A 46934-nucleotide genomic window follows, 5' to 3' on the forward strand; every position below is an offset into this window, starting at 1 on the left:
GGGTGATTCTACAAGCATAGCTTTAATCCTGTCAAATATGGCTCAAGAATCTGTCACATGCAAAAAGCTGGCAGGACTAGAATTTTGTTAATGTTGCGTTTTTTGAACAAACTCCACTCAAGAACGAGTTTTCATCGACCTTTAGCTGCCAACTTCTGTCTGACAACCTCAAAGCAGAGGTGCCGAAGAAGACGCATGAGCTCCGTTCCCTCAAGAGCAGGAAGTCAGTCCATACCGGATGCCTCGGGGTTATGATGAACGTCTATCATCCGCGTTCTGCGATGTTGACCTCAATCTCCCTCATGTCAAGAAAGCGCGTCGTATCGTCCAGTGGCTGCCCCTCCAGACACATGTCGATGACCTCTCTGACACTTGAGAGGGCCTCGTCTATGGTCTTGCCATACGCTCGACATGTCCTGACAAGGGGACAGCTGACTATGTACACGCCATCCTCATCCAGTTAGACCATGATTGGAAGATGGACTGTCTCCATGTCCCTTCGATTGCCCTCTATGAGTGAGATGACATAACTCCTTTGAACTCTGTTTCTCCGTGACTCTTGTAGCTGTCGCGTGGCTTTCAGAGCAAGACGCCGTGCCCGAACTCTCCCACCATCTCGGCCAGCTTCGACCGAGCCCCTCCACTCTGGCACGACCGTGCCTCCAACTCGATACGCTCAGCCATAGACGGCAATGTGGTGACGCTGGGCGCGGTGACCAACGCCTCGCGGATTGTGAGCTACGTGGTCATCAGGGTGCTCCGGTACGACGATGTGGCGATGGTGGACCTGCGTGTGCAGGACATGGACCTCGTGGTGGACATGAGAGGGACGCTGCCGTGGGTACCTGCGCCTCCACCGGATGAGGAGCCTGAGCCAGTAGCGGAGAGTGATGGGACGTTTTCACCAACGACGAAGACACTGGGAGAGTCAGACGTTATTCTGACTACTGCCTTTGAGAAGCTCGTCAAATGCTGGTGGACATCAGGATGGCCAGAGCTGCACTTGGTTGTTCTCAGCCCTGTCAACCTTGCCTTAGAGCTTGTTCACATCACCTTCTCACTTCTTGAGCTCGTCACAGTCCAAGTTCTCGACTTCTTTGAATGGCTGCAGGACCTCTTTGGATGGACGGATGCACAGCTGGAGATAGTATTGACCATTGTCTGTGAGATGCTCGTGGAGGGGTCCGGGAGGATGGAGTACACCGCGGCTCTTGCGCTCTTCAACTTCGGAGTCGGATGTTTCATTGTGGCAGATAGTTTCATATACGCACCGCCTCCCTTTGCATCCGTGCCACTCCTCATCGCTGTAGCAGCAGGTGCCGCCGCATCATTGAGCTCGACCGCGCTGATGTTTCAGGCATCCAACATCGCGATTGAGATCACAAGGGGCTACGGGACATCTGTCTGGCTGTGGGCGCTGTTGTGGTTCAATGCGGTGGGTTTCCTACTGGGCACATTCGTAACTTGGGCATGGGCTGTGGGCCTTGTGACGAGAGTTGGCTCCATAGCATCCAGAGTCTTCTCACTTCTCGGCTTGGCACTGACGGGAGCATACGTTCTAGGTCTTTATCCCGCAACCGCCGCCGGTCTATTGACTCGTGTCTATCTCGTCACTCAGTTGGCCTGCATTGCACTTGTCATATGGAGTTACTGGACGCTTGCTGGAACTACGTAGAAGAGGAGGTATCATGTCGGTTTGAACGAAGCTACTCCGGTTCTATTCGTTGGGACACTACTCCTAATCCTTTTCCTCAGTCATGCGTTCATCTTGAATGCCATACAGGTTTCCATGTCCAGTCCGTCAGCTAGAGTTGGGGCATCTGTGGGCTTCTGGGGCAGATCATACTCCACTCATCCCAGAAGAATCAAACTGATTGTTGATACGATCGGTGCAGCAGGATGCTGTACACCTCTACTATCCGTGTCTATCGAAACCCTTCTGTACGGTCCCAATATTCTCACAATCAGCGTGGGACTCTTCAGCATACCTTTTCTTTTCTGTTTCTTCCGTCCCTTCTGGGGTGGCCGTACCCTTGAGGCACGGTTCAATCGGATGCAGGGGATACTTGAAGCACATGAGTCACAAAACAGGACGGCTGAGGTGTTCTTTCAAATCAAGTATAACTGGGGCGCCTTTGTCATGCGCTACTCAGTACCGGAGCAGATGGAGTGGCTCGAACGCATGCTTGACTCTATAAAGCCTGCCAAGAAGGCTCTTGGATTCGTGTTGGCAGTCCTCCGAAAGAACTCCGCTGCTAGGGAGTACCAGATTCAGTTCCTCCAGAGGTTGGTCAATCGCCCTGACGTAGTAGGTGCGCAAGCACGCAGTTGCCTTGCTGAGAGATCTTGAAAGCATCTCGCGATATAGCAGACACTGCAACCGTTCATTTCTAGTTGGACGAAGTTTAACACAGGAGCCCTGTCGCTCCCAGGAAACGGCACTGGGGTCACTCCTCGAGGTCTCATGAGGTGTCGAACCGACCTCGAGCTCTCCGCTCCCGCACGGAGGTATGTATGCACCACGCAGCGATGTCCAGCCAAGGCCGTCCAACTTCCAAGCAGCTGCTGCCAACCCTTGATTTTATCTGCGGATTCCGTCATCTCTTTCTGGATGTATGCGTATGGTCTCAAAGGAACGGATAAGCAGGTACTTGGCGAAGATAGATCACGCCACCACAAGAGCAGCTGTCATCAGAAGATGGCTGAGCGAGGGGCCCGCTGCTGATGAGACCATGTACTACCTCGCATTGGCAAAGGCTGCACAAGAGCTTGTGGAAGAGTCGCTGGACCTCCTGTCAATGATGCTCCGTGACGTGAAGAGCTTGCCTGTCGACGACTACTCGAACATAGAAAACGGTGTCATGCTCGGCCTGCTGACTTCCAAGAACGCCTCGACTCTCCGCGAGGCGAAAGGACTGCGCAATCACCTTGTGCATCTGTACAACGGAGTTGACATCCAGAGGTTGAGGGAGAGTCTTGAGAGACTGTTACCTCGGTTGGTCGATTACACTGAGGATGTGGGAGGATGGACAGCCAAACACTTCAGAGAGTGACTTCGGACCTCATGCCGCTCAACAGCATCGACGGCATCGATGCAGTACTGGTCTTTGGCTCACAGGTGACCGGCGATGCCACTGAGCTCAGTGACATCGACATCTGTGTGGTTGCTCCAGAGGTGCGGACTCTCTCAGAACAGGCGTCCCTGATGGAGAAGATATGGGGGTGCATCAACACGGACGTGTACGATGTCAGGCTGTTCGAAGCGTTGCCGCTCAGCGTCCAGGCAAGTGTGATTGATCAACACGTTGCGGTCATGTGCAGAGACCTGCCAGGGCTCTTCGAGTACTTCTACCGCTTCCGCAGAGAGTGGGAGGACGTGAGGGGCCGGCAGGCCACCGCACGATGACATAGACTGTGTTGTCAACAGTGCCACAGCACTCGAATGACTACATGGCTGACAGTCCTTGGCGCATTGGTCACGGTGCCCATCGTCACCACACTGTCGTCGATGGCCGACGATGTCGAATTGTTGACGATATCGCATCACAGCGCTGGAGTCATTCGTTGGCGCTCAAGATTACGCCATTGTCTGTTCGGAGGACCTGTCCTGCGAAGACAAAGGCTTATTCGTTCGTTCCACCTCATTGGACTGTTGCTTCGACTGACATGATGTTCATGAGCCACCAAATGCAACCATCACCAGAAGGATGGTAGACTGCTGAACGTCGGGTGGGAATTACATGCAGACGTCCGGCATAGAATGATTAGTATGAAAGGCGCGAGGACTCAGAGAAGGTTGCTTAGGTCGACAGGTTCGAAGTCATGTTGCCTATGTGCATCCATCCTGCATGTGTCCGGCCAATCCTGTCCCTGGTCAGAACTCGTTGAACTCGACTGGAAAGCCACTCCATCAGGCTGAGACCGTCGTGCAGGACCCGACCCATGGTCACAGCATCCAAGAGGATGCTATTGTGTCTGTCAAGAACGCTGTCAATCTCTTCTGTCCGGAAAGCGTGGAGGTCAATGTGCCAGTCAGTTGCCAGTTCCAGCAGGTCCGCACCTATGGCACAGTGTGAGATTGCCACCACGTCGTAGTCGCTCAGATAGTTGGCATGGCCCGCAGCTCGTGAGCCGAAGAGGAGTACGGTGACATGTCCGTCGAGTGAACTGATCAGCCTATCTGTGAAGGCCCTGAAGTGTGTTGCCTTCTCGCAGTCATGTCTAGCGAGCGCCGCTACGAACTCTACGAAGGAAATCGAGAATCACCTCCATGCATTCCAGTGCTGTGGTGGACTCCTCCGAGGTATACGGGTCCAAGCGCGCATCGGGATACCTTGCCTGAAGATAGTGACCACTCAACAGTCTGGTACAGCCGCTTACGTTGTCGGGAACCTTCAGCCCGGTTGAAGCCAGAGCGGCGAAGAGCTCGAGTAGTGAGTGGGAGTATGCCTTCGCTCCGGTCTTCACAATGAGAAGTCCCTTGACGAAGAATTCGACTGCTTGTTGCGCTAGGAAGCACGCCGCATCGTGGTGTCCTCTTTGAACAGACACGCGCGCCAAGTCCGCGTATGTGTCACTCTTCGAGAACCATTCCTCAACGTGCAAGTGCCAGACCTCAACAGACTGAATGAGGGAGCGAACCTAATCTACTTGTTGGAAGTGGGACTCACGACCTGCGCAGGCCATATACACAGTGTAGGCAGCGGAATGGTCTGGTCAACAAGAAACCGGCTTTCTTCACAGAGGTGCATATTGCGAAGTCCTACGTGGCATGGCGACTGGGGACGGTGTCCTACGCAGGTTCAATAGAAGAATGACATCCTGCACGCGCATGTCTACCATCGCCGCGTCGTCGTACTGCTCACCACAGAGTAATGAATCACGATCACAGAAAGGGGCACTCCGCGTTTCACGATTGTGACAGTCATCGGATTCAGGATGCTGATCCATGGTCATGTGAGGTCTGAGCCTGCAAGTCCCCTTCGGATTTCGTCCATGGAAGGCAGTTCTAGGCGGTGTGTGTAGTTATCCCACTCCTTCAGGTATCTCCGGAGATACTCACCGATACTTGGAGGGTCCCCGAAGAGGACCTCGTAGTTGGCGAGGATGGAACCTTGAATGAGTGTGGGCAACGCTTCGAAGACCTGAATATCGTAGTACTCAGGTGCCTGAGACATAGTCTCAATTCGCAGTCGGATTATCTCGTCAACATCCTTCGTGTGAGCAATCAGTGCTATGTCTATGTCTGATTCTGCCCGGTATGCCTGCGTGAGAAACGACCCGTATACCAAGACGTCTCTATCTGCAAGAAAAGCCAGCTCTCTTCGGACGCGGTCAATGTCCAACAAGCCAGCCCTCCACTATCTTCACAAGGCTCTGCAGTGCTGAGTCAACACGCTCAAATGACCTCAGGACGAGTAGTCTGTCAATGCCATTGTATCTGTGGGCCAGAATGTTCCTGAGATTGTTAGAGAGTACAAGCTCTGCGGCCAGCTCACTGCTGATGATGCCCTTCTCGGCAAGGCGGTCGATGTTGTACTTGTCTCCCTTGGGTACAAGACCAGAGTCCTTCAGCATCATCGCCATGACGTCCATCGCTGACTCAATGGCAGTCATCAGGGAGTAGTATAGGGCCTTTTCGTCGTACTTTCCAGACCTGTGAACAAGCACGGAGCAGTCCTGCAGGTTCTCGGTGATGTACTGCATCTTGTCGTAGTATCGAGCACGACGGACTTCATCCATTTTGCAGCCTCCGTCCGCCACTGCGTTGAATCACCTGACTCGTTTGATGGCTGATGCAACGGATGTACTGATGATAAGTCTTTGCCAGGTCCGCCCCGTTGCATCAGTGTCTTTCACGTAGCATTTGGTGAGTGTCTTGAAGGCAACAGTCTCAGAGACGTCAGGCTCTTTTAGCGTACTCAGCATTGGGGAGATGACCATCCACTGTAGGCTGGACCAAGTTGGGCATCGAGATGCCGACAGGGTCCGTGCATAAGCGGCACTAGACTGAAACAGGTTGAGTGCGCATTGAAGTCCGCATGAGCATGGTGTTGCATGACTGGTGCACATGAACAACCATCCTGATTGTGCAGATTGTGAAGTGCAGTACTCTGGTGAGCGGCCCCCAAGACGTTCCGCATGGCACCCCAACGAATGCCCAAGATGCCATTTTCACAAATGCCTGATGGTGATAGACAGGACAAACAGTTATAAGTCCACTTTACCATGATACCATTAAGGGTCATCCTCCGTCGGGACCACGGTGATTACGATGATCGCGGGCGAATTCAGAGCAGGTACGCAGGCGATAGAGAAGTCTTCTGTCTTGGGGCACTTGAAAGAGGAGCGCGGGATCAGAAAGATTCTCGTCGCCGGTTCAGGTGCGGTTGGCAAGACAACACTGATAGCGGCACTAACACGCAATCAGGTCATGTCCGGAGGTGTGAATGGCCTCGGTGGCTACCGCCGTACCCTCTTCCTTGATCTTCAGACACTGAGGGTTCACGACGAGGAGACCTCGGGGAACTCCCAGAGGACTCTGCAGTTCCTTGATGTTGCTGGGCAGCTCAATTCCCCCATACATCCGATTCGCGACACTAGCCGGAGCACTCTTGGACTTGTGGACACGGTGTTACTGGTATTCGCCAGCGACAGTGCTCAGTCGCTCATAGATCTCAGAGCGTGGATTACTCTCCTCGAGACCCAGTGTTCATCCCTTACGAGCCCCGTCTTACCAGAGTATGTGCTTGTGAGAAACAAGACCGACCTTCCTCTGACGGTGGATAGAGAGCTGGTAGAGGTGCTGCGGACGCGGACACACATCAGCCACTACTTTGAGACTAGCTGCGCAACCGGCGAAGGCATCGACGAACTGCGACTCTGGCTCCTCCGAGGAGAACCGTGCACACAGGCAAGAGGAGGCGTTTGTACGAGATGAGTCAGCAAAGGCAGATGACCGAGTTTCACTGTGCGATTTGCAATGAACCGGTCAGATTCGTTCCAAGTGATGAGCGCACTTACGAGAACCGGACTGCGGAAGAGCAGTTCTTCGGGATGCAGCTCACGACATATCGTGTCGCTCACAATGCAGGCAGTGAGAGGCATGTCAACACGGTGATAGTGGATCATATGGGTCTCTTCAGGGGCTACAAAGATGCGTTCTCAGAGAAGACTCGTGTGAAAGGCACGCATAGTGACCAAGTGTTTTGGCCCTTGGCCCATGAGCACCGAACACTCTCTATCCATCCGCATGTCGATGTGGCGCTCATCATCGATTTGCAGGACAACTGGGTCATGGAGCTGGTGAATGCAGTCCGTGTCATGGTGCTGGAAATGGCTCGACTCATCTCTGAACGCATAGATGAGGTCCGGCAGGTGTATGAGTCTATGCCAGATACCTTAGCTGTGACAATCGCTGACCATGAGGTCCGAGTCTGGACGCAGGGGTCTCGTTTTTTCTGCGTGAGAATGAAGACACCGACCGCCTATGCTGCAATAGACAGTCTTGCAAGAGAGGCTCTGACAGCTGACAGTGGTGATGTCATTCCGGACAAGCGCCTCCTCACCCTTGCCTTCCAAGCCATTGGAGCTTCGCCGAAGCTGGAGCGGCAGTATATCGTGCGACTGCTACGCGACAATCTCCTGTTTGCCCACATAGACTTCCAACACCAGTCGAGAGTACCGGACATTGTGGCTAGGCTCCAGAACAAGTTCCCGAGATCGGATGGTTTTCTCACCCATCTTCTGAGAGGACACACGACGGTCATCGAGCTCTTGGAGCAGGGGTACATTGAGCAACTCGCCTTGGTAATGGACCTGCTGGACTATATTCAGAGGAGAGGTCTCTTGGAATAGGATGCGGAGAGGACATGTCATGATAGTTCGTAAGGCAAAGGCTTGGCGCGAGCTGATGAAGATTGGGCTGAACGTTGGGCGGCTCAGAAAGGAGATTGACGTATTCTATCGGGGCAACATCCTCGGTGTACTGCGGAATGAGGGATGGTTCGACTACCTTCAGAGACCTAGGACTGCTGTGGACTTGGCAGCAGCCTTCAGGTATACGGACATGGAGTTCTTGGAGTACATTCTCAATGTTCTTGTTGATGATGGAGTACTGAGTCGTAATGGTGACGAGTACGTCTTCCAAGAGGGTCAAGTGTCCTTTGAGTGGGACTTCCCAAGCTGCTTTGACATCTCCATGAGGGAGCTCTGGGTCGACCATGCCCGGGCCATACCGGACCGACTGCGAGGCAAGTTCATCTCGTTCACTGGTGGGCTGAATCTCTTCAACTGGGACGATGCCCTGTCGAATCGCCTGTACGAACAGATTAGGCGAGCGGCCTTCAGCTTTGCAGATGCCCTGGAACGACCCGTACGGTTTCTGGATGTGGGTTCGGGCAACGGACGAGGTACTGCAGCCATATGGTCCTACTACTATGGGCGAGGCTACTTCCATGATGGAACGAAGATGCATATTGTCGGAATCGATCCGAGCGAGCGACTGTTATCCATTGCAAGAGCAGAGTTCCCGAAGATGGTCAGCGAGTATAACGGGAACGACCTTCGCATCTGTGACGAGGTGAATCGCTACCCTCCTGAGTTCAAGACAGGCTACGCCGAGAACATACCCTTTGAAGACGAGAGCTTTGACATCGTCTATGCCTCCCAGATACTTCATTGGACGACACCCAAACAGGCAATACAGGAAATGTTGCGTGTTGTGAGGCCTGGCGGTTTTCTCTTTGGTACCGAGAACTTCTATCCTGATGCGAATAGGTATAGTGAGATGCACTTCAAGGTCGTCGAGGGCGCCCACGGCTTCTTCTACAAGACCGATCTAGAGCAGTGGGCTCGCGAGGCTGGCGCGAATGGTGTAGAGACTGCCACACCCATCTCAGTGTTCAAGATAACCAAAGGGATTGCCTAGTCAGACTGGGCGGCTTCTGCACTCGCTATCGCTCAACGTCAAAGATTGCGTGGACGATGGTCCATGTCAATCTAGGCAGACAGCACATCGTCTACCATGAACTTGCGGTCCCCAATCCATCCCCCTCGTGTATCGTTGTACGCGTCAGGGTATATGTAGTACAGCCGAGAATTGGCATAGTCGAGCAGACACACGCTCATGCTACCAAGCACAGAGTACAGAGTGTTCAGGAAGGGGGAGATGTGCCCTTGAGGAAGTCGAATGAACCAGAACAGGTTGGACTCAGAGACCCTCAGCGTGGACTCGAATGGCGGGGGGTTCTCCTTTGTCCGTGCCGCGAGGACAGCGAGTCCTGTTGCATCGCCCGTGCCGTAGACAAGTATGTTGCTCAGCGCTTCGAACAAGGCTGTGTCGAATGAAACTCGATATCCGTCGAAACACTCGTTGTTTATCATCTGCAGATGACGGCCAAACGTCTGAGGAGTGATCTCCACACCACGCTTCTTCAGGCTCTCTATGACTTCGGTGTTCTTTCGTCGCGCGTCCCGCATGAGTTCGGAGATGATATAAACATCCTCACGGGTGAGCCACTTGAGAACGGTCCCATCAGTGGTGGCAGATTCTGTCTGTCTCTTCTTGGTTGATGATCTGAACCATGACTCCCAGTCGAAGGTCCAAGACCTTGACGAGGCGTTCCATCCCGTAATCCTCATGGATGTATAGAGTGGTCTGGTCTGTGACGTCGGAAGGGCCTTGAAACTCCTGATATGGCCCCCGTCGGTCAGTCTCTCGAATAACGCTTGAATGTGGTCCGATGTACCCAACGGTACTCTGAACTGCATGAAGAGACCGGTGGTCGAACCAAAGCATCGGGACCGATATGCAGTATACGGGTGTCGTTCGGCGACTCTCTCGAGATAGAGCATCGCCTGCGCGCTGGTTGCTTCAATCAGCATGTCGACCTCTTCTAGTCCCATCCTGTGGTACTTGAGGATGGGTTTGACTTGAAAGTACTGCTTCCCTGGAGGCAGATACCGCCTCTCGAATTCATCACCAGCTCCCATAAGTGCCCTGAGCCGCCTCAGGGCGGTGGGTTTGGATATGCCCGCCTTCTCTGCCAGCTCTTCAGCCGTGTCAAACGGGTTCCTCTGAAGGGCGGCGAGAAGGGGTATGTATCTCTCAGTCACGGGGTCTACCATCTATGCATCCCTCCTCTCTTGGGTGCTCGGATATGGTCACACAGAGATGAATGTGGCTGATGCAAGCCTGTTCCTATGGCGTGATCGTCGTGTTCGATTCAACGAGTACGTCTGTAATCAGCGGAGGACCGGGGTCACCCCCTCCGGGCGGGTCAAAGAGCATCTCAGCCTGGAGTACTATCGGGCCGCTAAGGGTGATCACAACAGCAAACGCACTGACCTTATACCAACCGGGTTCCTTGGCCGCATTATACCATCCGATTGTAACAGTCAGCCCGGTGTAGTCTTGGTCTAGAGTAATCACGTTGCCGAGTAATATGCCCGATGGCAGTGTCAGGACTGTTGCTTGTAGCGTGAACCAGACGTCGAGTTGTCGTGGTACCAGCAGTAGACTCTCAGTGAGTATATCATCAGAGAGTCCGTCGTTGTCTAGGTCAAGGTAGTTAGCATAGGTAATGGACAGACTCGCATTGCTGTCAATGGGTTCTTCGTCGGTTGCAGCTGATGTCCCGCACGGTAGAGCGAAGAACAATATCACAACGAAAAACCCGATAATGAGGTTCCTTCTGTGAGTCGCCATGTCAGTTCTGTGTGATAGTGTGGTAAAACACAAATAAGAACCTTTCTCCATCCTACTATCATCTCGCTATCGGCGTGGCTGAATCGATTGCACATGTTGTGGATATGCGTACTGAGTTGCGTTCACCACTGCGGGCGCTTGACACCTGCTTTGCCCACTGCACGATACTCGAAGCCTTTCGACTCCACAACGGTCTTGTCAAACACGTTTCTGCCATCGACAAGTGTTGCTGTCCTCATGACCTTCCTTATCTTGTCAAGGTCAAGAGAGTAGTACATCTTGTGCTTCGTCACGAGCACGAGGCAATCCGAACCTTTCGCCGCCTCCATGATGTCCCTCATGATGGGCTGTGACCCGAACTCCCACTCTCTGACGTAAGGGTCGTGAAGTCTTACGATTGCGCCCTTGGCCTGCAGTGATGCGACAAGTGCCGCCGCAGGTGTGTTTCGTGTGTCGTCGGAGTCCTCCAGATATGCCAGACCCAGCACAGTGACTATAGCATCTTGGATTGACAGGCCCTTGTGTGCAAGGGCGTTCTCCACCAGCTCGGACATATGGATTGGCATGTGGTCGTTGATTCGCCGGGCGAGAGAGATGAACTCGGGCTCAATCTTCCATGTGCCGTACTCGTAGAGGCCGTAGCGCAAGAGCCACGGATCCTTAGGCAGGCAGTGCCCTCCAACTCCAGCGCCGGGGATGTGCATATGTCTGTCATGACGCGCATTGATTATTCGGATAATCTCATAGATGTCAACTCCGAGGCTCTCGCAGACTAGAGCCATCTCGTTGGCGAAGGCGATGTTAACGTCCCGGTACGCGTTCTCAATCGTCTTAGCCAGCTCGGCACTCAGGGTATCAGTGACGTATATCTCCTTCTTCACTATCTTTCTGTATAGCTCTACTGCTCTGTCGGTCGACCTAGGAGTAATCCCTCCAACGACCCGAGGCATGTCTGTTATGTACTCGAGCAGTTTCCCGGGCATGACACGTTCATAAGAGAATGCGAGGTCGAAGTCCTTTCCCCCCCTCATGTTTGACTCCTTCTCCACAATTCTTTGAACTAGGTTCTGTGTTGTCCCAGGTGCGACTGTCGACTCCACCACTATGAGCACACCCTTCTTCATTCTCTGCCCAATCTGAGTGCTCACCTCACGCAGAGAGGTGTACTGAGGCATGTTCTGTGTGTCCGTGGGAGTCTGAACATCGATGAGAACAATGTCTGCTACTCGAAGGCACTCTGGGTCGTCCGTAACCCTGAAGGTTCCCTTCTTGACGACCTTCGATATGAGCTCGTCGAGTTCTGGCTCCTCACCCTCAAATGGTGACCTTCCGCTGTTCAGGGCATCTATCTTCCACCCAGAACGCTTTGACCTCCTCTGGAGTCCGGTCACATGGTGCCCTTCAACATCTGCAAGCAGGGCCGCGGCAGGAATACCCACATAGCCCATTCCGACGACAACAATCTCTGTCACCACTAGAAGTCACAACCTAGGTCAAGTGTTTCACTGCTAGCCGGGTGGTCCTCGCTTCAACACAAAAAGGTTGTCACTGTGCGCTGCTCAATCATGCTGGCGAGATGGTCAGAGTGTGGAATTGTCTGCCTCTTACGCGGCGTCCGGCCTACTCCACGTCGACTACAGCCGACACTCGTCCGACGGCTCGCTCTATTGCATCAGGGTCAGCTATTGTGAGGGTGATGGCACCCTCGGGACAGACATCCACACAACGACCACAGCCCCTGCATGCATTGCTTATGACCGCTCTGCCATCTACCAGTCGGATGGCGTCCACAAAACAGACCCCTGCAGTACAGGTCCCACAACCCACACAGTTGTCATTTACTTCGATGCTTATGCCGGGCATTCGGGTTATCTTGTCTCCAATCTCCGGGGATATCACAGGTAGGACTCGCCAGAGGCAGCAGCAGGGACAGCAGTTGCATATGGTCAGCAGCTTGTGACCGGGACCTACGTTCAGCCAGACCGAGTCGAGCTTGTTCCGCCCAATCAGGTGGACAAGTCCTGCCTCGTCACACTTTCTGATGTACTCATGCGCCTCCTCCTTAGTCACTCTCCTTCCCAGATTCGGATTGATTCCCATTGCAGCCTCCCCAAGAAACAGACAGCCGTAGTCTATGGGATAGTCCTTGCACTTGGAGGACTCTCGACAGATGCAGAAGTTCATGATCCAGTGGTAGTTTGCCTTGTCGATGAACCTGTGCACAATCTCCGAGGGCAGCACCGCCTCCTCCGGTCGTTCAAGGGTCTTTCCCACCGATACAGTTCTAGTGACGGCACTGTCCTTGGGAAGATAGATGATGTCATCGCCATCGAACAGCATCTTGTCAATCGCTCTGCCCAGTAGGGGAATGCGCGTCATCCTTGCGATTATGTGCGTGTTTGGGAATGTCTTCTTCAGGAGCGCGACGAACCAGAGGGGTCGAGCCATAGCATTTCATGCTAGAAACGTGACTCATAACACTATCGCGACTCAATAGGCTGGCCCAGTCACGATGTGGTGGTCGAATCGCTCTCAGAGTCTACTGCGACCTGTGTGTTTCATACCATTCCACTGTTCTTCGCAGTCCTTCCTTCAGCGACACAACGGGTCTGACGCCGAGTATCCGTTCAAGTCTGGTGATGTCGCCCCGGCTCTCCTCTACGTCGCCCAGTCTCGGTGGGCCGTGAATGACTTGAGAGGTACACCCGTGCACGGCTGCCCTGATCATCATTGCGAGTTCTAGAACCGTAACTGAGCTGTCTCCTGCAACGTTGAGGGTCGTTCCGGCCGCCTGGCTCTTCTCTCCCGCTGCGACAGTCGAACTGACGACATCCTCGACATAGACAAGACTACGTGTCTGATGCCCATCACCATCAATCACTATCGGTTCGTTTCTAAGCGCCCGATTGATGAATATGGACACAACACCAGAGTACTCAGAGTAGGCCTGTCTGGGCCCGTACACGTTGAAGTATCTCAGCACGACTGTCTCGACACCGTACGTGTTCCCAAAGGCTTGAACGTACTTTTCTCCTGCCGCCTTGGAAGCTGCGTAGGGACTCAAGACGATCAGTTCAGACTCCTCAGTCACAGGCAGTCTTTTGGGTCTCCCATACACCGCCGCGCTCGATATGAAGACAAACCTTGAGGCATCAAGTCTTCTGGCCGCGTCCAGCATGTTGACAGTTCCTGTCACATTCACATCGTTGACATAGATTGGGTCTTCAACGCTCTGCTTCACTGACGAGATGGCCGCAAGGTGGTATACTGTGTCTGCCGTTCCATCCAGCCTCTCTACGAGACTCCGGTCCCTGATATACGCCTCAATGAAGGTGAACTTGGGACTCCTGAGTGCATCCACGATGTTGTCGCTTCTTCCTGTGGTCAGATTGTCCACACCTGTGACAGTGAGTCCTCCTCCGAGCAGTCTGTCAACAAGGTGGCTGCCGATGAACCCTGCACATCCTGTGACAATGACCGAGCTGCCCAATTCCGCCGACCTCGGGGAGGGCCCTTCCAGTCTGTCTGGGTTTATAGTCCTTCTTGTCTCATACTCCTGAAGCGTTTCAACAGCAGTCGAGGTCGGACGGACTTGACCACGCTGTGTGTGGGGATTCATCCATTGGTCAACGACTCTCCCTTCTCAGTGTGCGGACTTGCCAGTGACGGTGGCAATCCTTTTCTGTCTAGGCATAGCTGTACCCGGGAGCCGTATTGAAGACACATAGCCGTCGTGTTCAACCGTATCATGCAGCCGACCGCGAGTATCTCCCTCTCGCCTGTTTCACTCTCCAGTCCGCTCCGCTACTATGGCCGCAGTTTCGACCTCTCCCACAGTGGTCCGAAACTGTTGAGGAACCGGACGGCCGCAGCAGTCTGGTATATGGCAACGAGCAATTGGGGCTGTTGATCAGGCTCAGCCCATATCGTGGGTCTGGACGAGTGAGCGACACCGATGAAGTCATAGTGGGATGTCAGGGGCTTCCTGATGGTCTATCTCTAGAGCTTCGGGCCTTCCGAAATGGGCAAGAGCCAAGATCCATAGTTGCATCAGTCACTGGTCCGGAGGACCATGCTCTGACCATACTGGCGGGTTTCGAGGAATGCTTCAATGTGGACGGTTCTGACCCCGGCTGGCAACGGAGCCACCTGAGACGGTTGACTCGAAGTGCGATTGGGCTCAGTGCATGGCACTTGGCTGAGCTAAATGCATCGGAGATGCTGATGAATGACCCGCACGACCCGGAGGCACTCATGTACTTGGGCATAGCGAAGGCTGCTCAGGGATACGCTCCCGAAGGAGAGGGCCTTCTCCTCGCATCGCTGACAATGGACCCAATGAATGCAGATGCATACTACCACCTCGGGGTCATACTACTGAATCAAGGTAGATGTATGACCGCGGTCGACTCGCTACGACAGGTCCTGCAGCTTGTACCGGGGGAGCGTATGGCACTCTACCATCTGGGACGAGCATTGGAACGACTTGGGCGTCTTCCGGAGGCGCTGAAGTCATATCGTGAGAGCCTGAAGCAAGCTTCCACCACAACCACACTTCTCACCTGTCTTGCTTCTGACATCACGAAGGAGCTTGAGGACTCTGTAGTGCGTGTTGAGAGGGCAATCGCGGGCGGTGGTGAGTTGCCGCGTGAAGGCGTGTTCTTGAGAGAGTGACATTGACTCATTCACAATCTCCTCCCGAGTCGATGAATCCGTCTATGCTTGCCATTGTACTGAGGCGGCCTGAATCTCTATGTGCTCTTGGACCACACTGCATGATGGGATTGCTGCCATCCCTGTGATGAGATACGCTTAAGATGCACCCTGTGAGCTGTACAACATGTGAACCGCATTCAGGTCACAGTGCCCTTCGATAGGACCCATGCTGTTTTCGACATCCTGTCCGCCACGCCCGGCATACAGGAGAACAGACTGCTGAGATTGAGCGCAGACAACGCACTCATGATACAGGCTCACATTTCTAACGAACACTTGCACGATGCCATAGACCGTCTGAAGGCAATCGGGGTGGGGGTTGACTTCGGGTATATCGATGTGACTGAGATTCACATGTCACTTCCTCACGAGAGTGAAGTGGGTGAGTCTGCGCACATTCATCGTGAGCCCGAGTTGATAGTCGAGGAGATATACGAGACGGTACATCGGGGCGTGGTATTGAGCTTCGATACAATCACGTTTGGTGTACTGGCCGCCCTGCTCACCGGGCTTGGTTTCCTGATGAACAATGGCACAGTGGTCTTGGCTGCGACACTCCTCTGCCCGCTTATGGGTCCCATGCTTGGGATTGCCTTGGGCTATGTGATTCACGACCGGTCTCTTCTTATCCATGGAACCAAGAACGAGTTGACTTTACTTGCGCTCCCACTGTGTAGTGGTCTCTTCTTGGGGCTGGTCGTCTGTATCTTCTGGCCGGCATTCCCACTAACACTGCTTGGGCATATCGAGCATGGAGAGTTGACCGAGATGAGTCGTTATGCCTACTTCAGCTGGCTTGACGTGTTTGTGGCTCTCTTTTCCGGCGCCGCGGTCGCGGTGTCCATAACTCACGGGGACATGGCCTCATTGGTAGGTGTAGCCATAGCGGCCACGTTGATGCCTCCCGCTGTGAACTCAAGTGTCGTCATCGTGATGGCGCTCTGGATTGGCTCGGGGACCTTGGTTTCTGTGGCAGCTGGCGCGTTCTATCTATTGCTGATGAATATTGCCGCAATCGTCTTTGCTGCAGCTCTCATGCTCAAGGTCAAGCGACTGGGTCCACTCAGGTACAGATCTAGTACTTGGGTGGCCGTGACGAACTACAGACGGCAAAAGTCTGAACAGCTCTACCATAGAGCCGTTCCACGCCGAGAAGACGAAGGCTCCGTTGAAAGCACGTCGTGAGTCGCGGTTGAGACATCAGTTCTCAATTCACTCAATGAACTACGATGCGTCCTCAGTGGCGGGTGAAGGTGCGGTCAGACCAGCCTCTCTCTGTTCGGCCACCTTCATTAGTCTTGTCACTAGCGGTCTTGATACCCACCACGCAGGAGGAATCACCTTGAGCACCTTGCTGATGTTCTCTAGGTCTCTCCTGTTGACCACTTTGGTGGCAGTCCCGACTGCGATGAAGAGATACCAGAATGGAATCGCCATTAGCCCGACCAGCATGGCCTCAACGATGTTCGGTATCGAAGCCACTGCTACTATTGGTTCCAGTGCCGTGACCACAGCGTACATCACTACTAGGAAGAACAAGCCCATGCCGATTCCACCTGCGACCGTTTGCAGGTCCATTGTCACGGAATGGTATTTCTTGGTGTACCAGTGCTGCAGGAAGAAGAAGGGCACATAGGGAATCCAAATCAGAGCCACTGCGATCACCCCAATCAGAGGTGCCATTAGCATAACCCAACCTACTTGGATGGCCCCTTGTAAGATGCTGGACAGGAGTAGTCCGCGTCTGTCGTCTGCTGCTAGCAGGATGTATAGGTAGATTGCGGGCACAACCATGAATATCGGGTTCATGGAGAGAAGGCGCAGAAATGGAACCGCACTGACTCCAGCAGCTCCGTAAACGACTCGCAGGATTGGCTGGGAAAACGCAAACAGTGCCGCAGCTGTGAATGACAGAGTTGGGACCATCATTCTGTAGGCCTCTTTGAACTTCCGTTCCAGATTCCCTCTCGACCCGGCTGCGTACTCGAGTGCGAGGTTTGGTGCCAACACGCCCAGCGGCGATGTCACAATCTGCATCACCGTTAATGAGGTTGCTCGTGCAATGGAGAAGTTGGCAACATCCTCATCGGCTCCGAACATGCCCACCAGAATCACCATTCCGTAATCGAATATCGCCTGTACCACCGTGCTTACTAGGAAGACTCCTGCAAGACCTGCAAGGCTGCCAATCACTGCACTGCTTGGTCTGAAGCACCATGGGACCGAGTTACGTTTCATTTCCGTTGCAAGGATCCTGAGGGCAAGAACGCATGCTATCACTGTGAGGAGCAGGTTGAGCCAGAGGATGGTCAGAACCATCACAAGCTGGTATGCATACAGTATGACCAGGCTTGCGATTCTGATGGAGTTGTATACAATCTCTGTGGTCAACCCCCTCTTCATCTTCTGCACGCCTGCGAATGCAGCCCGTGCTATGGAGAGATAGCCTGACGGCAACAGGGAGAGCATGACAAAGAACCATAGGAGCCTTGTTTCGTCCGCGGGTAGTTGGACATCAAGCCCTGAGGCTATGAGCGCTCGGTCAAGACCAAAGAGTGAGCTCAGGGTCGCTGTTGCTATATAGGCAAATGTGACGATGACAAGTGAGTTGCCCAGTCCTTGACCGACCTTCCTGCGGTCGTTGGAGGACGCAGCGACATATCGCGTCAGTGCTCCGCTGAAGCCAAGCAGAACAAGAGGAAGAAGCATCTGACTGGCGCTGGACACCATCTTGACCGCTGTGTAGTCCGCCGTACTCCACGACCAGCCTATCGACCTATAGAGCACTGCGCTGGAAAGAAGTCCTCCGGCAAACGATAGGATGCGGGATGCTGACTCGGCTACAACATTGAAGCTGAACTTATCCCTTGAGATATACTCCTCCACACCCAGTGTTTCTCCTTTGACTCTCGTTTCGCGAAACTTGCATTCCTGTCAATATGAACATTCTCTTGGTCAAGCCAGTCCGTCAAATAGCAAGGGGTGAGCTCGTCGTGTTGAGTCGATGACCTCACTTCCTCACTACACTTGTCACCAGAATGCGGATGAGATACCATCCCTTTCGCGTAAACAGCAAGCTCCGTGCAAGAACAAGTGCCCGTCTGAGCATACTCCTGTACTTCAATCGCACTCGGGTGTAGAGCATAGCGTAGTCTACTGGGCGATTATTGCGGACGAACTCCCTAGCATCAGTTATCACTCTGTCTGGCTCTGCGTCTTGAATCACCTTGCACCCGCATGCGAGCGCCTCCAGTGCAGTCTTGGATAGAACTATCTTCTCGATGTGACCCTTGAAGTCAAGATAGTACTCGAACTTGGATAGAAACTCAGGCATCTTCTCATAGGGCACTCCTTCCCCCTTACTCCTGTCGATTATTGTCAGGTCGAGTCCGCGTTTCCTACACAGATCCTTCGCAAACTGCCTCTGGTCGATTATCACGTACTGGACATAGATCATCAGTGCAGTGTTCGGGACTCGTCCTCCGCGATAGTAGAATGCGTCACTGATTGGCCTGTCATACCACTCACCGTAGGCCGACAAGTCGTGGGTTGAGACTATGACCTTGTCTGCAAGCTGTGTCTGATAGTGGGGTCCGAACCCTGCGGCTATTCTCTCTCTGACATCACCGCCGTGGTATTGGTACACGATTGGGGTAAGGGGTGCGGCGGCTCTAATCAACGGCAGGTACTCGTATATGGAGTTGACATGGATTATGGTTGGTTTGGAGCGCAGTATCTCCTGTACAACCGCAGTAAGAAAGTCCTCGACGGAGTCGAGAATCCTCGCATGGGGGGACATTGCTGTCTGTCCGTATGGGTCCCATGCTCGCCTCATCAGAATCCGCGTGAAGACACCTCGCTTGTGCAGCCACTCTGCAATAGGTACGTACACCCCCGCAGTGTCCCAGACGCAGAGTACTCTCATCGCTTCATCATCGTCCGTTGCAAGACAGAAGGCTTGGTGCTCTTGGCCTTACCTCCCGCGAACGGACCAACCACAAAGGACCCCTAAAGAACCTTTCTCAACTTTGACACAGGACTCCCATTGTCCCATCATCAGTCATGGCGCTGACAGGGGCTCCGTTGAATGAGTCGCCCAGACCTCTCAACGCAGGAGCAAATCTGATACACGAATCGTCTTTCGATGTCCGTGTTCGAACAGGTCAAGCTACGCGATGACCACTCTGCGGACTCCCGACCTGACCTCTTACACAGGGCCGCTGAGACGGAAAGCGAGATAAGTTTCAGTGATCCACTCCGCAAGGCGGAGACTCCTGTGATGCGGGTCGACAGGAACGCACTTGAGCTTCAGTTTCAGATAGAAGGAGAGCTCTTCGGCAACAGCGTGTTCAAGGATGCTCTCAACATACCTACCCGTCCCTTCTCGGAGGATCTGTTCACAAACCATCATCACATTGCACTTCATACACAGGAACTGGGACAGCTTTCCAATGAACTGACGTCTGCTATCCAGCGATGCTTGGAGCCGCATGCGAACAGACGAGTGGGCCTGCTTCTCTCGGGCGGCATCGACTCTAGCTTGGCCGCATATCATACCAAGAAGGTGTTTCCCAGGACTGATCTGGTAGCCTATCACACAGACTGGGGTATTCCCGAGCTCAGCGAGAGAGAATACGCGTCAATTGCCGCGGACTTCGCCGGGGTCGAGCTGAGGGTCGTTGACACATCCGCAGAATCTCAGTTGTCTGTCCACGATGAGGCTCTGCAGGCCTGCCATACCATATCCTACAGCGTCGTGCCCGTCTTCATGGCGTTGAAGCGGATGGTGGAGGACGGAGTCGATGTGGCGGTGAATGCTCTGGGTTTGGACGAGCTGTTCGCCGCATACAATGTTCACAGGCTATACTACAGGAGACGAAGCCCTCATATCATACCGTACTCTCGACGACTGCTCAGACTGCAGAAGTATCGTGGAGCCGTGCTGCGATGGGGCACCGATAGGTCATGGATGCTCTCAACGATGGCTCCGAAGGCTTGGATGACATATGTGTTGGACAGCGACCAGACAGTGTCAGAAGTCTATGACAGACACATACGTCGGGATGACCTGTGGAACTCACTTCACCTCTACCTCTTAGAGAAGATGGTCAGCACATTTGCAAACATGATGTCGCGTGCAGGCAAGGCTGCGGGAATTGAAGTCTTGTACCCATACCTTGACAGACGCCTCATTGAGTTCTGTATGAGTCTCTCTCCGGCTGCCAAGTACAACAAGGCCCCGCTGCGGACGCTGATGCGGACCAAGTATGGTTTCAGTGAGGCGATTGCCTCAAGTGGTGAGAACTGGGACAAGAGAGGATGGGGTGGCACACCCGTTCCTTACTTTCGAAGCAAGTTGTACATGGAAAAGGTCCGACCCGACATGAACCTCGCGCGTGATTGGTTCACCGAGGACGCGCTTCGGCTACTGGACCTTTCAAACAAGCCCACGACCGATGGCCTGCACATGGCTCTGTTCCTCAAGATGATAGAGCACGGCTGAAGGAGCGAGGTGGCCGCAGAAGAACACCACTCATCTAGACGAGTGTGCGGTGTCTTGACATGTGCTGACCGAGGATCGCGATGGCATCCCGTACAGACCCGCGGAAGGATGTCTCGGAGGCGTAGTGACTTATGACATCTGGATCGGTACATCTCCAAGTGCCCCTCGCCCGCTCGCTCAGGTATCCTTGCAGCAGTTCACGTCCGCGCTTTCCAGTCAAGAATCTCCAGACTGCTCTGATTAGTACCATCCACAATGAGCGCCCCACATAGAATGACAGTCGTCCCTGTCTGAAGGCTCCTTCTCTTGATACCACTGCGGTGGTCGGTCGGTCCAACCGCACAGGCACCTTCACCACGGCAACTCTATACCCCTGAGCCTCCGCCTTCAGGTTGTAGAACGAGTCTGGACAGTAGTCCCAGAATCGTCCAATGCTTCTCACAATCTGCCAGCGGATCATCTTCCCACTGTTCATGGGCCGTCCAGAATACAGCTTGTCTTGCTCTTGGACCGGGTATCCTGCCACTGCCCCCAAGTCACTGTGAGCGTCCATGATGCTGCATAGTCTGGCAAAGTAGTTGGGGCAGGGCTCAGTGTCAGCATCCAAGATTGCCATATACTGGACACCGAGTCGATCCACCCGGTCAGAGACTCTGGTGAGGACGGTCTCATGGGTCTTTCCGAGTGTGAAGAAGTTCGGCTTCTGCTTCTTGGGCATCCTCTCCAGCCACACATCCAGTTGTCTGTAGTTTGCCGCCTCCCGTGCTATGACCTCCGCGGTCTCATCTGTTGAACCATCGTCTACCCACAACCACACGACCGGCTTCTTTGTCTGATGTGCGACGTATCTGAAGAGGGCCGGCACAGAGGCAACCTCATTATACACGTTCGTCCACAGAATGTAAGTACTGCTTGACGGAGGCGGGGCAGAACAGGACGCCTTGCAGTAGCCGCAGAAGGCGGCGAACCTGTCACGGCGGTCTCCAGACTCTGACATCCTGCTGTATCAAGGCCACGCTCCGTGTGTAGAGATATAAAACTAGCCGTCTGCATGACATGCTCCAGTGGTCGATGTCTGGTCATGACTGTCAGTTGCAGATTCAAGCTACACTGACATCCCGTCTGGGAGTCGAGTACACGGGATGGTGTCGCGAGCACATGTTCGCCGCTCAACGTCATACGAGTGGGCCATGAAGCGGCGCTACTTTCAAAAACAGTTGACCTGCATGAAATGCCCGAGCCTTCCTGTGGTGCACGACTTGGGATACGTACTGGTGACCAACATCTTCAACGAGGCGGAGCGCATTCAGGGAATCATCGATAACATCCTGCTTCAGTCTATGCGGCCAACTGCCTGGGTCTGGATTGACGACGGCTCAACCGATGGAGGAATCAAGATTGTGGAACGATTCGGTGAGACCGGACTGATTCCAATCAAGTCGTTCAGGCTGCCGGCAAAGAAGCGTGGTAACCTCGACACGATTGGGCGTGCTTGGAATGTCGCTCACCCCTACATCAGACAGAGTCTCAGAACCGATTACCTTGCCGTCACTGATGTCGACACACGCTACCCCAAGAACTACTTCGAGAGGGTCTGTGACTTCATGGACCGCCACCCCAGTGTCGGTGCGGCAAGTGGCAATGTTCGGGGGCGACCATACTTCAATCCGACTGCGCCAATGGGCTGCGGGAAGGTGATTCGTTGGAGCATCATCGATGCAATTGAGTCCTACTGGGACATGGCCCCGGACTCGTACTTCAACATAAAGGCGGCAATCCTCGGATATGGACTCGCATCGTTCAGAGACCTGCTGATCGAGTCACCGCCTGCGACAATGTACTCCAAGAAGGGCCGCCTGAGATACGGACGCTGCGCCTACTACACATGGCTGCCCTTGCCAAGAGTCTTGGGAAACGGTCTCAAGGATCTTCTGAAGTCTCGCCACGGCAGTGACTACCTGAGGGGCTTCTGGCAGGAGTGGAGTCGAGGTGAGTGGCGTTGCACCGACCCGGACGTGAAGAGGTACTTCAGTATGTCCTATCTTCTGACGCACGGGAGGAAACTGAAGAAGAGGTGTTTCTCTTCAATCAAGTCGTAGAGATGCGCCCTCGTATGCTCTTCAGTGTGTGTTCGCTGGAGCCTGCCTGTCACATGGTCTTTGAATGCTATCGATAGTCCCTTTCTGAAGCGACGACTTCCCGCAGGTCTCGACGCGATCCAACAAGAGACATCCTGAGTTTCCGCTTTCGCTTTATCTCTCGTTCTCTTGCAAGGGCAGTCTTCCGGTCTGGCACCTCTTCCAGATATACGAGATACATGGGCTTGTGCATCCGCAGGTACGCCGCACCCGAAGCCGCCCCGGACATATGTTCCCGAAACCTGCGTAGGAGGTCATTTGTCTGCCCAGTGTAGTAGGTTCCGTCGTCGGTCTCTATTATGTATACGAAGTACCGCTGTCCGGGCTTTGAAGTCATCCTAATGCCGACCATTCTGCGACATCATACTCCTTTGAAGCTTCTGCGCATACTGCATCACGTCCCACCGACGCAGTATGGTGAGTCTCTGATGAGCTGAAGCGCAAGGACCAGGTGATCCGTAGCCGGCACATCATTAGCCTGATTGCACAGCGCCCCTCTCTCCACCACTCTCTGGGTCTCGGTTCGGTCTGTAGGCACAAAGTGCAACGTCGAGTGCTCGTCACCTCTCATTCCTACTGCGTCTGAGGTGACCGATACTGGAACCACGATCACGAAAGTCGTGTCATGGTTGCTCCCCCATGCGGCCCCAATGAGTGCCATTGCATCTGAGTCGATGTCCTTCAGTTGTATCGTGGACTCTTCCTGCACCTCCCTCACAGCAGTATCAAAGATGTTCTCAGGAATGAAGTTCCATGAAGAGGGATGGTCACTGTGAACTGAAGTGACTGCATCGATGAACCCGGCACCCAGACTATGCAGTCTGTTTCCCTGGTCTGGTCCCTGTCTGACTGCCACGGGAATCTTTCTGTCCTCGGTCACAACCAATGAAGTGACACTGGCAGGATTGGGATAGTGTGATGGTGTGGGATACTGCTGCTCCTTCAGCACGTAGTGCCACTTGTAGCTGCATCGACTCAGTCTGATGTGCAGGTCCTTCCCTGTGGTCAGAACCCCCTCAAAACGCCATACTGGCCCGTCATACACGACTCTGCTGGCATCCTGCCACGCTCGTTCTACTAGTCTTCGCTGTTCTGCAGTGGGCGCCCATGAAGACGGTACTTCTCGTATGTTGACCGCTTCTCTCTTCCACAGACCATTGAGTATCAGTTGGCGTTCTGACAACTCGGTAGCCCTTCGCAATCGTCTGATGAGTACTTTATAGGCTTGCCGTCTCGCGACCGGGTTGTCTTGTCCTCTCGGAACTGACTCCAGTCAGAATCATTCATATCCCGGCGCTCGGCAGTCCAAGAATGGTGAACACGTGTCCAATCCGATTGTTGCTATAGACGTCGGGACAACTGGCGTTCGTTCGATGTTGTTCGATGTCAAAGGAGCGGTGCTCTCCAGAGCTTACATGGAGTTTGAGAGCAGATTCCCGAGTCCCTCTTGGGTTGAACAGGATGCTGAGAGCTGGTGGACCGCGACGTGTGAGACGCTGAAGCGGATGCTGAAGGACGCACCCTGCAGACCCAGCGAGATTGCTGCTGTGAGCATCACCAACCAACGTGAGACAGTTGTTCCTGTGGACTCGCATGGCAAGCCGCTCCGTAATGCCATCGTGTGGCAGGACCGGCGCACGACCGCCCAGTGTGAATGGATTCGCAACACAGTCGCTCCTGAAGAGGTGTATCAGACGACCGGTCTCACGATAGACCCGTACTTCACTGCTCCCAAACTCCTATGGATGAAGGAGAACGAGCCGGACAAGTTCAGGGCAGCTGAGACCTTCCTGCTAGTGCATGACTACATCGTCTTCCGACTGACGGGACAAAGGGTCACAGACTTCTCGAATGCGAGCAGAACGATGTTGTTCGACATACGGCGAGGTGACTGGTCTGATCGTATGCTTGATGCTCTTGACATCCCGCGTGACAAACTGCCGGCCCCCGTAGAATCGGGGACCGTCGTAGGCGAGACGACGCCGGACGCGAGCCGGGCCACCGGGCTGGCAAAGGGGACGCCCGTAGTAGCAGGAGGCGGCGACCAGCAGTGCGCTGCTCTCGGAGTAGGGGTGGTGCGCCCGGGTTCTATCAAGGCGACCACGGGTACGGGCACATTCATGCTTGCCTATTCGGAGTCAGTACGACTGGATCCTCTCGCCCGCGTCCTGTGCAGCAGGCATGTTGTCCCCGGTGCCTTTGTGGTGGAGGCAAGCATGTTCACCACCGGCTCCGCGCTCAGGTGGTTTCGGGACCAGCTCGGCGCAGAGGAGAGAATGCATGCTGACGAGATGGGTGTTGACCCGTATGATGTGATGACTGAAGAGGCCAGTGCAGTACCTGCTGGGTCCGAGGGCGTCCTCCACTTGCCGCACTTTGTGGGTGCTGGTGCACCGTACTGGAATCCGAACTCGCGCGGTGCGTTTGTCGGTCTTGCTCTTGGTCACACCAGGAAGCATCTGATGCGGGCTGTGCTCGAAGGTGTTGCGTATGACCTGCGGACGAACCTTGATGTGATGAGCGAACTCGTAATCAAGGGCAAAGAGCTCAGAGTGACTGGTGGTGCAGCACGGAGCGAGGTCTGGATGCAGATTCAGGCTGATGTGCTGGGCATTCCGGTGATTCGGACCGAGATGGAGGAAGCCACTGCAGTGGGCGCTGCCATCCTTGCCTGTAAGGGTGTTGGGCTGTTCAAGTCGGTCGCAGACGCCGCTGAGGGAATGGTCCGTGTCCGACCACCGCTAGTACCTACTTCGGCTCACAGGGAAGTATACGACATGGGTTTCAAGAGGTACAAGGCGCTCTACAGCGCCCTGTCTTCACTGTCTCTCTCGTAGACCGTTCATGTGACGCCTCTAGGCTGCGTATACACTCAGCTTGTTCCCCTTGTCGATTACAAGTATCTTGACCTTGGGGTTCTCCGCGATCCACTGGTCTATCACTGACTGGGCGCTGCTGACCTTCACCAGATGGGCCTTCGCCACAGTCTTTTCGTCAAGGGCGGTGAGCATCTTGACTCTCGACACACGCTTGAGCATCTCAGCGAACTTGTATGCCTTGTGCTCGTATAGGTGGTATTTGCTCCCGATTGACGACAGCACCTCATCCAGCGGTGCAGTCAGTCTGTTGTAGAAGTTCTCCACTGCCTCCTGTGGAGCCACGCCGTCTCTGCACTCTGCAAGGAAGAGTATCTCGCCGCCATCAGTCACAGCATTCTTTGTGAGTTCAAGTGCCCGCTGCGCATGATAGAGGCTCTTGTCCTGGGGATAGCCGCCCGGGGAAACGATGACCCTTGATCTCTGTTCCACTCGGAAGCTCGCAGTCCTGTCCAGCACCTCAATTCCTCTCGATGTGACTGGTTCCAATTCACCAGCGTCCGCCCAGACCACCTTTCCGCCGGCGGATATCACAGACAGGGTGAAGGCTTTCGCATGCACTGTTATCATCTCCATTGCTTCCCTCATGTCGTCTGCCAGAGGGTTGTCACGCTTGCTCCTATCAGGATGGTACGGGTGCCTGCCGAATGTGGACTTCGGGTCAAGTGCCATCGCATGGTTCGCTTCGATGGACGCAAAAGCGCAGACTCCAGGAAGGAAGTCCTTCAGTGCATTCGAGTATCCGGCAAAGTAGTGCGCCTTCATGTCCGCCGCTACCACGTAGACATCGTGGCCGACAGCGAGTCTGTTCACAATCACTGGCGTCCCCCTGCTTGTCTCTCCCAGATCCACCATGTCTGGGAGGTGACAGTCATGGATTGACACTGACACACTGGTCACCTTCGCGGCGCGTGCTGCGCTCTTGATTGTCTCAACAATCCGAAGGTTGCCCTCGTGCTCTACCTCGTGAGAGCCTGTCGTGACGATGGCTTGGACTCGCCTGGCTTCCCTGAGCCGGGGCATGATGGCATGAAGCATCTCTGCATGAGGCTCGTCCCTAGTGTGGTCTTCGACGAGCAGACAGACGCTCTTGCCTGCCACCAATGACTCAAGCCTTGCTCCGTGTGGCTCTCTCATGACCCGCTCAAGTTCTGCTGTCGGGTCATCGAGCGTCCTCTCCTGCACTGGCTCAATCAGTCTGTCGATGTTCTCGTCTGGAATGTCAAGCTCAACTTTACCATCACCGTATGAGACCTTCAGTTTCATCGGACTGCCTCAATCATATCAGGTCTGTACATCACAAAAGCGTTCCCCCATGTGCACTTCCAAAAGGGATATCCGGACTCTCTCAGACTACCGAACCATGTCCGGTGCGAACGACGCATCGCAGTCGGGAAACTCGGAGCTGGGACGCTGGCTTGCCATAGCATCCGAACTTCCATGTGCGGAAATTGCATTCCTGTTTGCGGGGCAGGTTGTTGGTCAGTCGATTAGTGGAGTTCAGGGGAGTGTCACGGGCGGATTGATTGGAGCACTCCTCGGGTTCCTCATCGGTGCGTACAGTGTGTACCTGAGCGTACGGTCCTATGAGCGGAGCTCACAGTCTCCTCCGGTCAGGAAGCCATACATGCCCTCTATGGAGGAGATACTACGAGAGCCTGACTTTCTGAAGTCTAAAGAGCAAGAGCGTGAGCCACGCGAGTGACACTCAGTCCTCGAACGCGGAGTCATCTTTGTCAAGCACTTCAAGCACAATCTTGGTTGCGGATCGTCCGACGCCTGCGATGATTATCTGGACAAGTAATGCGATGAAGAACACACCCATGGCCACCCCGAATATTCTCAGGGATATCGATGTGCCAGCGAATGGAATCAAGTAGTTCTTGTCGACCAGATACCACACGTAGACGCCTGTCATGGCCATGAGGGTCACGAGGAGAGCATATGTGTAGACCACCGTCTTGACGCGTGGGGTATCCATTGGTACCTCTCTCACGCCATGGCCGACGACAGCGTCCCCAATCCTCCTTGAGAACCTGACGAAGACACTAAGAGCTGCAAGGAAGACAAGAAGTGTCACCACGCTTCCGACGAGCAGCAGAAGTATCTGCAGGTCGATGTCTAGACTCGGTATCAACCCTCCGATACCGTAAGCAACCAGAGCACCAATCATGACTATGACTGATATGATCTGGAGGACAAAGGTGATTGTGGCCGAGCTTCTGAACAGATTACCAATATCAAAGGAGTCAACTATCCGTTTCGTCAAGGTCTCCACCGTTCCATCTCTTTGTCCCGCGCGTCTTTTGAACTCTTCTCTGACAGGACTATGCTGACTTGTCGGTTCGGTTCGTCAAGCTTATATCCCGTGTACGGCCGGACTCCTGTATTCCCCTTTGGACCAAAGGGATGAGGTCGAAAGAATGTCCTTCAGGGCTGCTAATGAGTACGCCTTCGTCAATGCTCGAGTCCGAGGGCTCAAGTTTCGGTTCTTGGGCATAGGCGATTACGAACGGCTCGTGCAGTCTGCAAGCTACGACGAGTTCGTAAGAACTCTTCTACAGACCTACTATGGACCGGCCATAACCCGTGAGTTTCCATACGGTGAGCCGTCACCAGAGGACCTAGCGCTCATCTTGGGCAGAGAGTTCGCAGGCGTCATTCATCGGCTCTCACGTTCTCTGACTGGGCGAGTCCGTGAGTTCGCAAGCTCCTACATGAACATGTTCTTGGCAGAGAGTCTGAAGTCGCTCATCCGCGGGCTGCATGTCGGCCTTGACAAGTCTGAGATTCTTCGCTTCTCGGTTCCAACCTCGCCCTCCCAAGCTGAGGTGTTCTCGCATCTTGTCGAGGCTGGCTCTGTGATCCGAATGGTGGAGGAGCTGCCCTACCCAGATGTGAAGCTAGCTCTCTTGACCCGGCTGAGCTTCTACGAGGAACTCGAGTCTACTGCCCCTCTGGAGGTGGCGCTTGAGGAGTGGTATCTCCGGTCAGTACTGAAGTCCATGGACGAGTTTCCTGACATGGACCGACACAGGATTGTGAGTTTGCTTGAGCCCAGAGTAGTCCTTCGCAACATGATTGCGATTCTGCGAGCGGCAGTCCTACAGTTCAACCCGCGCGCTCTTGACCTCTCACTCGTCAGGTTCACGGCGCGGTCGAACGCGTTGACCGCAATGCTTCGTTCACGTCCATCGTGGCGTGAGGTGTTCTCTGCTCTTGAGAATACCAGATATGCCCCTCTTGCTGGTAGACTGGCCAGAATCTATGAGCAGGACCAGAACTTGGCTGAGATTGAGTTGGCTGTAGAGGACCACTTGGCGCAGCGTATGAAGGTCCAGCTCGCAGCATTTCCATTTCACCCCGGGACGGTGTTTGGTTTCTGTAGCTTGAAGTACATCGAGATCAAGAATCTGAGGTCCATTGCTGTTGGGATTGAACGAGGTGAGTCTGCCGAGGTGATCCGGCGGATGATTACCATCTGGTAGTGGAGGAAATCAAATCGTGAGAATCGAAACACGGACTAGCAGTCTGAAGATGTTCATCCTTGGTGTTCTGACCTTTGGTCTGTTCATGGTAGTCGTACCACTGTCTGTGAGTGCATACTCATTGACGAACGGTGTCGGCCTTGGAGTCATGCAGACCAGTGATGGCGAGGGATTCGCAATTCTCGGCATCGCAATTGGTGCTGGATTGGCAGTCGGGTTGGCTGGCTTTGGCGGCGCCATAGGCATGGGGACTGCGTCAGCCGCTGCGCTTGGTGCAATTACGGAGAAGCCTGAGACGTTCGGGAAGAGCATTCTCTACGTCGTCTTCATCGAGGTCATCGCGATATATGGATTCGTCATCGCCTACATGCTGCTGGGTCACCTGCCCGCTCAGCTAGCCGGATGATGCATGGACTCACCGAGAGTCGAGGCGGCAGGTCTGTATGACTTGTCGGCCTCTGGCAATCACGAGTCTTGGAAGAGTGCTCTGGTGACAGCCTCTCTGACCTCTCCGGCCAGTCGGTCCATCCTCGCTTCAAGGGTGTTGTCAACTGACTTCCTCTTGTCCACGGTGCGTATCACTACTCCACCGGAAGAACGAACAGTTTCCGACGCGATTTCAAGACTGACCGGGCGACCTGTCTTCTCCTTGATTGCCTTCTTCAGTGAGGCTACGTCCACTTCTCTGCTCGAGCCATCTGGAATGACCAGTTCCAGTTCTTGAGCGTCAAGAGCGACCGCCGCCTCCACGACGAGCCTGGTGAGCGCTTCCTTTCCCTCTGCCCCCTCGAGAGTCTTTCTGGCCTTCTCCATGACCGCCGCGACCACCTCTCCAACGATTTCCTCCTTGGCTTCCAGTATTCTGTGTTTGGACTTTAATCGGGTGCTCGCCTCATACTTTGCCAGCTGCGCCTTCGCGTCCGTCTCAGCCTTGGTTGTCATGGACACTTTGAGACGTCCCGCCTTTTCCATTGCTTCTCTGAGGAGCTGGTCCTTTACAATCTGGGCTTCGTTGATGATCTTCTCCGCCCTCTCCTCAGTCTTCCTGTTGATTGTTTCGATTATGCTCGTGACTCCGCTCACTTCGACGTTCCCTCCATGAGAAGCCGTCTGACAGCAGCCTCCATCGCGCTCTTTCTATTCTTCTCTGCTCTGCTCCGTATCTCAGCAACCGTCCTCTCTGTCTGACTCTGAATGACAGCTTCTATCTCGTTGCGTTTCTGTTCGAACTCGGTCTTCAGATGCTGCATGTGTGCTTTGGCCTCGGCCTCGGCTCTCCGCAGAATCTCCTCCGCTTCCCTTTCAGCACTCTCTCTGATCTCACGGGCCCTTCTCTCAGCCTCCTCAATTCTCCTCTGCGCCGCTCGCTCAGCTTCTGCTATCTCTTCCATTTCGTCGCGAGGTTCAGTCACTGCAGCACACCTCTGCATCTAGTAGAGTCGTCGTGGCCCTCGCCTTGCTGATAAACATTGACCTGCGTCATAATCTTTATCAAGTCCGCACAGGAGGGCGTCAGGAGACCTGAAGTCAGGTCCCCATTCCCAGCCCATCCTCACGGTGAAAGCAAACATGCGTCTCACAATGAGTCCCGCCAAGATGCTTGTCGCCAAGGTTGTAACACACCGCGACTTCGAGAGGGAGGCAATACTGGCGGTCGAGGAGTTTGGGCTCTTCGAGTTCATTGATGTGCGCCACCAAGCGGGATTCACAGAGGTGAAAAAGACTAGGGACGAAGAGACCGTCTACACGGCCCTCGACAGAGTGTCTAATCTTGTCACGGCACTTGGGCTTGACCCATCACACGGCACTGGCAATCGTGTTATAGTGGATGACCGGCAGCTCACATCCACTCTGGAAATGGCTGCAGAGCTGCTGCGGTCGGTTGAGCCTGAGGTGCTGGAGATTGGAAAGACGCTGGCAGCCGCACAGCTTGAGCTTGACCGACAGAGAGGTGCCTATCACGTTGCATCGTCCGTGCAACCACTCGGGCTTGACCTCGGTCGCATAGGTACTTCTGAGTATACTTACACAGCTGCCGGAGTGTTCATGACTGACAATCTTGATAGAGTGGAGTGGGGCATAAGAGAAGTCACTGAGAACGCATACATTCTGAAGTCAGTGAAGAGAGACAAGGCCACAGTGGTCGCCCTCAGCGTTCCGGTTGACAAGAAGAGTGCTGTGGACAGGGTGCTGGCGGCTCTTGGATTCGAACCGTTCAGTGTTCAGCCAGAGTCCGCAGGACCCCCTGAGCAGATAGTGCAGCGGGTCAGTCAGCGTATCAGCGCTCTCGAGGCGGAGATTGCCAAGCTCACAGCCCGAAGACAGATGATTGCAAGAGAGTGGGGTCCCAGAGTCCTAGCCACACTGGAGGCCCTCACCATTGAAAAACGCCGTATCGACGTCAAGACTAACATCGTCTACAGCGAACAGGCACTGAAGTTCTGGGGCTGGATTCCCGAGGGTGCCGAAGAGCGTCTTGAGCGGCTGCTCAGGTCGCGCATCGGTACAGCCCTAGAGGTGAAATTCGAACGACCCGACTTTGCGGAACATGACTCCCCTACGCATCTTGACAACCCGTCAATAATGAAGCCCACGGAGGCAGTCATATTCGCTTATGGCGTGCCATCCAAACATGACCTTGACCCGACGAAGATCATGTGGCTGACCTTTCCATTCATCTTTGGCATGATCTTTGCAGATGTGGGTCAGGGCTTTCTGATTCTCCTCATCGGTCTTGCAGCATGGAGAGCTAAGAGGAAGGGACAGAACTGGGGCTCCATGCTAGGCTACCTTCAGACTGGCGCAGAGGGCCTTGTATTGATGGGACTCTTCTCAATGCTGGGAGGTCTCCTCTTTGGCAGCTTCTTTGGTGCAGAGACCGTCATTGAGCCCCTGTGGCCAATCTTTGCTCACACAGACGAGTCGGGTCAGGCAAACCCCTGGCGAACAGCGCATATGCTCAAGCTCTCAGTGGAGATTGGCGCACTCCAGTTGCTGATGGGCATCGGGCTGAACCTCTATAACAAGCTGAAGCACCGGTCGTACCGCGAAGCCCTCGTATCCCTGTCATACATGTGGGTCTATCTGGGTTTCATCAACCTCCTCTTTGGTGTGAGTCTAAACAACATTGGGACTTGGTTCAGCATGGAGGGAAGCATGCATCTGTGGATTCCGCTGGCAGGTATTGGGTATGGTACCGCGAACAATGGTGTGTATCCTCCTCTGCCGGTGAGCCCGCTTGTCTGGACCGTCGCCACATTCATTGTGCCGTTCGTCATCATGCTCATGAGTTCTCTCAAAGGTGGGCTGGATGGCGTTGTACAGTTTCTCGAATACACCATCGGGATGATTAGCCACACCGTTAGTTATGCGCGTATCTTTGCTCTGAACACAGTCCACATGATTCTCAGTGCGGTGTTCCTCTCACTTCCCCCTCTTCTGGTCATAGAGTTCTCCGAATTCTCGCTCTTTGGTATGGACATCATACCTGCCCATGTGTTCCACGACGGGCATGAGGTGGTGCCTTATCTTCCTCTCCTTGGCGCCGTGCTTGGAACACTTGTGGTTGGTGTGCTGGAGGGGCTCTTGGCCTTCATGCATACACTGAGGCTCCACTTCGTTGAGTGGTTCTCCAAGTTCTATCACGGCGGCGGTGTCCCGTTTACCCCCTTCTGCGTCAAGAGACTCCACACTGAAGTGGGGGCAAAGACTCTCACAGTGGCGCTCAGTGTGGGGACTAACGAATGACAACCAGGCAGTGCTACTCGCTGCCGGTGCCGCCTAGGTATAGGGCCGCCAGTTCCGTGTCTCCCTTGTAGGTGGGCGGCTGATTGTTAGCTATCCGCTGCCCGTTCTCCCAGGACACCCTCGCAAGCAGGTCGGTCGTTCGCGCCTTTGAGTCAACCGCTTGTGCTGTCTGCAGGTCGCCCAGCTGCTGGAAGACCTGTGCCGCCACCGTGTAGTTTCCCACAGCCTCTCGGAGTAGGTCTGTGGCCTGCGTGAAGTACCTGCGTGCCTTGGTGGAGTCCCCCTTCTTTGAGTGGAACTCGGCTAGAAAGTCACTCTTTGCAGCCTCAATCCTGGAAATGTCGCCTTTGAGTTTCATCACGACCCCCTGAAGCTGCTTCACCTGATCGTCCACGCTGTTCTTCTTCCGGATGGCCTTCTTCTTCACACTGTCAAGTTCGTGTGCGGCCGCCTCAAATGAGGCCACACCATGCTTCAGTCTTTCTCCGGTGCTGTCGTGAGAGCGCAGTGCCCTGTCGACAAGCTCCTCGTCGTTTGCCAGTTCCAGACTCTCCTCCTGTGACTCTATCCTCTTGAAGACGCCCGACCGCTCAAGCTGGGTTCTGAAGGCCCACTGTTCTGACTGTCTGATGAAGGCCTGTGCTTCGGATGCATATGCGGTCGCGAGCGCCAGCTTGCCCATGTCGGTGAGTTCTTCCGCCTTGTCATTCTCGCCGATGATCTTGTAGTATGTGGAAGCCTCGTCGGCATGTAGGTTCTCAAGAATGCGGGACATGATGAACTTCACACCCGGCTCAAGTTGAGAACTCAGCTGGAACTGTATGACATACTTCGCATTGGCCAGCAATGCGAGTACTCTGTTGCGAAGATTTGCGACCTCTTCGTCCTCCTCCTCCAGACTCAGAAGTATTCCTAGGCTTGACAGTGCTTCTCTTATCTCTTCCAATGCCTCTGATGCATCCTCTCCCAGAGAGGTCCTAGCATGGTCCATGGCCTTGCTTACGCTCTGAATCAGCCCCTCCTTCCGGATGCCCTTGGCCAACTCAATCTGATCGATGATGCCACTAGTATTGTCGCCGCCGTTCTTCAACTTCTCCTCCACAAAGGCAAAGATTCGCAGGTTCTCCTTCAGAGCCGCTGTCAGTTCTCGCGTCTGTGACAGCTTCTCTGCTTTTCTCAGGTCCCTGAATATCTCGCCGAGGACCACCATTGCTTCTGCCTTGTTGTCGACCCTTAGTAGAGCTGACAGCTCCTTGACAGATGCCTCTGCCTTGCAGAATAGTGACTGGGCCTTCTTGTGGTCGCGGTCTCGTTGCGACTGCTGCACATTCGACTGGAGCTGTGGCACCTCCGCAAACAGCTTTCCGGCTCGTCCATAGGCCTCTGAGGCCTCCATGTATAGTTTCGAAGCGTCCTCGAGGTTTCCTGCTCTCATCTGAGCATCTGCGATGTCATTGTACGTCATGGCGATGTAGACCTCGCAGAGACCTGCCGTGTTCTGCTTCCAGGCCCTGATTGTCGGAAGCATCGTCTCCCCTGCTTGAGTCTTCTCAAGTGCTGCAATTGCCTCGTTGTACAGGTCTGTGGCTTGTTCGTATATGTAGGCGCCAAGAATGTCCTTCCACACGAGCTCGTCAAACGGGTTGAATGCCTGTCTGAATGTGCTCTCCAGAGAGATCAGCTCGTTGAGAAACTCATCATGAAACTCTGCCTCAGCCACCTTGTTCTTGCCCTCTATCTCTGCGAGTTCTTTCTGGTCTGAGAGCCCCGACTGACTCAGCAGCCTGTGCGCCATGTTGCCCAGTGCTACTCTTCTGAGCTTCTGAGTCCCGTCTGTGCGCCGAGGAACGGCAGCAAAGGGCTTCTCAATCATCGTCATCACGGTGGCCATGAGACGAGATGCACTTCTTTTCTTGTCCTCGTGCTCGGTCGCCACAAACGGACCGCTTGATGCAGCAGCCTGATGTAGCCACGAGAGCACCCTCGCCATCCATATGTCTGCAAGGTTCCTCTGGGCCTGAACCTGCAGTTCCTTGAGAGCGTTCTCCAGCTGTTCGCGCGTGTTCTCATCGGCCTGCTGTATTCTCTCTCTCAGGTAAGCGATGTCGAAGTCCTCTCCCATGAGCTGCTCGGTAAAGTCCGCAACCTCCGCGTAGAGCTGAGTGAAGGTGTCATGCATCTGTATGCGTTTCTGCTCGATGCCCTCCTGGTCATCAATGTCATGAAGGGCAAACTCTCTTACTGCGTCTTGTGCATCCAGATTGAGACCGAACAGCCGGTGTGTATGTACTTGGATATCATCTGGCGTAGAGGGAGCTGATGCCTCCGGCTCCTCGTCGTTCGACTTGCGTCCTATCACATTGGGCAACTGCAAGACCTCGTGAGCACACGCTCTGGGCTGTTTCACTTCAGGTACTACTTAAGAGTAGCTGAGACCTCTTGAACCGCACTGCGTATGCGCCTGTTCCCCCGGAAGCGGGCACTCATGGACATCTTATGACTGGGATTGCGCATCCTCAGCCAGAATCTGTGACGAGGTCTTTCGGTACTTCAACCGGCTTCGAGAAGGCGTCACAGTGCGGTTGCATGGCACTCACACGTCTTCATCTCTGACCGCGTCCATCTGACAATGAGCTGTCGATATAGCCCAGTCTCCTGTCACCTACATGAGCGACTCGAGTGTGGCTGCGAGCAGCTGCCCTACTCTCCACTCTTTCTGAACTTTATCTCTCTCCCATCACGGTACTTGACCAGATGCCCGTCACCGACAAGCTTGTTCAGAACCTCGCTTGTCCTGGACCGGGACTTGCCCCACTTCTCTGCGAGTTCTGCCGCTGTCAGCCCCGACTTCGCCCCCTCGACCAATCCTACCAGTCTTGCCCATGCGGCGTCGTGTTTCATGCACTCGGTCAGGCTGTCTGATATGCTGTACACACCGCTCTCTGGTCTTGCAACACTTCCCCTCTCTTGTAGCCGATTCTTCAACTCGGTCACTGTTTCTCTCAGGGACTGGACTGTCCGTTGCAGTTCACGTATCTCGTCCTTCAGACGGTTGATCTCGTCATTGGACAGCTCGTTCGCCCCCTAGCACTCGTCGTCCCTTTCAAGTCCGAGAACGTTTCCCTTCTTGATTCTCAGATAGTTGTTAGCCGACGTCTTGAACTCGAATCTTATGTCAGCTGTCGTCGTGTACTGCTCTGTCCCCCTTCCGTCTTCCATTGCGCCAGGTACTTGCACAGTTGCTGGTGCTTCGCGCCTCAGTATCTCCTCACTATCCGTCCGTAGAGGGTTAGTGGTGGACTCCTCGGAGAGAATCTCCTCAAAGGGGCTCCCAACCTTAATGGCCTCGGTTGCTTCAATCAAGGCATACTCAGCACATCGACTTCTTAGCAAATTGGCCAGGATCTCCTTGGTCTCCTTGGCACAACTATCTCTCTTGTGATGATAGACCATGTGCGCTCACCGTCAACAACAGTCGACAACAATCGACAACTATCAACAGTTACTCGTGAGCAGTTATAAAGCTTCGGTCGTGTCTGAAATGTCTTCTGCCATTGCTCTGGCGAACGTCATGTATCCGGTGTGGCCCACCATCCATGTTGTGGGTCTCGTCTTTCCCTCTCTGACCAGTATCTCTCTCTCCATGACCTCAAGTGTCTTTATCATTCCCCACTGTCCGCTCTCTGCCAAGGCCTTGCAGGTCTTCATGACCTGCTCAATCGTTGGACTGTAGCTTGCGAGCACATGGCTTGGCTTGAGCACCCGGTGCGCCTCATTCACCAGTTCCCAAGGTGTGGCAAGGTCAAACACAACAGCATCGACTTCTGCCTCTTCTATGCCTGACATGACGTCCTTGTGATGCATGGTCACATTATCAAGAAGACCGAATCTCTCAAGGTTCTTCCGTGCGCCCTCATACATGTCGTCCCTGACCTCGTAGGTGTAAACGCGACCAGTTGGTCCGACATGTCGCGCTAGGATACCAGTGAGTGCCCCTGATCCTGTGCCCGACTCGACCACATGTGACCCTGCAGAGATGCCCGCCTCAATCAGTATAGTCGCAGCGTCCTTCGGGTAGATTATCTGCGTGTTCCGCCCCATTGCAATCTGGATGTCTGTGTGGCTGGGTCTATGAATCTGGAATACCTGACCCGAATGGCTGGTGACTCTGATGCCGTACGGCCGGCCGATAATGTCGTCGAACTCTATTATTCCCTTGTTCGAGTGGAACTTCTCGCCCGCTTTGACACGCTTGATCCAGGTCCTCTTGGCATCAAGGAAGATGAACACAATACTTCCGTCTTGTATGAGGTCAGGCATACGCAGGCGACCAGTCGGACTGGTTTTGAGTCTTGCTACGAAACAGTACTCGCGCGCAAAACCTTATCCGCATACTGGTGGCCCCTAGACTGAAAGGACATGGACGAGAACAACCCACCGCCGCATGATGACCTCGGAGCATCGTCTGGAGGCGACTCATCGCTCGGAGAGCTCATTCCCAAGCAGCTGCTGAGTTTTCATCCATTAGTCACCGAGCCGCTCGACCTGCTGGTGGACGCGGAAGTCGGAGTGGTGTTGGGAAGGTCTGAGTCGTTGCACCGAAAGTATGGGAAGATTGGTCTCGGTATGCTGGGCGCTGTGTGCGAGTCTTCCGACGACCCTCTCCTGTCCCTGCTAGGCATGCCAGTCCATCTCGACTTGATTAGTCCACATGTGACCCTTGTTGCAGGAAAGAGGGGGTCGGGCAAGAGCTATACCCTGGGGATTGTGGGGGAGGAGCTTGCCAGAGCAATGGCCCGCCAGGAGATTGAAGTCGCTGTTGTTATCATCGACGCGGTCGATGTGTTCCGTCAGATGGTGGAACCCAACGAAGAGCAACGAGACCTTCTGAGCAAATGGGGGCTTGAGGCATCGGGCTTCAATGCTTCGGTGTACATCCCAAGGCGGACATACGAAGGCTTGCCCGAAGAAGTGCGGCAGAAGTCGCGTCTGTGTCCTCTGACAATAAGCCCTGCTGAGCTGTCTACCTCTGACTGGGGCTACGTACTGGAAAAGGAGGGCCAGCTATCCACAGCAATTGACAATCTCATCAGTGACGTCATAGAATCGCTGCGAAAGGGGTATGTTCTGGAAGATGGTGAGGTCGTGTCCCCACGGCCTGACTTCAGCATCACTGATATGATCAACTGCATCGAGACTAACTCTCGTATCGAGGAGTTGTACAAGCCTGCCACGAAGATGGCACTGATTCAGAGGCTGAAGAGAGCACAGCGTCTGGGAGTCTTCCTACCCAGAGGCACAAGCGCTCAAGACTTGGCAGTCCCCGGTAAGGTGACTATCATTGATGTTGCACCGCTTGGCTCCGATGCCGAAGCGGTCCTGGCCATCCTCACCAGCATATTGTGTCGCCAAGTACTCACGTATCGGATGGCTTGGACCGAAGAGGGCACAAGTGCGAGAGAGCAGCTTCCGCCCACATGGTTGATTATCGACGAGGCACATATCCTTGTGCCAAGGTCCGGAACGACCCCGGCGAAGGGCGCCATCATCGGGTATGCGAAGCTAGGCCGGAGGTTTGGCTGCAGTCTTGTGCTGTGCACACAACAGCCGTCCGCAGTGGCTGATGAGGCGATATCCCAGGCGGACATAGTACTCTCCCATGCGTTGTCTCTGGATGCTGACATCAAGGCCCTCCAGCAGAGAGCGCCCGCCGTAATGCCGAGTCTGTTCAAGGAAAAGGCGTTCATCAGCGGTCTTCCGAAGGGTGTCGCAGTGGTATTTGACCAAGTCACTGAGAACAAGAGGGGCTTTCTGATGCAGGTGCGACCTCGAATCTCCAAGCATGGTGGCACCGACAGACTGTCCGCACTGTTTGAGGCCGCGAGCATAGTCGGCCAAGAACCATCGGTCACACCTGAAGGGGTGCAGGAGGCAGAGTTCGTTGAGGCCGAAGTGACTCATGCTGACGACGACGTGTCATACAGCCTCCCTGCTGTCTCACCACCTCCACTGAGACTGAGCCGTACTGACTGGGAACGCCTTGATGAGCACATCAGGGACTACATAGCGGCCATGCTTGACAGGCGTATGCAGGAGCTGCTGCTAACCGACGAGCCCTCGCCTGTCCGAGAAGTGAGTGCCAGCATGGTCGCCGCTCCTCCAGATACGCGCGAGACCTCCGCTCCCACTCCACAGGCTGAGGAGTCGATACCGTTCGATGCGAGTCGCGTTTTGGTCAAGAAGTTCGGCCCGCTTACAAGGTCTCTTCTCGAGAGATCTCTGACGCGTACTCTGCTCTACGCAAGAACTCCTCATGAGTATCTCTTTCCGATGGGCACAATTCATCGAGTGAACTGGTCGATCATGAGCGAGTCTGTGAGTGCTGCGACGCTGGTGGCGGCAGTCATCGCACGTCTTCAGAGCGCAGGGATGAGTGTGGTGTCGGTGAGAGAGGACTCCGGTGTCACATTCGTCTTCCTCTCCAAGAATGTGACCAAAGCAGCGTTGATGGTTGGTGAGAGTCAGGGTCTGGTATGTGTCCCGGTCGTGATAGCCGGTCCCGACGCGCGACCTGTGAATGCAGTGGCAGACAAGCTACGCACTCTGACATGACTCTCAACATGCTAGAACTTAAAAGCAGAGTCCTCACTAGGCGACATGGGGTGTGAAATTGGCAAAGGCAGATGTGAGACCACCAGTCAATCTGAAGATCGCTTCGATGACAGACCTTGCTCGAATGCTGGTCTCATGGTCACAGAGAGACCGTCCTGCAACCATGCTATACTTCGAACATAAGGGGCAGCACATATTCGGAACTCTCATCTCGAATCACGGTTATTACGAGATGTATGGACTTCCACTGTGGATATACACCGAGGGCAATGGTCCTCCAAAGGGGAACTTTCTTGTCTATCGATCTCGACCAAGAGAGGCAGTAGAGTTTGTGGAGACCGTTGACTCGGAACCTCTCGTAGTGTACCTTCCAATCATCCGACTTGATGGTCCACTTGAGATCTTGGACCTCTAGTCAGCGGAAGACGGCCAGGTTGCAGGTCTGGTATGGTCTACGGTCCTGCAACAGCCGCTGCAAAGTCGGACGGTCAATGTCTTGGCCGTGAGGACCAGAACGTCTGTGTATGGTCCCCTAGCCATGTCCTGAGGTCTTGAATCATCAGTCCGTGGTCAAACGCAAGTTCGTCTGACTGGAGACTGCCGAGTTCTCGCCACTGTGCTTCCTGTGCATCATCGCCCCCTCTTGCTTCTCCCTCGGTTGGTCTGGCCACGAACGTCACCGTGATGTAGTGACCTCTTGGATCCCTGTCAGGTGCGCTGTAGACTCCGAGCAGGCCGATGATCTGAGTCTTGACCCCGGTCTCTTCAAGCGCCTCTCGCACAGCCGCATCCTCAACGGTTTCTCCGAGCTCTACATGTCCCCCGGGTAAGACCCATCGCCCTTTGAACGGCTCGATACCTCGTCTCACAAGTAGTATTCGCTTTCCGTCTGTGATTGCAATATCGACAGTAGGGGTCGGATTCCTATGCATGTCAGTACATCTCCCTTGGCGATGCTCTCATGAAGTTCGCCAGTATCACTGCAGCGAATATGATGAACGCCAGCCAGACAACAAGCGTGACGATGATGAGTTCCGCCTTGAAGAATACCTCTACCACAAGAAACAACGCGACGACAACCACATTCGCTGCACCGCCCATTGTGCTGTTGTCACGGACTCTCAGGCGCCACTTGACTAACAGCAGGATGCCTACTATTGCGAGAGAGATGTAGTTGATGTAGTTGGTGAAGAGTTCAGACAATCCAAGGAACACGTAGAAGCCCAGAGGTGTATAGACTGTAGGTAGGTACGTATACGTGAACACCATGAAGAGGACTGCCTCAAGTATCCTGATACGATTGACGGGTGGGCTGGTATAGACAACGCCATAGACACCTCTGTCGTACTCCTGTGCCGCGAAGTAGATGAAGTGAAGTGGTGCGCCGAAGCTCAGCGCGTTCACAAGGCACTGTGACACCCCATAAGTGACCGCAAAACCGTACCCGCTCCACGCTTCCATTACTCCCTCTCCGACCTGCAGGTAGTTGGGTATGAACTGCACCATTATGAGTATCGGCAGGAGGCAGAGGACCAGCGCCACCAATAGCGCTACTGCAGAAGCAATCTTGCCGACACCAAGCTTTCCCACTCCCAGACGGTAGATGACCGTTCCTGCAAGAAGCAGTCCACCAATGATAGAGAGCACTGGCGTCGCCAGTGGGAGGATGAAAAACACCAATACGAATGCGGCGTTTGTCCCATAGAAGACACGCCATCTGAGTGGTATGGCCGCGGTGGTCTCCCGCATCAGGTGGACTGTGTTGGCCAGTCTGTATCGCTCAATGTATATCGAAGCGACCCACGTGAGGGAGAAGACGGACGGCACCAGGACCTGATGGAACAATAGGTCCATGAGTGGCTCGCCGAACGGGGTCATCCTGAACGGAAGGATGAACATCAGCAGGAAGAAATAGAACGGGGCGAGCACTGCAATCAACACAACGACAACCCTTGTCATCATCCAGTCTGGCAAGGCGAATCCTCCATTCAGTCCGTCCATCAAATCGGATATAAGTATGCATGACCTTACCATCGACAGTCCCGTTCAGGAGAGACAATGACTTGTTCAAGAGCAAACTCTCTGCTGCTTCATTTGTGAGAAAGTCGAAACTGATTGTGGGGTTGGACTTGACTGCCACGATGAGCACCACGCCCATGGACAACCGGGCAGAGCTGGATCGGATGGAGCGTGAGGCACTCCGCATCATCACACAGACTGCAGACTACGCTGTGGCGTACAAGTTCAATCATCACATCCTTCTTCCTCTCGGGCTGTTTGACCGGATTCCACGGCTGTTGAAAGCAGTTCATGACCAAGGTCTTCTTGCCATAATGGATGCGAAAGTCAACGACATCGGGGACACGAACGAGTGGATCGCCCGCTATTACTTTGATGCAGGATTCGATGCGCTGATTGTGAACCCGCTAGTTGGCTGGGAGGGAGGTCTCCAACCAGTGTTCGAAATGGCCCGGAACAGAGGCCGTGGCATCATAATGCTCTGTTACATGTCTCATCCGGGAGCATCACAGGGCTACGGACTCACGGTGGCCACCGACGAGAAGATGAAACACCATGAGCCGCTCTATGCCACGTTCGCAAGACGTGCCAAGGCGTGGGAAGCAGATGGTGTAATTGTGGGTGCAACTTACCCAGACAAGATTCGCGAGGTCAAGAGGATCCTGGGTGATGCGGTCCCCATAATGAGCCCCGGGGTCGGTGCACAGGGCGGCAGTGCTCGGGAGGCCATTCAAGCGGGTGCATCCTATGTGATTGCGGTCAGGTCTGTGATCAATGCACCAGACCCGGCAGCGACTGCACGAGCGCTCGTGGAAGAAACACGATAGTTCCCGCCTTATCACAAGATTGGACGACAGGGCCGTCGCGAAGTCTGTCCGGAGTCGAGCGTTCGTCGGGAGTGCTGTCCCTCTCGCGGCCCAGTGAAGAGCAGACTCTCAGAGCATGGATGACATTGCGAGCGTGTTCGATGCTCCCGGTACTGGCAATCTGGTGTCTGCGCATGACTCATGGCACCAGTGCGAGGCATCTGGAGGTCCTGTGCCGTGGATCTCGGAGAAGTTGTATTCCGTCATGACCAGTACGCCTAGCAACGCGCAACTTCAGAGCCATTCCATGTTGATGGCGGGTGGGGGCTCGTACACAAGTGTACATCCTCGTCTAGAATGGGTCATTTTGAGTCAGAAACAAATATAGCGGGATGGCGTCCCTATAGTCCGTGGATTGCACACTTCTGGACATGCACACAAGTGTACATCATCCTCCTCATCAGTGGTGGTATAGTGATGTCATTCACAGGCTTGACCGGAGCGGCTTACTATGGCTAACAACTCTGGCTATGGTTTTGCCACATGGACCTCCTTCATTGAGGAGAGTCAGATTCGTGCGCTTCTGAAATACAATGTTCGATACTACTTTGCGGGTGGAAAACCGGGCATAATACCCACGACGGTGTTTGCAGACATCATGAGGGACTTGAGCGAGCAGTACAGGAAAAACCCTGCATTGGCTGTCGAGGACCTCAATTACGGACCGACGGGTGGCCATCCTTGGTTCTTGAAGACGTTGGCAAAGAGGCTTCATGATGTCAGAGGGATTCCGATAGACTGTGAGACCCAGTGGGACCGCGTCTCAATCACCAATGGCTCGCAGCAGGCTCTGTATGCGCTGCTGGACACACTGATCGACCCCGGAGACGTGATAATCACTCCCTCTCCATCGTACTTGGGCTTTCTCGTGCCTGCTGTGAAACTCGGTGGGAGAATCGTCACGGTGCCCACAGACCTAGACGGAATAATCCCTGAGTTCGTCGAGAAGGCAATCTTCGTATCGAAGATGCGGTTCGGCAAGACTCCAGACATACTGTACGTGGTCCCGGACTCGGACAATCCCAAGGGCACCACGCTTCCGGCAAAGAGGCGAAAGGAGCTCTTCGATATCTGCGAGAACCACAACGTACTGTTGATTGAGGACTCCGCCTATGCTGAGATCCAGTTCAAGAAGAACCCGCCGCCGATAAAGACCTTGGACAAAGACAACACGCGAGTTGCCTATCTGGGCACCACCAGCAAGGAGGCTGCTGTGCTTCGGGTCGGCTACTCAGTACTTCCTGTCAATGTCAGGGAACAGGTCCTCAAGGACAAGGGATACTTGGACCTCTGTACATCCAGTATGGTTCAACGAATACTCGACGTCTACTACCGCGAGCACATTGACCAAGCAATGCGCGAAGGGATTCCCAAGTACAAGGAGCGATGCGAAGCCATGGCAAAGGCCATTGACAAGTCCTTTCCAGCCGGAGTCCGGACAGACCCAACTGGCGGCTTCTTCATATGGTGGCAGAGTGAGGACTCCAGCTTCAAAAGCAGCGAGTTCATGATGGAGGTGGCCATACCCAACGATGTGATGTACGTCCCCGGTGCGCCGTTCTACCCCATCACTGGCTTCTCGCTCACTGAAGACGGCTCTGACGTTGTACCCAGCCGACCTGAGCACAACACCATGCGCCTTGGTTTCTCCTATGCATCACCTGAACTCATCGCCGAGGGAATCGAACGTCTTGGAGGGCTTCTGAGCAAGCACCTCAAGTAGGTCGGGAGAAGTGAGAGCCCGGTTGTGGCCGGGTTCTCCCTCTAAGCCATGAAGTTCACGAACAATGTGGAGCCATTCTTGAGCGCACTGTCGTACGCCCTCTCGTATGGTCCCATGAGGTCTCTGAATCCTGCGTTGACTGCCCACTCAATCCACGACCAAGTGGACTCTTGACCCAGCTTGCCCAGTGTGTACTGCCCGAACGCCCAGCTCAAATAGCACTCCAAGTCGAACTTCAGTCTATGGTTCTCCTCATTCGTCATGTCCGCTTGCTCCAAGAGCTGCTTCAGTGTGGAGTTGGCCTCACTGTGGGCCTGTGAGATCAGTCGCTCAAGTTCACTGACTCTGGAGTTCATGTCATCAGGTCTGCCCTTCTTCCTTGCACGAGCAATCGATCCCAACAGCCCAAACACCGCCTGTGACTGTATCACACTCACTTTGGCCTCTTTCAGTCTGGCAGCCATGCTCTCTCCCCAAGGCGTGTTGAAGTAGACCCGTGGGTATTTCACGAACATCGGAAAGGTGATGCCCAGTTCTCTAGCGACGGGAATGACTTGAGCGTAGTAGGCGGCCTCACCCGGGCCTCCCACATGACACACCGTGGGTATCAACATGTCCACGACCATCTGACGTGTGTCCACTCGGGGTGCGAGTTCCTTGGCAAACTGACTCAGGTCTGGGTCTTGTGCATCCGCCTCTATCTCGACGTGCTGTTGACAAACCGGGCACCTTCCTCTGAGTAGGGCGGCCCCATCGCTGCTCTCGTAATGCAGTTCCATTCTGGCCCTGTGGCATTCTCTTCCCGGGCATTCATAGAAGAACGGCACATAGTCGTCCGGCCTCTTTCCCATTCCAGTGTCCAGCCCTGCCTGAAGAATGGCCTGTGTCGCTTGGTCATGCGCTCTCAGGAACCTGTCTCTGTTGTCACTTGCAAGGAGGTACTCCATCCCTCCGACCATTGTCTCTCTCACCTGTGGGTCCGAGGCCGGGAGCAGGGGCACACCAAGGTCGCACTCTATATTGAGCAGCCGTGCAAGTATCTTCTGTGACCACTCGCCCAGCGTCTGGGAGTTGTAAAAGGCCCATCTGACTACGCTCAGGGCCTGCTCTAGACGTTCTTCAAACATGGTCTTTGCACGGTCGTCGAGGACCTTGAAGAGTGGTCTGTAGCCCGCCCTGACGGACTCCTCCACTCGCACATACCACTCGTCTGACGGGGCTGGCAAGACGCTGACTGGAGAGTACTCGTATCCCTCCGGCACAGGAAAGCTCACCAGATTGCCCTCTGCTCCAAGGAGCGGGGTCCTCATGTTGGTCAGTTCTGGTTGTACCTCGTCGTAGTCTGCGACAAAGAAGAACGGCGCCAGCGAGACTCCCGAGCGCTCGGATATCGCAGCTACTCGAGCCGCCGTCGCGGCCTTGTTGAGGACATACACAGGGCCTCCCATACAGACTGCCTGATGTGCAGCCTCGACAGCCCCCTCAGACAGCATCTCTATCCTTCTCTTGACTGACGGTGTCAGTGCACCGAGCCGTCTGTTGGCAGCTGTCAGAATGTCAGCTACCTTGGAGATCCTCTCCTCGGTTAGCCATCCTGTCTTCTGATACCTGTCACGAAGTCTTACCGCCCTGGGCGGAATCTCTCCGAGGGTCACGGGTGGTGTGTCGTAGAGTAGCGCTGCAAGTCCTGTATCCGTGCCGCGCCATATGAATGACTGGTAGACCTCTACGACACTTCTCACCCTCTGACCTCCTATCTTCTGAGTGCCTCCTCAAAGACACTCTCGTACATGGGGACCACCTTGTCTGAGGAGAAGCTGTCCTCCACTCTCTTTCGCCCAGCCGAAGCGAGCTGTCTTCGCGTCTTATCATCCTCAAGAAGTGCAACTACTGCTTCAACGTATTCCTCCTTTTCGAACCCCTCTGTCACAACCCCGTCCTTCCCCGGTCTGACTAGCTCGGGCACGCCGCCAGCCGGGGTGGTGACCACTGGTAGTCTGCAGGCCATGGCCTCGAGCAGTACGAGTGGCATTCCCTCTAGTGTCGAATTCAACAGGAACATGTCCGCGCAGCACATGAGTTCCTGCATGTTGCTTCTCACGCCCAGAAGATGCACCTTCTTGCAGAGATTGAGTTCCTCTATTCTCCGTTCCACGTTGACTCTAGTGGGTCCGTCGCCTGCAATCAGTAGTCTGCAGTCAGGTACCCTCTCGACTACCCCCTTCATTATGTCCACCAGTTCCACAACCCTCTTGACAGCCCTGAAGTTCGAAGCGTGAAGGAGTATCTTCTCATGCGCACCTATTCTCTCAGCCTCCTCTTCCGACCTCCTCGACACGCAACCACTCTCTACCACTAGTCTGACCCCCTGCCGGGGAACGAATTGCTTCACGTCGATGAAGTTCGGGATCACATGCATGTCTCTCTTCACTCCGAGGAGGTCATGTGCCTTCCGTGCAAGAAACTCGGAGACCACCGTGACCGCGTTGGCCTTCTCTGCGGTGTGCTTCACAACCGGCTTGTATGCGGGGTCTGACC

At 54.4% G+C, this 46934-nt stretch carries 46 protein-coding genes and 1 pseudogene; 21 read left to right on the top strand and 26 right to left on the bottom strand.

Annotation, left to right across the window (positions count from 1 at the left end):
• Positions 1-265 precede the first annotated feature (265 nt).
• Positions 266-493 (bottom strand): annotated as a pseudogene (locus tag HXY34_12065) (type II toxin-antitoxin system HicB family antitoxin).
• Between the two features lie 219 nt (positions 494-712).
• Here HXY34_12065 and HXY34_12070 point away from each other — a divergent pair.
• The 5 genes from HXY34_12070 (at position 713) to HXY34_12090 (ending at position 4076) form a co-directional block, all read left to right on the top strand.
• Positions 713-1675: a hypothetical protein gene (locus tag HXY34_12070; protein ID NWF96868.1), complete on the top strand. Its 963-nt coding sequence runs from the start codon at positions 713-715 to the stop codon at positions 1673-1675.
• Positions 1676-1696: 21 nt separating this feature from the next.
• Positions 1697-2350, top strand: a complete 654-nt coding sequence (locus HXY34_12075) for a hypothetical protein (protein NWF96869.1) — start codon at positions 1697-1699, stop codon at positions 2348-2350.
• Between the two features lie 271 nt (positions 2351-2621).
• On the top strand, positions 2622-3053 hold the full coding sequence (locus tag HXY34_12080) for a DUF86 domain-containing protein (GenBank protein NWF96870.1): 432 nt from the start codon (positions 2622-2624) through the stop codon (positions 3051-3053).
• Positions 3026-3406: a nucleotidyltransferase domain-containing protein gene (locus tag HXY34_12085; GenBank protein ID NWF96871.1), complete on the top strand. Its 381-nt coding sequence runs from the start codon at positions 3026-3028 to the stop codon at positions 3404-3406. Before HXY34_12080 ends, HXY34_12085 begins: the two co-directional genes overlap by 28 nt.
• A 478-nt stretch (positions 3407-3884) precedes the next feature.
• Complete coding sequence (locus HXY34_12090) at positions 3885-4076, top strand: hypothetical protein (protein ID NWF96872.1); 192 nt, start codon at positions 3885-3887, stop codon at positions 4074-4076.
• A gap of 145 nt (positions 4077-4221) precedes the next feature.
• Here the strand turns inward: HXY34_12090 and HXY34_12095 are convergent, their stop codons facing one another.
• The 3 genes from HXY34_12095 to HXY34_12105 all read right to left on the bottom strand — a co-directional run bounded on the left by HXY34_12095 (position 4222) and on the right by HXY34_12105 (position 5742).
• The gene (locus HXY34_12095; protein ID NWF96873.1) at positions 4222-4605 is read right to left on the bottom strand and encodes a HEPN domain-containing protein; all 384 of its coding nucleotides are present in this window, start codon (positions 4603-4605) and stop codon (positions 4222-4224) included.
• Between the two features lie 347 nt (positions 4606-4952).
• Entirely contained in the window at positions 4953-5345 is a 393-nt protein-coding gene (locus HXY34_12100) for a nucleotidyltransferase domain-containing protein (protein ID NWF96874.1), read from the bottom strand.
• Positions 5335-5742, bottom strand: a complete 408-nt coding sequence (locus HXY34_12105; protein ID NWF96875.1) for a DUF86 domain-containing protein — start codon at positions 5740-5742, stop codon at positions 5335-5337. The genes HXY34_12100 and HXY34_12105 overlap by 11 nt, the downstream gene beginning before the upstream one ends.
• A 532-nt stretch (positions 5743-6274) precedes the next feature.
• Here HXY34_12105 and HXY34_12110 point away from each other — a divergent pair.
• From HXY34_12110 to HXY34_12120, 3 genes are read left to right on the top strand one after another with little or no spacing between them, the layout of a single operon-like run.
• Positions 6275-6940: a GTPase domain-containing protein gene (locus HXY34_12110; GenBank protein ID NWF96876.1), complete on the top strand. Its 666-nt coding sequence runs from the start codon at positions 6275-6277 to the stop codon at positions 6938-6940.
• The gene (locus HXY34_12115) at positions 6937-7857 is read left to right on the top strand and encodes a hypothetical protein (protein ID NWF96877.1); all 921 of its coding nucleotides are present in this window, start codon (positions 6937-6939) and stop codon (positions 7855-7857) included. The genes HXY34_12110 and HXY34_12115 overlap by 4 nt, the downstream gene beginning before the upstream one ends.
• 19 nt (positions 7858-7876) lie before the next feature.
• Positions 7877-8929 (top strand): class I SAM-dependent methyltransferase, encoded by a 1053-nt coding sequence (locus HXY34_12120; protein ID NWF96878.1) that lies wholly within the window; start codon positions 7877-7879, stop codon positions 8927-8929.
• Positions 8930-9000: 71 nt separating this feature from the next.
• Here HXY34_12120 and HXY34_12125 read toward each other — a convergent pair whose 3' ends face one another.
• The 5 genes from HXY34_12125 to HXY34_12145 all read right to left on the bottom strand — a co-directional run bounded on the left by HXY34_12125 (position 9001) and on the right by HXY34_12145 (position 14327).
• Positions 9001-10128 carry a winged helix-turn-helix domain-containing protein gene (locus HXY34_12125; GenBank protein NWF96879.1) on the bottom strand — a complete coding sequence of 376 codons (1128 nt, stop codon included), beginning with the start codon at positions 10126-10128 and terminating at the stop codon, positions 9001-9003.
• Positions 10129-10201: 73 nt separating this feature from the next.
• On the bottom strand, positions 10202-10708 hold the full coding sequence (locus HXY34_12130) for a hypothetical protein (GenBank protein NWF96880.1): 507 nt from the start codon (positions 10706-10708) through the stop codon (positions 10202-10204).
• Between the two features lie 122 nt (positions 10709-10830).
• A complete protein-coding gene (locus tag HXY34_12135) occupies positions 10831-12180 on the bottom strand; it encodes a nucleotide sugar dehydrogenase (protein NWF96881.1) in 1350 nt (449 codons plus the stop codon).
• A 148-nt stretch (positions 12181-12328) separates the two neighbouring features.
• Positions 12329-13156: a 4Fe-4S binding protein gene (locus HXY34_12140; protein NWF96882.1), complete on the bottom strand. Its 828-nt coding sequence runs from the start codon at positions 13154-13156 to the stop codon at positions 12329-12331.
• Positions 13157-13247: 91 nt separating this feature from the next.
• Positions 13248-14327, bottom strand: coding sequence for an SDR family NAD(P)-dependent oxidoreductase (locus HXY34_12145; GenBank protein NWF96883.1), 1080 nt, complete (start codon positions 14325-14327; stop codon positions 13248-13250).
• A gap of 95 nt (positions 14328-14422) precedes the next feature.
• Between HXY34_12145 and HXY34_12150 the strand changes: the two genes are divergently transcribed.
• Both HXY34_12150 and HXY34_12155 read left to right on the top strand, forming a co-directional pair.
• Positions 14423-15382, top strand: a complete 960-nt coding sequence (locus HXY34_12150) for a tetratricopeptide repeat protein (GenBank protein NWF96884.1) — start codon at positions 14423-14425, stop codon at positions 15380-15382.
• 168 nt (positions 15383-15550) lie between these two features.
• A complete protein-coding gene (locus HXY34_12155) occupies positions 15551-16609 on the top strand; it encodes a DUF389 domain-containing protein (GenBank protein ID NWF96885.1) in 1059 nt (352 codons plus the stop codon).
• Between the two features lie 39 nt (positions 16610-16648).
• On the opposite strand, the gene HXY34_12160 is transcribed toward HXY34_12155, so the two are convergent.
• Entirely contained in the window at positions 16649-18310 is a 1662-nt protein-coding gene (locus HXY34_12160) for an oligosaccharide flippase family protein (GenBank protein ID NWF96886.1), read from the bottom strand.
• Positions 18311-18434: 124 nt separating this feature from the next.
• Entirely contained in the window at positions 18435-19349 is a 915-nt protein-coding gene (locus tag HXY34_12165; GenBank protein NWF96887.1) for a hypothetical protein, read from the bottom strand.
• A gap of 219 nt (positions 19350-19568) precedes the next feature.
• Between HXY34_12165 and HXY34_12170 the strand changes: the two genes are divergently transcribed.
• Positions 19569-20927 carry an asparagine synthase gene (locus HXY34_12170; protein NWF96888.1) on the top strand — a complete coding sequence of 453 codons (1359 nt, stop codon included), beginning with the start codon at positions 19569-19571 and terminating at the stop codon, positions 20925-20927.
• A 34-nt stretch (positions 20928-20961) separates the two neighbouring features.
• On the opposite strand, the gene HXY34_12175 is transcribed toward HXY34_12170, so the two are convergent.
• Positions 20962-21924 carry a glycosyltransferase family 2 protein gene (locus HXY34_12175; GenBank protein ID NWF96889.1) on the bottom strand — a complete coding sequence of 321 codons (963 nt, stop codon included), beginning with the start codon at positions 21922-21924 and terminating at the stop codon, positions 20962-20964.
• 262 nt (positions 21925-22186) lie between these two features.
• On the opposite strand from HXY34_12175, the gene HXY34_12180 reads away from it, so the two are divergent.
• Complete coding sequence (locus tag HXY34_12180; GenBank protein NWF96890.1) at positions 22187-23026, top strand: glycosyltransferase family 2 protein; 840 nt, start codon at positions 22187-22189, stop codon at positions 23024-23026.
• Positions 23027-23093: 67 nt separating this feature from the next.
• On the opposite strand, the gene HXY34_12185 is transcribed toward HXY34_12180, so the two are convergent.
• Together HXY34_12185 and HXY34_12190 are read right to left on the bottom strand one after the other, a co-directional pair.
• Positions 23094-23402 (bottom strand): GIY-YIG nuclease family protein, encoded by a 309-nt coding sequence (locus HXY34_12185; protein ID NWF96891.1) that lies wholly within the window; start codon positions 23400-23402, stop codon positions 23094-23096.
• A gap of 57 nt (positions 23403-23459) precedes the next feature.
• A complete protein-coding gene (locus HXY34_12190; protein ID NWF96892.1) occupies positions 23460-24248 on the bottom strand; it encodes a hypothetical protein in 789 nt (262 codons plus the stop codon).
• Positions 24249-24387: 139 nt separating this feature from the next.
• Between HXY34_12190 and xylB the strand changes: the two genes are divergently transcribed.
• The gene (xylB, locus tag HXY34_12195; protein NWF96893.1) at positions 24388-25902 is read left to right on the top strand and encodes a xylulokinase; all 1515 of its coding nucleotides are present in this window, start codon (positions 24388-24390) and stop codon (positions 25900-25902) included.
• Between the two features lie 18 nt (positions 25903-25920).
• Here xylB and HXY34_12200 read toward each other — a convergent pair whose 3' ends face one another.
• Complete coding sequence (locus HXY34_12200) at positions 25921-27207, bottom strand: DUF2088 domain-containing protein (protein NWF96894.1); 1287 nt, start codon at positions 27205-27207, stop codon at positions 25921-25923.
• Between the two features lie 97 nt (positions 27208-27304).
• On the opposite strand from HXY34_12200, the gene HXY34_12205 reads away from it, so the two are divergent.
• Positions 27305-27646, top strand: a complete 342-nt coding sequence (locus tag HXY34_12205) for a hypothetical protein (GenBank protein NWF96895.1) — start codon at positions 27305-27307, stop codon at positions 27644-27646.
• Positions 27647-27649: 3 nt separating this feature from the next.
• Here HXY34_12205 and HXY34_12210 read toward each other — a convergent pair whose 3' ends face one another.
• Positions 27650-28210 carry a hypothetical protein gene (locus HXY34_12210; GenBank protein NWF96896.1) on the bottom strand — a complete coding sequence of 187 codons (561 nt, stop codon included), beginning with the start codon at positions 28208-28210 and terminating at the stop codon, positions 27650-27652.
• A 154-nt stretch (positions 28211-28364) separates the two neighbouring features.
• Between HXY34_12210 and HXY34_12215 the strand changes: the two genes are divergently transcribed.
• Complete coding sequence (locus tag HXY34_12215) at positions 28365-29429, top strand: V-type ATPase subunit (protein NWF96897.1); 1065 nt, start codon at positions 28365-28367, stop codon at positions 29427-29429.
• 85 nt (positions 29430-29514) lie between these two features.
• Complete coding sequence (locus tag HXY34_12220; GenBank protein ID NWF96898.1) at positions 29515-29835, top strand: V-type ATP synthase subunit K; 321 nt, start codon at positions 29515-29517, stop codon at positions 29833-29835.
• A gap of 59 nt (positions 29836-29894) precedes the next feature.
• Here the strand turns inward: HXY34_12220 and HXY34_12225 are convergent, their stop codons facing one another.
• Together HXY34_12225 and HXY34_12230 are read right to left on the bottom strand one after the other, a co-directional pair.
• On the bottom strand, positions 29895-30512 hold the full coding sequence (locus HXY34_12225) for a hypothetical protein (protein ID NWF96899.1): 618 nt from the start codon (positions 30510-30512) through the stop codon (positions 29895-29897).
• Positions 30509-30841 (bottom strand): hypothetical protein, encoded by a 333-nt coding sequence (locus HXY34_12230; protein NWF96900.1) that lies wholly within the window; start codon positions 30839-30841, stop codon positions 30509-30511. Before HXY34_12230 ends, HXY34_12225 begins: the two co-directional genes overlap by 4 nt.
• 157 nt (positions 30842-30998) lie before the next feature.
• Between HXY34_12230 and HXY34_12235 the strand changes: the two genes are divergently transcribed.
• Entirely contained in the window at positions 30999-33176 is a 2178-nt protein-coding gene (locus HXY34_12235; protein ID NWF96901.1) for a hypothetical protein, read from the top strand.
• A 13-nt stretch (positions 33177-33189) separates the two neighbouring features.
• Here HXY34_12235 and HXY34_12240 read toward each other — a convergent pair whose 3' ends face one another.
• The 4 genes from HXY34_12240 to HXY34_12255 form a co-directional block, all read right to left on the bottom strand.
• Entirely contained in the window at positions 33190-35544 is a 2355-nt protein-coding gene (locus tag HXY34_12240) for a hypothetical protein (protein ID NWF96902.1), read from the bottom strand.
• Between the two features lie 332 nt (positions 35545-35876).
• The gene (locus HXY34_12245) at positions 35877-36170 is read right to left on the bottom strand and encodes a MarR family transcriptional regulator (GenBank protein NWF96903.1); all 294 of its coding nucleotides are present in this window, start codon (positions 36168-36170) and stop codon (positions 35877-35879) included.
• Between the two features lie 90 nt (positions 36171-36260).
• Positions 36261-36539 (bottom strand): hypothetical protein, encoded by a 279-nt coding sequence (locus HXY34_12250; protein NWF96904.1) that lies wholly within the window; start codon positions 36537-36539, stop codon positions 36261-36263.
• Between the two features lie 153 nt (positions 36540-36692).
• Positions 36693-37496 carry a tRNA (adenine-N1)-methyltransferase gene (locus HXY34_12255; protein NWF96905.1) on the bottom strand — a complete coding sequence of 268 codons (804 nt, stop codon included), beginning with the start codon at positions 37494-37496 and terminating at the stop codon, positions 36693-36695.
• A 99-nt stretch (positions 37497-37595) separates the two neighbouring features.
• On the opposite strand from HXY34_12255, the gene HXY34_12260 reads away from it, so the two are divergent.
• Together HXY34_12260 and HXY34_12265 are read left to right on the top strand one after the other, a co-directional pair.
• On the top strand, positions 37596-39788 hold the full coding sequence (locus HXY34_12260) for an ATP-binding protein (protein NWF96906.1): 2193 nt from the start codon (positions 37596-37598) through the stop codon (positions 39786-39788).
• A 58-nt stretch (positions 39789-39846) separates the two neighbouring features.
• Entirely contained in the window at positions 39847-40203 is a 357-nt protein-coding gene (locus tag HXY34_12265; protein ID NWF96907.1) for a hypothetical protein, read from the top strand.
• A gap of 73 nt (positions 40204-40276) precedes the next feature.
• Here HXY34_12265 and HXY34_12270 read toward each other — a convergent pair whose 3' ends face one another.
• Positions 40277-40720, bottom strand: coding sequence for an NUDIX hydrolase (locus tag HXY34_12270; GenBank protein ID NWF96908.1), 444 nt, complete (start codon positions 40718-40720; stop codon positions 40277-40279).
• 1 nt (position 40721) lies between these two features.
• Positions 40722-41762, bottom strand: coding sequence for a hypothetical protein (locus tag HXY34_12275; GenBank protein ID NWF96909.1), 1041 nt, complete (start codon positions 41760-41762; stop codon positions 40722-40724).
• Positions 41763-41851: 89 nt separating this feature from the next.
• Here HXY34_12275 and HXY34_12280 point away from each other — a divergent pair, with 89 nt between their 5' ends.
• On the top strand, positions 41852-42634 hold the full coding sequence (locus tag HXY34_12280; GenBank protein ID NWF96910.1) for an orotidine 5'-phosphate decarboxylase: 783 nt from the start codon (positions 41852-41854) through the stop codon (positions 42632-42634).
• A 490-nt stretch (positions 42635-43124) separates the two neighbouring features.
• The gene (locus HXY34_12285; GenBank protein ID NWF96911.1) at positions 43125-44396 is read left to right on the top strand and encodes a PLP-dependent aminotransferase family protein; all 1272 of its coding nucleotides are present in this window, start codon (positions 43125-43127) and stop codon (positions 44394-44396) included.
• Between the two features lie 41 nt (positions 44397-44437).
• Here HXY34_12285 and bshC read toward each other — a convergent pair whose 3' ends face one another.
• A complete protein-coding gene (gene bshC / locus HXY34_12290) occupies positions 44438-46138 on the bottom strand; it encodes a bacillithiol biosynthesis BshC (protein NWF96912.1) in 1701 nt (566 codons plus the stop codon).
• An 11-nt stretch (positions 46139-46149) separates the two neighbouring features.
• A partial coding sequence (locus HXY34_12295) for a glycosyltransferase (protein NWF96913.1) occupies positions 46150-46934 on the bottom strand: 785 nt, incomplete at its 5' end.

The organism is Candidatus Thorarchaeota archaeon, from assembly GCA_013388835.1.
GTDB lineage: Archaea > Asgardarchaeota > Thorarchaeia > Thorarchaeales > Thorarchaeaceae > JACAEL01.

Excerpts from the sequence above, each read along its gene's own strand:
- HXY34_12200 (NWF96894.1), bottom strand. The coding sequence starts at position 27,207 with ATGAAACTGAAGGTCTCATACGGTGATGGTAAAGTTGAGCTTGACATT.
- HXY34_12120 (NWF96878.1), top strand. The coding sequence starts at position 7,877 with ATGATAGTTCGTAAGGCAAAGGCTTGGCGCGAGCTGATGAAGATTGGG.
- HXY34_12285 (NWF96911.1), top strand. The coding sequence starts at position 43,125 with ATGGCTAACAACTCTGGCTATGGTTTTGCCACATGGACCTCCTTCATT.
- HXY34_12130 (NWF96880.1), bottom strand. The coding sequence starts at position 10,708 with ATGGCGACTCACAGAAGGAACCTCATTATCGGGTTTTTCGTTGTGATA.
- HXY34_12185 (NWF96891.1), bottom strand. The coding sequence starts at position 23,402 with ATGACTTCAAAGCCCGGACAGCGGTACTTCGTATACATAATAGAGACC.
- HXY34_12170 (NWF96888.1), top strand. The coding sequence starts at position 19,569 with ATGTCCGTGTTCGAACAGGTCAAGCTACGCGATGACCACTCTGCGGAC.
- HXY34_12145 (NWF96883.1), bottom strand. The coding sequence starts at position 14,327 with ATGAATCCCCACACACAGCGTGGTCAAGTCCGTCCGACCTCGACTGCT.
- HXY34_12260 (NWF96906.1), top strand. The coding sequence starts at position 37,596 with ATGGACGAGAACAACCCACCGCCGCATGATGACCTCGGAGCATCGTCT.
- HXY34_12205 (NWF96895.1), top strand. The coding sequence starts at position 27,305 with ATGTCCGGTGCGAACGACGCATCGCAGTCGGGAAACTCGGAGCTGGGA.
- HXY34_12165 (NWF96887.1), bottom strand. The coding sequence starts at position 19,349 with ATGAGAGTACTCTGCGTCTGGGACACTGCGGGGGTGTACGTACCTATT.
- HXY34_12110 (NWF96876.1), top strand. The coding sequence starts at position 6,275 with ATGATCGCGGGCGAATTCAGAGCAGGTACGCAGGCGATAGAGAAGTCT.
- HXY34_12175 (NWF96889.1), bottom strand. The coding sequence starts at position 21,924 with ATGTCAGAGTCTGGAGACCGCCGTGACAGGTTCGCCGCCTTCTGCGGC.
- HXY34_12085 (NWF96871.1), top strand. The coding sequence starts at position 3,026 with ATGGACAGCCAAACACTTCAGAGAGTGACTTCGGACCTCATGCCGCTC.
- HXY34_12220 (NWF96898.1), top strand. The coding sequence starts at position 29,515 with ATGGTAGTCGTACCACTGTCTGTGAGTGCATACTCATTGACGAACGGT.
- HXY34_12235 (NWF96901.1), top strand. The coding sequence starts at position 30,999 with ATGCGTCTCACAATGAGTCCCGCCAAGATGCTTGTCGCCAAGGTTGTA.
- HXY34_12140 (NWF96882.1), bottom strand. The coding sequence starts at position 13,156 with ATGGCTCGACCCCTCTGGTTCGTCGCGCTCCTGAAGAAGACATTCCCA.
- HXY34_12115 (NWF96877.1), top strand. The coding sequence starts at position 6,937 with ATGAGTCAGCAAAGGCAGATGACCGAGTTTCACTGTGCGATTTGCAAT.
- HXY34_12270 (NWF96908.1), bottom strand. The coding sequence starts at position 40,720 with ATGCATAGGAATCCGACCCCTACTGTCGATATTGCAATCACAGACGGA.
- HXY34_12215 (NWF96897.1), top strand. The coding sequence starts at position 28,365 with ATGTCCTTCAGGGCTGCTAATGAGTACGCCTTCGTCAATGCTCGAGTC.
- HXY34_12255 (NWF96905.1), bottom strand. The coding sequence starts at position 37,496 with ATGCCTGACCTCATACAAGACGGAAGTATTGTGTTCATCTTCCTTGAT.
- HXY34_12080 (NWF96870.1), top strand. The coding sequence starts at position 2,622 with ATGGTCTCAAAGGAACGGATAAGCAGGTACTTGGCGAAGATAGATCAC.
- HXY34_12125 (NWF96879.1), bottom strand. The coding sequence starts at position 10,128 with ATGGTAGACCCCGTGACTGAGAGATACATACCCCTTCTCGCCGCCCTT.
- HXY34_12105 (NWF96875.1), bottom strand. The coding sequence starts at position 5,742 with ATGGATGAAGTCCGTCGTGCTCGATACTACGACAAGATGCAGTACATC.